The following is a 54,249-nucleotide window of genomic DNA, read 5'->3' as shown; positions in this document are numbered from 1 at the left end:
CTGAGGCCGCGGTGGGTGATCAGCAGGTCTTCGACGAAGTGGCCGGCGGGCTGGCCCTTGCCCTTGGGGCCTTTTTGGCCGGTGCCGGTGCTGATCTCCACCTCCAGCGACAGGCCCGACAGCGCCGCGAACGGCGCCCAGGCGCTGGCGTCGAAAGTCAGCGGCACCAGCGCCGGCCGCGGCTCCACCACGCGCAGGCCGAACTGCCGCGCCAGGCGCAGGCCGAAGTCGGTGGCGCCGATCTTGGGCACCGGCAGGCCGCCGGTGGCAATGACCAGCTGCGGCGCGGCCACCGGGCCGCGGTCGGTGTCGATCTCGAAACCGCCGCCGCCGCTCTGGCGCACCGCCTTGACGCTGCAGGGCTGCCAGCGCTCGACGCCGCCCGCGGCGCATTCGGCCAGCAGCAGGGCGATGATCTGCTCGGCCGAGTCGTCGCAGAACAGCTGGCCCTTGTGCTTCTCGTGGAAGGCGATGCCGTGCCGGCGCACCAGCGCGATGAAGTCGGCCGGCGTGTAGCGCGCCAGCGCCGAGCGGCAGAAATGTGGATTGGCCGACAGGAACTGCGCCGGCGTGGCCTCGCGGTTGGTGAAGTTGCAGCGCCCGCCGCCGGAGATGCGGATCTTCTCGGCCACGCGCTCGGCATGGTCGATCAGCAGCACCTTCAGGCCGCGCTGGCCCGCCAGGCCGGCACAGAACAGGCCGGCTGCGCCGGCCCCCAGGACGATGGCATCGACGCGGTGCATGGCGGCGGATTATCGCGGCGCCATGTGCCGGCACATTCCGCCGCGGCCCGACGGCGCGCATTGGCCGGCCTCGGCCCGGCCGTGCGCCGGGTTCAGGCGCGGCGGGCGTGGGGCTGGCGCAGCTGCGCCAGTGCGCCCAGCAGCAGCGCCACCTGGCGCTCCAGCGGGGCAGGCGCCGGCTGGGCGCCGGCGGCCACGCTCTGCACATAGGTGGCGGTGGCGGCGGCCTCGATGCTGCGCGGCAGGATGGGCAGTTCGGCCAGCACACCCTCCTGCGCCGCGCAGGAATGCTCGGGCTGCAGCACACCGCCCAGCCAGGTGTCCATCCTGGGGCAGCGGCGCGGGTCGGCCACGGCCTCGCCCTCAGTGCCGCGCAGCACCATCAGGTGCGCGGCGCTGCGCTCGGCCAGGGCCGACATCAGGGCGCCGAACTCGGGGTGGGTGTAGCTGGTCAGGCGCAGCACCGGTGCGCCCTGCACCGGCTGCAGCAGCTTGGCCACGGTGTGGCCCGAGTTGCGCACGCCCACCACGCGGCGCACATCCAGCAGGCGCTGCAGCGCCGGGTGCAGCACATCGGTGGCCATGTAGGCCGGCTCGTGCCGGGCCCAGCGCTCGTGCACCGAGGCCACGGTGTCGCAGGGCGGCAGGCCCAGGGCCTGGAACACCTCGCAACTGGTCACGCGGGCGGGGTCATGGCGCGGGCCGTGCACCAGCACCGACGCGCCTTCCTGGGCCAGGCGCATGGCCAGCAGCGGCACCAGGTTGGGCAGCTTGCGCGCGCCGTTGACGCTGGGGATCACGATCACCGGCCGGTCGGGCGCCAGCGCCGAGATCGGCAGCGCACGCTCGTCCAGGGCCTGGCAGAAGCCCAGCAACTCATCGACCGTCTCGCCCTTCATGCGCATGGCCAGTGCGAAGGCGCCGATCTCCAGGTCGGTGACCCGGCCGTCCAGCACCTGGCCGAACAGGTCGCGGGCCTGGGCCGCGTCCAGCGGCCGCGCCCCCTCGGGGCCACGGCCGATTTCCTTGATGTACTGCGCGATGCTCATGTGCTTGTCTCCTCGGCGCCTGTCCGGTCGGTGGCCGCAAGTTCCGGGCCGGCATCTTGCCCCGGATGGGGTCGGCCGACCTGAGCAAGGTCAAGCCGGGCTGCCCGCCATCGGTGCCTGCACCACGCCGGGCGCGGCCGCCTGCACCGGCGTGGCGGCCACCAGGCGCTTGAGCTGCGGCACGCACGAGCCGCACTGCGTGCCGCAGCGCAGCGCGCCCTGCAGCTGCGCCAGCCGGGCCTCGGCCGTGCCGGCGCAGCGGCCCAGCACCTGCACGATCTGTGGCTCGCTGACGTTCAGGCAGGTGCACACCTGCGCGCCGCGCGGGGCCAGCGCCACCGGGGGCGTGGCGCCGGGGCTCAGCAGCAGGCGGCCGTAGGACTGCGCCGGCAGCTGCTCCTGCAGCAGGGCCTTGACCCAGGCCTCGGCGCGGGTGTCGCCGGCCAGCACGAAGGCCTGCAGGCGCAGGTCGTCGCCGTCGCGGCGCAGCGCCATGCTGCGGCGCTGGCCGCGCTGGCGGTCCTCGTAGCGCAGCGCGTCCTGGCGCTCGGGGCCCAGGCCGAACAGCGCCTCCACCTCGGCCAGCAGCTCGGGCGGCGGTGCGGCCTCGGCGGCCGCACGCAGCTGCACGCCGTGACCGCTGTGGCCGAAGGGCACCACGCTGGCGAAGGCGAAGCGCGGCAGCAGCGCCACCAGTTGCTGGCGCAGCTGCAGGGCCTGGGCCTCGTCCAGCCAGGCGGCGGCCACCAGGCGCCAGGGCAGGTCGGCCTTGCCGAGGCGCACGGCGGTGTGCTTGAGTTCAGGCTGCTTGCTGGCGGGGCAGAAGGCGCCGGTGGTCAGCGCATTGATGCCGGCCGCCACCTGGCCGGGCAGCGCACGCCCGCCCAGCACCTCGTCGCCCCAGTGCATGGCCACATGGGCCTGGCCGGGGGCCACGCTGTCGGTGGCCTGGGCCGGCAGCAGCAGCGTGCCGCGCCGTGAGCTGATCTGCACCAGGTCGCCCGCCTGCAGGCGCAGCTGGGCCATGTCCTGCGGGTGCAGGTCCACCACCGGCTCGGGCGCGTGGCCGAACAGCCGGCCCAGCGTGCCGGTGCGGCTCATGCCATGCCACTGGTCGCGCAGGCGGCCGGTGGTCAGGCTGACCGGGTAGCGCGCGTCGCGGGGCTCGGCCAGGGGCAGGTACGCCACATCGGCGAAGCGCGCGCGGCCGTCCGGCGTGGCGTAGCGGCCGTCCTCGTACAGGCGGGCGCGGCCCTGCGCGGCGCCTTCGGGCATCGGCCACTGCTGCGGGCCCAGCGTGTCCAGCAGCGCATAGCTCAGGCCGGTGATGTCGAGGTCGCGGCCGCGCGTGCTCTCGCGGTGCTCGTTCCACACGTGCTCGGGCGTGGGGTAGTCGAACAGCGGCGGCTGGCCGGGCCGCAACTGGGCTTCGAGGGCCTGGGCGATGTCGCGGGCGATCAGCCAGTCGTGGCGCGCCTGGCCGGGCGCCGGCACGGCCGGGCGCACGCGGCTGATGCGCCGCTCGCTGTTGGTGACCGTGCCGTCCTTCTCGCCCCAGGTGGTGGCGGGCAGCAGCCAGTCGGCATGGCGTGCGGTGGCGGTAGTGGCAAAGGCCTCCTGCACGATGACCAGTTCGGCGCGTTCGAGCGCGCGGCGCACGGTGGTCTGGTCGGGCATCGACTGTGCGGGGTTGGTGCAGGCGATCCACAGCGCCTTGATCTGGCCGTCGGCCGCAGCCTGGAACATCTCCACCGCGGTCTTGCCCGGCGTGGCGGGCACGTCGGACAGGCCCCACAGCGCGGCCACCTCGGCGCGGTGCTGCGGGTTGGCCAGGTCGCGGTGTGCGCTCAGCAGGTTGGCCAGGCCGCCCACCTCGCGCCCGCCCATGGCATTGGGCTGACCGGTCAGGCTGAACGGGCCGGCGCCGGGCTTGCCGATCTGGCCGGTGGCCAGGTGCAGGTTGATCAGCGCGGCGTTCTTGGCCGTGCCGCTGCTGCTCTGGTTCAGGCCCTGGCAGTACAGGCTGAGCGTGCGGCCGGCGGTGGCGAACCAGCGCGCGGCCAGGGCCAGATCGAACTCGCTGACGCCGGTGAGCCGCGCGGTCTCCTGCGGCGTGAAGGCCTGCACCCGCGCCTTCAGCGCGTCGAAGCCGCTGGTGTGCTCGGCGATGTGGCGGGCGTCGATCCAGCCTTCCCACAGCATCAGGTGCAGCAGGCCGTGGAACAGCGCAATGTCGCTGCCCGGCAGGATCTGCAGGTGCAGGTCGGCGGCGGCGGCGGTGTCGGTGCGGCGCGGGTCGACGACGATCAGCTTCTGGCCGGGGCGTGCCTGGCGCGCATCCTCCAGTCGGCGGAACAGGATCGGGTGCGCCCAGGCCGGGTTGGCGCCGGCCACGAACACGGTGTCGGCCAGCGCCAGGTCGTCATAACAGGCCGGCGGTGCGTCCGCACCCAGGGTGGCCTTGTAGCCAGCCACGGCGCTGCTCATGCACAGGCGCGAGTTGGTGTCGATGTTGTTGGTGCCCAGCAGGCCCTTGGCCAGCTTGTTGAAGACGTAGTAATCCTCGGTGAGCAGCTGGCCCGAGACGTACAGGCCGATGGCGTCGGGGCCGTGCGTGGTGGCGATGTCGGCCAGTCGGTTGGCGATGTCGTCGGTGGCCGTCGCCCAGTCGCTGGCCACCGGTGCGGCGCCGCGCTGCATGCGGCGCATCGGCTGCAGCAGCCGGGCCTGCTGCTGCACGGCCGGGCTGGCGGTCAGGTGCAGGGTGCTGCCCTTGCTGCACAGGCGGCCGAAGTTGGCGGGGTGGTCGGGATCACCGCGCACGCCGGTGATCTGCGCACCGTCGCGCTCGATGATCACGCCGCAGCCCACGCCGCAGTAGGGGCAGGTGCTGCGGGTGCTGTGGGGCTGGGCCATGGTGTCTCGTGCAGGTTGCGGGTCGGGCATGGAGGCGGGGAACGGGGCAGAAGGCTCAGGCGGCTGCCGCTTCGGCGGGCGCGCAACTGTGCTCGCCGAACATCAGCCGGTCGCGGATGTCGGCGATCGGCCGGCCCTCGCGCAGCAGCTGGAAGTACCAGCTGCCATCGGCGGTGTCGCCGTACAGGCAGGCGCCGACCAGCCGGTCGCCGCGGATCACCAGCTTCTTGTAGACGCCGGCCAGCGGGTCGCGCAGCACGATCTCCTCGCTGTCGCTGCCGCCCATGAAGTCGCCGGCCGAGAACAGGTCGATGCCGGTGACCTTGAGCTTGGTGCTGGTCTGGCTGCCGGTGTAGCGGCCGATGCCCACCTGGGCCAGGTGCGTGGCGCAGACCTTGCCCTGCTCGAACAGCGGCGCCACCAGGCCGTAGGCGATGCCGCGGTGCGCGGCGCATTCGCCCACGGCGTAGATGCGCGGGTCGGTCACGGTCTGCAGCGTGTCGTTGACGCTGATGCCGCCGCGGCCGTCGTTGGCGCAGTGCAGGCCGATGGCCCGTGCCAGCGTGGTGTTCGGGCGGATGCCGGCGGCCATCACCACCAGGTCGGCCGGCACCTCGCTGCCGTCGGCAAAGCGCACGCCGCGCACGCGGCCCTGGGCATCGGCCAGCAGTTCCTGCGTCTGCGCGCCGATGCGGAACGCCAGGCCGCGGGCTTCCAGGCTCTCGCGCAGCAGGCCGGCCGCCACGGCGTCGAGCTGGCGCTCCATCAGCCACGGGGCGATGTGCACCACGGTCACCTGCATGCCGCGCAGCATCAGGCCGTTGGCCGCCTCCAGCCCCAGCAGGCCGCCGCCGATGACCACCGCGTGCCGGTGTGTCTTCGCGGTCTCGATCATCGTGCGCGTGTCGGCGATGTCGCGGTAGGCGATCACGCCCTGCAGGTCCTTGCCTGGTACCGGCAGGATGAAGGGCGCGCTGCCGGTGGCGATCAGCAGCCGGTCGTAGGCGGCCTCGGTGCCGTCGTCGGCGCGCACCACGCGGCGCGTGCGGTCAATCTGCGTCACGGTCTTGCCCAGGTGCAGCGTGATGCCGTGCTCGGCATACCAGCGCAGCGGGTTGAGCACGATGTCGTCCTCGGTCTGCTCACCGGCCAGCACCGGGCTGAGCAGGATGCGGTTGTAGTTGGGGTGCGGCTCGGCGCCGAACACGGTGATGTCGTACAGCCCCGGGGCGATCTTCAGCAGTTCTTCCAGCGTGCGCACGCCGGCCATGCCGTTGCCCACCATCACCAGCTTCATCTTCTTCATGTGGCTTGCTCCTTGGCCCGGTACGGGGCTTTAGCAATCGGGGTGCCAACGCGGCCACGGCATGGCCGCGCCTGCGCCGGGCTGCGGCGAGAATGGCGGCCCCATTCCAACGGCCGCACAGGCCTGCCGCGCAGGGCGTCATGAGTTTCCAGGTCGATGTCGGACAGGCCAGCCAGCGCGGACTGCGCGAACACAACGAGGACTTCACCGCCGCGCTGGCGGCGCCGGCGCACGAGCCGGCGCGTGGCCTGATCGCGGCCATCGCCGATGGCGTGTCGGCCGGTGGCCAGGGCCGCGCCGCGGCCCAGACGGCCGTGATCTCGCTGGTGCAGGACTTCCATGCCGTGCCGGGCACCTGGGAGACCACGGTGGCGCTGGACCGGCTGATCGCGGCCCACAACGCCTGGCTGGCCGACCACAACCGCCGCCGCAGCGACGATGCCTCGGGCCTGACCACGCTGACCGCCCTGGTGCTGCATGGCCAGACCTGGACCGCCGCGCATGTGGGCGACACCCGCGCCTGGCTGCTGCGCGACGGCGAGCTGCAGCAGCTCACCCATGACCATGCGCTGGACCATCCCGACCTCGGCAGCCGCCTGACCCGCGCTATCGGCCTGGAAGACACGGTGCGCGTCGACTTCCACCAGGGCGCGCTGCAGGTGGGCGACATGCTGCTGCTCAGCAGCGACGGCGTGCACCGCACGCTCAAGCCCGCGCAGATCGCCAGGCTGCTGCAGCGCGAGGTGCCGGTGCATTCGCTGGCCGAGGCCCTGGTGCAGGCGGCGCTGGACGCCGGCAGCCCCGACAACGCCAGCGCCGTGCTGCTGCGCGTGCAGGGCCTGGCCGAGCAGGGCCTGGACGACGCGCTGCTGGCCGGTCGCCAGCTGCCCGCCGCGCCGCGTCTGAAGGTGGGCGATGCGCTGGACGGCATGACCATCACCGCGCTGGTGGCCGACACCGGCGTGCACCGCCTGTACCAGGCGCGCGAGGACGCCAGCCGCGACCTGGTGGCGATCAAGACCCTGCACGAAAGCCGGGCCGGCGACGCCGAGGAGCGCGCGATGCTGGCCCACGAGGCCTGGCTGGGCCAGCAGGTGGGCGGGCGCGATGCGCGCGGCTTCGTGCGCGTGCGGCCGCAGCGCGCGCCCAGCGCCTTCTACGTGGTGTTCGACTGGCACAGCGGCCAGACGCTGGAGCAGCGCCTGACGCCCGGCCAGGCCGTGGCCGCCGACGAGGTGGTGGCCGCCGGCATCGCCGTGGCGCGTGCGCTGGGCCGGCTGCACCGCCAGCGCGTGATCCACCGCGACGTGAAGCCAGCCAACCTGCACCGCGGCGACGACGGCCAGTGGCGCCTGCTGGACCTGGGCGCGGCCATCTCGGGGCGCGAGCCGGCCGCGCTGCGTGCGCTGCGCGCCGGCACGCCCAGCTACATGAACCCCGAGCAGTGGGAAGAAGCCGGCAGCTGCGAGGGCGCGGCCCAGGCCGATGCGATGAGCGACCTCTACGCGCTGGGCGTCACGCTGTACCAGTGGCTTACCGGCCGGCTGCCCTACGGCGAGATCGAGCCCTACCAGACCCAGCGCTTCCGCCGTGACCCGGTGGCACCCAGCCGCATCCGGCCCGATCTGCCGATCTGGCTGGACCATGTGCTGCTGAAGGCCGTGGCGCGCGACCGCCGCCAGCGCTTCGAGACCGCCGAGGAACTGCTGCTGGCGCTGGAGCGCGGCGCGTCGCGCCCGCTGACCGCGCCGCCCGCCACGCCCCTGGTGCACCGCGACCCGGCCGCGCTGTGGAAGATCGCGCTGGCCGTCTCGCTGGGCTTCAACCTGCTGCTCGTGGTCTGGCTGCTGTTCCTGCCGCGCTGATGCGGCGCGGCGTGCAGCGCACGCGCAGGGATGGAGGGGGCGGGCCATGCCGGGCTCGGGCAGGTCGGATGTGTCGGGTGGGGGGGCGTGAAGGGATCTCAGCGCGCCACGGCCCGCGCCGTGCGCCGCTCGGGCTGCGACGGCGTGCTGCGCGCGCGGCCACCCTTCTCGGCCCAGGTGCGGGTCCAGCGGATCTGCATGCGGCGCAGCATCAGCAGCATGCCCAGCGCCAGCACCGTGAAGGCCAGGAAACCGCCGAAGTAGCTGCCCGTGTACTGCTTGGACAGGCCCATCGCATTGGGCAGGAAGCCGCCGCCCAGCGCGCCCACCTCGCCGATCATCGAACCGGCGATGGCGGTGGTCATCGGCCAGCGCAGCGGCACCAGCTGGAACAGCGCGCCGTTGCCGGCACCCAGCGCGGCAAAGCACAGCATGAACAGCAGCGTGGTCGCCGGCAGCGAGCCGCCGGCCAGGCCGCACAGCAGCAGCGACACCGCCACGCCCAGCAGCACGCCGCTGAGCGTGGTGATGCCGCCCACGCGGTCGCTGATGTAGCCGCCCAGCACGCGCACGCCCGAGCCCATCAGCGTGGCCAGCATGGTGAGCTGGCCGGCCTCGACCTTGGTGACCTTGAACTGGTCGTGGAAGTAGGTGGGCAGGAAGCTCGACAGGCCGATGAAGCCGCCGAAGGTCACCACGTAGATCAGGCTGAAGGCCCAGCCGTCCTTCTCGTACAGGCAGCTCAGGTGCTCGCGCAGGCTCTGGTGCGCGTCGCGGTCGGGCGGCTCCTTGGCGGCGATGGCCATCACGGCCAGCGGCAGCAGCATGGTGGCCGCGGCGATGCCGTACACCGTCTGCCAGCCGAACTTCTGCGCCAGCGGCGGCGCGAACAGCACGGCCAGCACGGTGCCCGAGTTGCCGGCGCCGGCGATGCCCATCGCCAGGCCCTTGTACTTGGCCGGGAACCAGCCGCTGCCCAGGCTCAGCGCCACGCCGAAGCTCGCGCCGGCAATGCCCAGCAGCACGCCCATGGCCAGCACGCGGTCGTAGCTGTCGACAAAGAAGAAGCCGAAGGCCAGCGCGGCGATGATCAGGCTCATCTCCACCATCGCCGCGTTCTTGCGGCCGATGTACTGCGCCAGCACGCCCAGCGGAAAGCGCATCAGCGCACCGGCCAGGATGGGCACCGAGATCATGAAGCCCTTCTGTGCCGGGCTCAGGCCGAACTCCTCGCTGATGAACGGGCCCATGGCGCCGTTGAGCACCCACACCGCGAAGCAGAAGTCGAAGTACAGGAAGGCGGCGAACAGCGTGGGCCAGTGGCCCGAGCGCAGAAAGGTCTTGAAACCGGTCATCGGGAGGGGGCTCGTCGGGGGTGGCGGGGCCAGGCAAGGGGCCTGGGACCGGCCGGGGGCCGTGGCGACCGCGGCGCAGGCGGGTCAGCCGGGGGCGGCAGACACCGGCGTCCGGGCCCGTTCGGGCTGGCCACCGGCAGGTGGGGCCGGCGGGCGCCGGCCGGGGTGCAGCGTCACACCCGTTTGCAAGTCGACAGAAGCAACAAGCGTGCCGCAGTGACAGGGTCAGGCCCGGTTCCGGCGGGCCCGTGGCGAGGCGGTGTGGCGTGTGCCGGTGGGGGTCTGCGGCGGCCGGCGGGTGGCCCGGGCTGGCCTATGCTCGGGGCCTCGCTGTCCGAACTGCCCTTGTCCTGCCCATGCCTGTGTTGATCGCCGCCCCCGAGTTGCCGCTGGCCGAGGCCCTGGCCGCCGCGCTGCGGCCGGCCGGCCTGGCCATCGCGGGCACCTGCGAGTGCCGCAACTTGGTGCGTGATGTCGTGCGCCTTGCACCGGAAACGGTCATCGTGCATGCCCAGGCGCTGGCGGCCGACACGCTGGCGGCGCTGCAGCTGCTGGCCGACACCGCGCCGCGGCCGGTGCTGCTGCTGGGCCCGGCGCAATTGCCGGGCGACCTGGCGCCGTGGCCTGCCGCCGGCGTGCAGGCCTGGCTGCCGGGCCTGCCGGCGCCGGCCGTGGTGGCCGATGCGCTGCGTTGGGCGCGGCAGGTCTTCGACCACACCCGGCAACTGCAGCAGGCGCTGGAGGCTGCGAACACCCGGCTCGACGAGCGCAAGTGGGTTGACCGGGCCAAGGGCGTGCTGATGCAGCACCAGCAGCTCAGCGAGGACCAGGCCTTCGCGGTGCTGCGCACGGCCTCGATGCACGCCAACCTGCGCCTGGGCGAGGTCTCGCGCGGGCTGATCGAGGCGGCGCAATCGGCCGAGGCCGTCAACCGCGCCGGCCAGTTGCGCATGCTGTCGCAGCGCCTGGTCAAGTCGCTGGCGCTGCGCGCGCTGGACGTCGACCGCCACCGCGCCGACGAGTGGCTGGCCGACACCGTGCAGCGCCTGCGCGGTGCGCTGGCGGCACTGGCCGAGGTGGCGCTGCCGGCCACCGCCGCCGCGCGCCTGGCCGCCGTGCAGGCCGCCTGGCCGGCCCTGGAGCCCCTGGCGCTGGGGGCCGACGCGGCCCACCGCCTGGCCGACATCGACGCGCTGGCCGAGCGCCTGCTGGAGGCCGCCGATGCGCTGACCGCCGCGCTGGACCATGCCAGCGCGCGGCCGCACCTGCATGTGGTCAATGTCTGCGGCCGCCAGCGCATGCTCTCGCAGCGCCTGGCCAAGCAGGCCCTGCTGGCCAGCCAGTTGCCTGGCGCGCAGGGCGATGCCCAGGCCGCCGCCGCGGTGCAGGCCATGCAGGCCTTCGAACAGGCCCTGGCCTGGCTGGAGCAGGCGCCGCTCAGCACCGCCGAGATCCGTGCCGTGCAGGCGCGCGCGCGCGGCCAGTGGCAGCGCATGCTCGATGCCGTGCGCCGCGCCGCCGCGGGCGTCGAGCCGCAGGAGGCCGCGCGCCAGCTGGCCCGCGAAAGCGAGGCGCTGCTCGCCAGCTTCGACGAACTCACCGCGCTGTACCAGCACAGCATGCAGGGCCTGCTGGCTTGAGGTGGTCCCCTGTGAGGGGCTTCCCGCGGCGCGCGTCCACCCCTGCCCGCGTGCTGCGTTTGTGGGGGGGTGAGCGTGGGCAAAAAACCAGGGCAAACGCGCAGTTGTTCCCAGTGAGCAGACCCCGGTAGAAGGTGCCTCGCTGGGTATGATGGATCTTAGGGGTGCAGCCCAGGCCGCGCTTGTCCTGCGGGCAGGGTGCTGCCCAGAATCGAACCACACGCGATCCGTTCCAGCCCGCCGCCCAGGCGCATCGCCGACCGCCACCGCCATGATTGCCGCCCCCCTCGAAGCCGACCGCTCGCTCGCCGTGGCCGACGTTGCCATCGCGGCCTCGGTGCTGGGTCTGCAGGCGCAGGCGCTGCAAACGCTGGCCCAGCAACAGGGCTGGCCGATGGCCGTCAAGTGCGCTGACGATGGCCGTTATCTGGTGGCGAATGGCGCCTTCGCCGCGCTGCTGGGCCGTGCCACCGACGAGGTGGTGGGCCGCAGCGATGCCGAGCTGTTCGAGCCCGCGGCCGTGCCGGCCCTGCGCGCCGCCGAGCAGAGCGCCCAGGCCCAGGGCGGCGTGTTCACCAGCGATCACCGTTTCGAGCACCGCGGCGAGCGGCGCGAGTTCTCCGTGCTGCGCGTGCCCGGCACGGGCGCCGGCCGCGCGTTGCTGTTGAGCGTGTGGCAGGACCAGCAGCCGCTGCGCCAGCGCGAGCAGCAGCTGGCGCAGGCGCTGGCCCAGCTCGAGCAGCTGCAGAAGGCCCACGAGCAACTGCGCCGTGAAAGCGGCGAGCAAGGCCTGCGCGACCAGGCCAGCGGCCTGAACACCCGTGCCCACTTCGATGACCAGATGCGCCGCGAGCTCGATCTCTCGGTGCGCGAACACCGCGAGTTCGCGCTGGTCTACATGGTGCTCGATCCGGCGTCGCCCCGCGTGGCTGCGCTGGGTGAGCGCGCCCACGCCTGCATCTGCGAGGCCATGGGCCGGCTGCTGCGCGGCAACACCCGCGCGATGGACGCCTCGTGCCGGCTGGATGACCGCCACTTCGCGGTGCTGCTGTCGGGCGTGGGCCTGGCCACCGCGCATTCGCGCATGGAAGGCCTGCGCCGCCAGTGCGCCACGCAGATCGTGATGCTGGATGGCGAACGCCTGGAGTTCACCGTGTCGATGGGTGTGGCCAGCTTCCCGCACACCGCCCACGGCCAGGACGAACTGGTGGCCGCCTGCCAGGCCGCGCTGTCCGAAGCCCGCCGCCGCGGCGGCAACACCGTGGCGCTGGCCAGCATCCGGTTCGAATCCAGTTAAGCGAACGCGCGCCAGGCCATGTAACTGGCCAGGCCGTACAGCAGGATCGCGAACACGCGCTTGAGTTGGGCCACGTCCATCGCATGCGCGGTGCGCGCGCCCAGCGGCGCGGTGAAGACGCTGGCCGCGGCGATCACCACCAGGGCCGGCACCATCACATAGCCCAGCGTGCCGGGCAGGGCCGAGGCCACACCCCAGCCGGCCACGATGTAGCCCACGGTGTTGGCCAGCGCGATCGGGAAGCCCAGCGCCGAGCTGGTGGCCACGGCGTTGTGCATGGGCACGTTGCACCAGGTCATGAAGGGCACCGAGACGAAGGCGCCGCCGGCGCCCACCAGGCCCGACAGGAAGCCGATGCCGGTGCCGGCCGCCGCCGTGCCCACCGGCCCCGGCATCTGGCGGCTGGGCTTGGGCTTCTTGTTGCGCAGCATCTGCGTGGCCGAGAAGCCGACGAAGGCCGCGAACACCAGTGCCAGCCAGTGGCCTTTGAGGACCGCGAACACGCCGGCCCCGGCCAGCAGCCCGCCCAGCACCAGACCGGGCGCGAACTGCTTGACCAGGTGCCAGTGCACCGCGCCGCGCTTGTGGTGCGCGCGCACGCTGGAGATCGAGGTGAACAGGATGGTCGCCATCGAGGTGGCGATGGCCATCTTCACGGCCATGCCGGGCGCCACGCCGCGGCCGCTGAAGATCATCGTCAGGAACGGCACCATCAGCATGCCACCGCCGATGCCCAGCAGGCCGGCGAGAAAACCGGTGACGCAGCCCAGCAGCAGCAGTTCCAGCACCAGGGTGGGGTCGAGCAGGGACAGGAACTGCGGCATCAGGTTTCCAGCAAGGCGGTCACGGCGGCCCATTCGGCGGGCGTGACCGGGGTGATCGACAAACGGCTGCCGCGCTGCAGCACCTGCATCGTGGCCAGTTGGGGTAACACGCGCATCTCGGTCAGCGGCAGCAGCCGGGTCTTCTTCACCAGGCGCACGTCCACGCATTGCCAGCGCGGTGCGTCGGGCTTCGACTGGGCGTCGTGGTAGGGGCTGGCGGGATCGAACTGGCTGTCGTCGGCATGCGGGGCGCTGGCCACCTCGGCCAGGCCGGCAATGCCCGGCACGGCGCAGCTCGAGTGGTAGAACAGCACACCATCGCCCACGCGCATCGCATCGCGCATGAAGTTGCGGGCCTGGTAGTTGCGCACGCCGATCCAGGGCACGCACTGGCCCGGCGCACGCGCCAGGTCATCGATCGAGCACTCGTCGGGCTCGCTCTTCATCAGCCAGAAGGCGGCCATCGGCTCGAAGGGGGGCGAAAGAGAGGGGGAGGGGGTGTCCGTCGCGCACCGGAAGCCGCATTCCTGAACCCTTATGGTCAGATTCAGGTGGGCGAGGTCAGCAAGGCTTCGGGTTCATCTGACGCGAGACGATCGCACCAGCTTCGCAATTTCCAAGCCCTGGCTCAACGAGCATCGGTTCAGGGAAATCAAGCCCCCGGCAGCACAACGGACGAGCCCATTCTATGCCTCGGTGCTGGCTTCGCGTGTGCCTGCAGCGGGGTGATCAGCAGGGTCAATCGCGTGCAGCTCGTCACGCTGCCCGGCGATGTGCCAGGCAGGATCAGAGCAGGTGCCCGTCGTCGCCGAGCGCGGCGTCGATGCGGCGGATCAGCGGCTCCAGATCGATGCCGGTGCTGCCGGTGTCGGCCGGGGTGGTGGGGGTGGTGGGTGCAGCCACCGGGGTCGGTGCGGCCGCGCGCTCGGCCTGCTGGTAGGCCAGGTTCAGCGCGGTGAGCACGGCGATGCGCTCGCGTGCCTTCACCTTGCCGGCGTCGCGGATGGCGCTCATCTCGCGGTCGACGATGGCCACCGCGTCGCGCAGCAGGCGTTCACCGTCGGGTGGGCAGGCCAGCATGTAGCTCTGGCCCAGGATGGTGGCTTCGATCTGCTTCATGCGGGGCTCACTCGCGGTCCTGGGCGGGCAGGGCCTCGTCCAGCGCGGTGTTGCGCGGGGCCGGGGCCACCGGCACGGCGGCGGCCGGCTCGGCCGGCAGGCGGTCGAGCAGGGCGTCGATGCGCGCACGGGCGGCGGCCAGGCGCGAGCGCAGGCTGTCGCGCTCGCCGGTCACGCCATCGAGCTGCTGCTGCAGCAGCGCGTTGGTGCGCTTGAGTTCTTCATGCCGCAGCACGAGCCGTTCGATGCGATCGGCGAGGTCTTCGAGACGTGACATGGACGCTTTGGGCCGGCCCCGGGTTCAGGGTGTGTTGCCGGATTGTAGGCGGCGCGACAGCATCGGCTGTTAGCATCCGGTGACGTTGGTGCTTCGGGTTGTGCGTCGTCACAACCCGGTTAAACGGGAAGCAGGGAGGTCTGCCGTCCACCGGACCAGACCCAACCTGCGCTGCCCCCGCAACGGTAAGCGGACGGGGCGTTGCCCGGCTCACATGCAGCCGCGCGGTGCCCCCGCTCCTGTGTCGCATGCCACTGGCCCTGCAAGGGACCGGGAAGGCCACAGGGGTTGCCTCCGCCAGCCCGGATACCGGCCAACGAGGGGGTGCGCTCCGCCAGCTGGCGGGCCGCGCCATGAAGCGCTCGGCTGCGGGGAAGCGGCCAGGCGCGTGCTTTCGGCTGTCTGTTCCTCATGTCTCACCTCTTGTCGGGCGCTGGCGCCCATTCGTTCCGCCCCTGCGTCACCGCGGCGGCGGCCTGGCTGTGCCTGGCTGCTGCTGGCGCCGCGCACGCGCAGTCCAACAACGTGGCGGCGCAGTCGGTGGTGGTCACGGCCGCCCGCGCGGCCCAGTCGCCCGCCGAGGTGCTGGCCGATGTGTCGGCGCTCGACCGCGACGCCATCGAGCGCAGCGGCGCCACCAACCTGGGCGACCTGCTGGTGCGCCTGCCCGGCGTGGAGCTGGCGCGCAACGGCGGCAGTGGCAGCACCACCAGCGTGTTCATCCGCGGCAGCGAGAGCCGCCATGTGGCGGTGTATGTCGACGGCCTGCGCGTCGACGGCCAGAGCACCGGCGGCGCGCCGTGGGAGCTGCTGCCGCTGGACCTGGTGGAGCGCGTGGAAGTGCTGCGTGGCCCAGCCGCCGCCATCTACGGCTCGGACGCCATCGCCGGCGTGGTGCAGCTGTTCACCCGCCGCTGCGCCGACAAGCCGCAGGCCGTGGCCGCGCTGACCGCCGGCAGCCACGGGCTGCTGCGCGGCCGTGCCGAACTGAGCGGCAAGTCGGGCCAGTTCGATGGCGTGCTGTCGGTGATGGCCGAGCGTGCCGATGGCTTCGACGCCCGCCCCAGCAGGAACCCCGACCGCGACGGCTGGCGCCGCCAGGGCGTGCACGCCGCCGTGGGCGCTGACCTGGCGCCGGGCCAGCGCGTGGATGCGCAGGTGCTGGCCGGCCGGCTGCGCGCGCAGTACGACGGCTCGGCCAGCGGCGACGACGTGTCGCGCCAGACGCTGCAGACCGCCGGCCTGGGCTGGAGCGGCCGCTGGGCCGATGGCTCGGTGACCCGCGCGCAACTGGGCCAGAGCGAGAACACCTACGAGACCCAGCCGTCCTACTACCGCACCGAGACCACGCAACGCCACTACGTGCTGCAGCACGATCTGCCGCTGGGCGCGCAGCAGAAGCTGGGCGCGCTGCTGGAGCGCCGCGAGGACGAACTGCTGAACCCGTCCACCGCCTACAGCGCCACGCTGGCCGGCAAGCGCCACCAGGACGCCGTGGGCCTGAGCTGGCTGGGCCAGTGGGCCGGGCAGCAGTGGCAGGCGCACTGGCGCCATGACCGCGACAGCCAGTTCGGCAACCGCCCCACCGGCAGCCTGGCCTGGGCCTGGACCGTGCAGCCCGGCTGGCGCGTGGGGGCCAGCGCGGCCACCTCGTTCCGCGCGCCCACCGTCTACCAGCGCTTCAGCGACTACGGCAATGCCGACCTCAAGCCCGAGTCCGGCCGCAACCTCGAGGCCAGCCTGCGCTGGCAGGGCGCGGGCAGCGAGCTGAGCCTGGTGGCCTTCCACAACCGGGTGAGCAACCTGATCTCGTGGACCGGCAGCGGCAACTGCAAGTCGCGCCAGGACGATCCCACCTGGGGGGGCTGCTACAACAACGTGGGCCGCGCGCGCCTGCAGGGCGTGACCCTGGCCGGCCTGACCCGCCTGGCCGGTGTGGCGCTGCATGGCTCGCTGGACTGGCACGACCCGCGCAACCTCGACACCGACCACCTGCTGGTCCGCCGCGCCCGTGTGTTGGCCACGCTGGCCGCCGACACGCAGTGGGCCGGCTGGGAGCTGGGCGCCGACTGGCGCGCCAGCGGCCAGCGCTTCGACACCGACGGCAAGACGCTGGGCGGCTACGCCGTGCTCGGCCTGCGTGCCGAGCGCGCGCTGAGCGCCAACCTGCGTCTGGAAGCGCGCGTCGACAACCTGGGCGACAAGCGTTACGAGACCGCGCGCACCTATGCCAGCGAAGGCCGCACGGCCAAGCTGGGGCTGCGCTGGTCGTTGTGAGCCGCCGGGCCGCACGATGAGCGCCAAAGCCGTGCTGGTGGCCGCCCCGGCCTCGGGCCAGGGCAAGACCACCGTGGCCTGCGCGCTGGCGCGGCGGCATGCACGCGCCGGCCGGCGCGTGCGGGCCTTCAAGTGCGGGCCCGACTTTCTCGACCCCACCTGGCTGGCGCTGGCCAGCGGCGCGCCGGTGGATTCGCTGGACCTGTGGATCAACGGCGAGGCCGACTGCGCCCAACGCCTGAAGCGCGCGGCCGACGAGGCCGATCTGGTGGTGGTGGAAGGCGTGATGGGCCTGTACGACGGTCAGCCCAGCGCTGCCGACCTGGCGCGCCGCTTCGGCCTGCCGGTGTTGGCGGTGGTGGATGCCGGTGCGATGGCCGGCACCTTCGGCGCCATCGTGCATGGCCTGCGGCACTGGCCGGGGCCGGGCGGTGTGACGGCTGCGCCGCTGCCCTGGGCCGGCGTGCTGGCCAACCGCGTGGGCAGCCCGCGCCATGCCGCCATGCTGGCCGAGGTGCTGGCGCCCGACGACGGCTGGTGCGGCGCGCTGCCACGCGACGCCGCGCTGGCGCTGCCTGAGCGGCACCTGGGCCTGGCCGGCGCCGCCGAACTGCCCGATGCGCTGGCCCGGCTGGATGCCGCGGCCGATGCGCTGGCCGACACGCCGCTGGCCACGCTGGACCGTCTGCCAGCCTGGGCCGCGCCCGATGCACCGCCGCCACCCGCCGTGCCGGCGCTGCTGGCAGGCCAGCGCATCGCGATTGCGCGCGATGCGGCCTTCGCCTTCCTGTACCCGGCCAACCTGGACGTGTTGCGCGCGCTGGGCGCCGAGTTGCGCTTCTTCTCACCGCTGGCGGGAGATGCGCTGCCGCCTTGCGATGCGCTGTGGCTGCCCGGTGGCTATCCCGAGCTGCACGCCGCGCGCCTGGCGCAGTGCACCGAACTGCGCGAGCAGATCGCCGCCCACGTGGCGCTGGGCCGGCCGCTGTGGGCCGAGTGCGGCGGCATGATGGTGCTGGCCGACACCCTGATGGATGGCCAGGGCGAGCGTCACCGGCTGTGGGGTCTGCTGCCCGGCACCGCCACGCTGGGCCGCAGCCTGGCCGCGCTGGGGCCGCATGCGTTGCAACTGTGCGGGCACCAAATGCGCGGCCACAGCTTCCACTGGTCGCGCTTCGAATCGCCGATGGCACCGTGGGCGCACACCCAGCCGGCGCACACGCCCTCGGGCCGCGATGCCGGCGCCGCGGGCGGCGGCGAGCCGGTCTACCAGCAGGGCAGCCTGCGCGCCAGCTGGTTCCATCCCTGGTTCGCGTCAGCGCCTGAGGCCGCGGCGCGGCTGTTCCTGCCGGAGGTGCTGGCGTGACCAGGCCACCACATGAGCTGATCCTGGGCGGCGCGCGCAGCGGCAAGTCCCGCCGCGGCGAGCTGTGCGCCCGCGCCTGGCTGGCGCAATCACCGCAGCACCAGGCCTTGCTGCTCGCCACCGCCTGGGCCGGAGACGACGAGATGGCCGCGCGCATCGCCCGCCACCGCGCCGAGCGCGCCGAGCGTGTGCCGGCGCTGGCCACGCTGGAGGTGCCGCGCGGGCTGCCACAGGCCGTGGCCGCACACAGCGCGCCGCAGCGCCTGCTGGTGGTGGACTGCCTGACGCTGTGGGTGAGCCAGTGCCTGATGCCGCCGCCGGGCGAGCCGGCACAGGACCTGGATGCCGAGCGCGCCGCGCTGCTGGCCGCGCTGGACGCGGCGCCGGGGCCGGTGGTGCTGGTGTCCAACGAGATCGGCCAGGGCGTGATGCCGATGCAGCGCGAGGTGCGCCGGGTGGTCGACGCGCTGGGTGAGCTGCACCAGGCCGTGGCCGCGCGCTGCCCGCGCGTGACCCTGATGGTGGCCGGTCTGCCACTGAGCGTGAAGCAGGAGGCGAGTGCGCCATGGTGAACCTGATGCTTTCGCATGGCCGCCGCGCCGTGCTGCTGGCGGCCTTGGCGATGGCTGGGTCGCTGACCTCACCAGCGCGTGCCGCCACGCTCGATCTCACCGACGATCGCGGCACCGTGCACCACCTGCCGGCGTCGCCCAAGCGCATCGTCACGCTGCTGCCCTCGCTGACCGAGAGCGTGTGGGCGCTGGGCGGCGGCACGCGGCTCGTGGGCGTGGACCGCTACAGCAACTGGCCCGAGGCCTTGGCCAAGCTGCCGCGCCTGGGTGGGCTGGACGATGTGCAGATCGAGGCCATTGCCGCGCTGAAACCCGATGTGGTGCTGGCCAGCACCTCGGCCCGCTCGCTCGACCGGCTGGAGGCGCTGGGCTTCACCGTGCTGCGCCTGAAGAGCGAGACCCAGGCCGATGTGCGCCGCACGCTGGGCCTGCTGGCGCGCATGCTGGGCACGCCGGCCGAGGGCGAGCGCGTGTGGGCCGCCATCGACGCACGCATGGCCGCCGCAGCGCAGCGCGTACCGCCGGCGCTGCGCGGCAAGCGGGTGTATTTCGAGATCGGCGGCGGCCCATGGGCGGCCGGCAGCAGTTCGTTCATGGGCGAGCTGCTCACGCGCCTGGCCTTGGGCAACATCGTGCCGGCCAGCATGGGCCCGTTCCCGAAGCTGAACCCCGAGTTCGTGCTGCGCGAGCGTCCCGACATCGTGATGGGCCCCAAGCGCGAGGCCGACGACATGGCCAGCCGCCCCGGCTGGGCCAGCCTGGCCGCGCTGCAGCAGCGCCAGCGCTGCGCCTTCGACACGGCGCCCTACGAGTTGCTGATCCGCCCCGGCCCGCGCATGGGCGAGGCCGCCGACGTGCTGGCCGACTGCCTGCAGGCCCTGCCCGCGGTGAAGGCCGGAAAATCATGAGCATGACCCTGGCGGCCACCGTCGATCTGGCACCGCGCCACAGTGCGGCCGCTCTGCGCCGCCGGCTGGTGGGGCTGCTGGGCGTGCTGCTGCTGCTGGGGCTGGCGGCCGGGCTGGTCACCGGCAGCCAGGGCTTCGCGCCTTTGGCCACCTGGGCCGAGGCGCAGGCCTGGTGGCGGGGCGATGGCTCGCCGCTGGCCGACCAGGCGGCGCTGATCCTGGGTCAGATCCGCGCACCGCGCACGCTGGGCGCGGCCCTGGTGGGCGCGCTGCTGGGCCTGGGCGGCGCGCTGGCGCAGGGCCTGTTCCGCAATCCGCTGGCCGATCCCTACCTGCTGGGCTCGGCGGCCGGCGCCGGCCTGGCCGTGGTGCTGGTGCTGGCCGCCGCCACGCTGGCCGGCAGCGCCATCAGCCTGGCCACCGCCGCCTGGCTGGAGCGCGTGGGCCTGGTGGCCGCGGCCTTCTGCGGTGCCTGGCTGGGCATCGGCCTGACGCTGCTGCTGGCGCGCGGCGCCGAGCAATCGCTGCGCCTGCTGCTGGCCGGCGTGGTGCTGGGCGTGCTGCTGGGCGCGGTGAGCGACCTGATCACCACGATGGCGCCCGATGCGCTGCGCGGCAAGCAGGCCTTCATGCTGGGCAGCACCAGCTTCATCGGCTGGTCGGCCTGCGCGCTGATGGCGCTGGGCCTGGTGCTGCTGGTGGGCCTGGCCACCGCCCGCGCCGGCGTGCTGGACGCGCTGACGCTGGGTGAGGACAGCGCCATCAGCCTGGGCCTGGACCTGGGCCGCGAGCGCCTGTGGCTGGTGCTGATGCTGGCCGGCGCCACCGGGCTGGCGGTGTCGCAGGTGGGGCTGGTGTCCTTCGTGGGCCTGGTGGCGCCGCACCTGGTGCGCCGCCATGCACCGGGCCGCCACGCCTGGCTGCTGGCCGCCAGCGCGCTGATGGGCGCGGTGCTGCTGCTGGTGGCCGATGTGCTGTCGCGTGCGCTGATCGCGCCGCAGGAGCTGCCGGTGGGCGTGCTGACGGCGGTGATCGGCGGCGTCTACCTGTTCGTGCTGCTGCGGCGGCGCACGGCGGCGTCATGACGGTCGAGCTGGAGACCTGCGGCCTGGGCCTGGTGCTGGGCGGCCGCCCGGTGCTGCAGGACCTGAGCCTGCGCATCGGCCGCGGCTGGACGGCCATCGTCGGCCCCAACGGCGCGGGCAAGAGCAGCCTGCTGCGTGCGCTGGCCGGCCTGTTGCCGGCGGCCAGCGGCCAGGTGCTGTGCGATGGCCGGCCGATCGCCAGCTGGCCCGGGCGCGATCGCGCCCAGCGCATCGCCTGGCTCGCGCAGGCCGGCCCGGCGGGTGAACTGGGCGGCGATCTGGACGTGGCCGAGACCGTGGCGCTGGGCCGCATCGCCCGCCGCGGTTTGGCCGGCGCGCGCAACACCGCCGAGCTGGCCGAGGACCGCGCCGCGATCGCCCGCGCGATGGCGCTGACCGAATGCACCGCCTGGGCCACGCGGCCGCTGCAGGCGCTGTCGGGCGGCGAGCGCCAGCGGGTGCTGCTGGCGCGCGTGCTGGCCACCGAGGCGCCGATGCTGCTGCTCGACGAACCCACCACCCACCTGGATGCGCCGCACCAGGTGGCGCTGGCCCGGCTGTTCCGCCGCCTGGCGCCCGACCATGGCGTGGTGACCGTGCTGCACGACCTGCCCATCGCCCTGCATGCCGACCGCGTGCTGCTGCTGCAGCGCGGCCGCCTGGTGGCCGATGCCGCACCCACCGATCCCGCGCTGCACCGCGCGCTGGAGCAGGTGTTCGACCAGGCCGTGCGCGTGGGCGCCACCGCGAACGGCGCCCAGGTCAGCCTCGCGCTCGACGACTGACCACTTTCGCAAACCGCAGACATGCAGATCGAATCTCCCCCCACCGAGCGCGGCAGCCCCAAGGCCGAGGGCGAGCGCCGCGGCCTGGTGCTGGTGCACACCGGCGACGGCAAGGGCAAGAGCACGGCGGCCTTCGGCCTGGCGTTGCGCGCGCATGGCCGCGGCAAGCCGGTCAGGATCTACCAGTTCATGAAGGTGCCCAGCGCCCGCTTCGGCGAGCACCGCATGTTCCAGCAACTGGGCGTGCCCATCGAAGGCCTGGGCGACGGCTTCAGCTGGAAGAGCCAGGACCTGGAGCGCAGTGCCCAGCTGGCACGCGATGGCTGGGCACGGGCCGAGGCGACGATCCGCGCCGGCGAGCACTTCCTGGTGGTGCTGGACGAGATCATGTACCCGCTGCGCTACGGCTGGCTGCCGCTGGAGCCGGTGCTGGCCTGCCTGCGCGAGCGCCCGGCCCAGGTGCATGTGGTGCTCACCGGCCGCAATGCGCCAGAGGAACTGATCGCACTGGCCGACACCGTCACCGAGATGCGGGCGGTGAAGCACCACTTCCAGGCCGGCGTGCCGGCGCAGCGCGGCATCGAGGACTGATGAGCACGCACCCCACCGAACTCTTGGTCTGCACCACCTGCCGCCCCGGCGACTGGCCGCGCGAGGGCGAGTCGGCCGGCGAACTGCTGCACGAGGCCGTGCAACTGGCGCTGATGGACGACCCGCAGCCCACGCTGCGGCTGCGCGGCATCGCCTGCCTGGCGGCCTGCGGGCGCGGCTGCACCGCGGCGCTGCAGGCCGGTGGCAAGTTCACGTACCTGTTCGGCGATCTGCCGCCCGATGGCGAGAGCGCGGCGCAGCTGCTCACCGTGGCCGCCCAGCACCAGGCCCAGGCCGATGGCCAGCTGCCCTGGGCCGAGCGACCCGAGCGCCTGAAGCGCGGCCTGCTGGCACGGCTGGTGCCGCTGGCCGGGTGAACCCAGGCGCCATGCACGATGCCCTGGCCATGCCCGGCCTGACGCTGGCGGCCGCGCTGGCGCTGGCCGCTGCGCTCGATTGGCGCTTCGGCGAGCCGCGCAATGCCTGGCACCCGGTGGCCTGGCTGGGCACGGCGGCCGGTGCGCTGGGTCGGCGGCTGCCGGCGGCACCGGCGGGGCGCGCCGTCGGCCTGGGGGCGCTGGCCTGGGTGCTGGTGGTGGGCAGCGTCACGCTGCTGGCGGCCGGGCTGCAATGGGCCTTGCTGCAACTGCCGGTGTGGGCCGCCGTGCCGCTGCTGGCGCTGGCGCTCAAGCCGGCCTTCGCCTGGCGCATGCTGCACGACGAGGTGGCGGCGGTGGAGTCGGCCTTCGCGCAGGGCCTGCCGGCGGCGCGCACGCAGATGGCGCGGCTGTGCAGCCGCGACGTGCAGGCGCTGGACGCCCAGGGCGTGCGCGAGACCGCCATCGAGACCCTGGCCGAGAACTTCAACGATTCGCTGGTGGCGCCGCTGTGCTGGCTGGCCGTGGCGGGCCTGCCGGGCGCGTGGGCCTGGCGTGCCGTCAACACGCTGGACGCCATGTGGGGCTACCGCAGCCCGCGCTGGCAATGGGCCGGGCGCTGCGCGGCACGCGCCGACGATGCCCTGGGCTGGCTGCCCGCGCGCCTGAGCGCCGTGCTGCTGTGGCTGGCCGGCGGCGCGCGCGGCATCGCGCCGGCGGCGCTGGTGCGCCAGGCCGCACTGACGCCATCGCCCAACGGCGGCTGGCCGATGGGGGCGATGGCGCTGCGCCTGGGCGTGCGCCTGGGCAAGCCCGGCGTCTACACGCTGAACGCTGCCGGCCGCGCACCGCAGCCGGCTGACACGCTGCGCGCCCTGGCGCTGGGCCGCCGCGCGGCGCTGATCGGCTTTGTGCTGGCGGCGCTGGCGGTGGCCGGGTGGGGACCGGTGTGGGTGGGGCACTCACCGGCGCCGGGGCAGGGCGTTGAAGGATGGCCTGGGTCATGAGCCCTTCGCTGAAAACCGAACTAACGGCCAGGGTTCATGGCGGTCCCGATGGCCACACCACGGCACGCGTCGACGCCTCGACCAACGTGAACCCGCTGGGGCCCGCGCCGCAGGCGCTGGCGGCCGTGGCGCAGGCGCGCCGGCAGCAGTATCCCGATCCGCACTACGGCGCGCTGCGCGTCCGCCTGGCCGCGCTGCAGGGGGTGGACGCCGCCCGCATCGCGGTGACGGCCGGCGGCAGCGAGGGCATCTTCCGCCTGACGCTGGCCGCGCGCCTGTGCGGCATCGCCCAGGTGGCTGCGCCGCAGCCGGGTTATGGCGACTATGCCGCGGCGGCCCTGGCCGCCGGCCTGCCGCTGCGGCCCTGGCGCGACACGGCCGAGCTGCTGGCCCTGGCCGGCAGCGCGGTGCCCACGCTGCTGTGGGTCAACGATCCGGCCAATCCGTCGGGCGCGGCGCTCGATGCCGCGGTCTGGCAAGCGCTGGCCGATGCGCTGAGCCCTGGCGTGCACCTGGCGCTGGATCTGGCTTATGCGCCGCTGCATCTGCACGGTGGCCACCGTCTGCCGCCCGCCATCGCCCGGCGTGCCTGGCAGGTGGGCACGCCCAACAAGGCGCTGGGCCTGCCCGGCGTGCGCGCCGGCTGGCTGCAGGCGCCGGCCGGGGCCTTGGGCAGTCCGTCTGGCGATGCGTTTGGCGATGCCTCGGCCGCGCTGTGGCAGCGCGTGCAGGCCCTGGCACCCAGCTGGGTGCTGTCGGCCGAGGGCGAGGCCTTGCTGGGCGCCTGGTGCGAGCCGGCCACGCAGGCCTGGCTGACACGCGGCCTGCCCACGCTGGCCGCCTGGCGCGCCGGTCTGGTGGCGGAACTGACCGCACGCGGCTGGCAATTGGCGCCGGGCGTTTCCACCTTCGTGCTGGGCCGTCCGCCCGGTGCGGCCGAGGGCGTGATCGCCCGGCTGCGCCTGTTGCGCGGCCAGGGCATGGCGCTGCGCGACTGCAGCTCCTTCGGTCTGCCCGGCTGGGTGCGGGTGGGCCTGCGCTCACCGGCCGATCAGGCGCTGTGGCTGGCCGCCTGGGACGCGGCCGCCGAATGCGGCGCACCCAACGACGCATCCCACGCCCTGGAGACCCCCCGATGACCGCCAAAGCCAAGGCCGTGGCCGTGCTCGGCTGCACCAGCGGCGCCGGCAAGAGCTGGATCACCACCGCGCTGTGCCGCTGGTATGCGCGGCGCGGCATCGATGTGCGCCCCTTCAAGGCGCAGAACATGAGCAACCACGCCCGCGTGGTGATGGCCGCCGATGGCAGCGAAGGTGAGATCGGCAGCGCGCAGTACTTCCAGGCCCTGGCCGCCGGCGTCGTGCCCGAGCCGCGCATGAACCCGGTGCTGCTCAAGCCCGAGGCCGACACGCGCAGCCAGGTGGTGCTGATGGGCCGGGTGCGGCCCGACCTGGCGGCCATGCCCTGGCGCGAGCGCAGCGCGCTGCTGTGGCCCACGGCCCAGGCCGCGCTGCAGTCGCTGCAGGCCGAGGCCGAGCTGCTGGTGATCGAGGGCGCCGGCTCGCCGGCCGAGATCAACCTGGCCGCGCACGACTACGTCAACACCTTCACCACCGTGCAGGCCGATGCCGCCACGCTGCTGGTGGCCGACATCGACCGCGGCGGTGCCTTCGCCCACCTGCTGGGCACCACCGAGCTCATGGATGCCGGCGTGCGCCGGCGCCTGCGCGGCTACCTGCTGAACAAGTTCCGCGGCGATGCCGCGCTGCTGGCCCCGGCGCCCGAGTTGCTGCAGCAGCGCACCGGCCTGCCGGTGCTGGGCGTGCTGCCGATGCTGCGCCAGCACGGCCTGCCGGAAGAAGATGCCGTGCCGCTCGGCTCGCCCGCCAGCACCGGCCCGCGCGTGGTGCTGCTGGCCACGCCGCATGCCAGCAACCTTGACGAGTTCGAGCCCGTGGCCCGCGCCGGCATCCCGCTGGTGGTGGTGCGCGATGCGCCCACGCTGCGCGCCGCGCTGGCCGCGCCCGGCGCGGTGCTGGTGCTGCCCGGCAGCAAGCACACGCGGGCCGATCTGGCCTGGGTTCGGCAGCAGGGCCTGGACACACCGATCGCCGGGCATGTGGCCGCCGGCCAACCATTGCTGGCCGTGTGTGGCGCGCTGCAATGGCTGGGCCGTGGGGTCGACGACCCCCAAGGCCTGGAAGGCGGCACGCCGGGCCAGGACGCCGGCCTGGGCCTGCTGCCACTGCACACCCGCTTTGCGGCGCGCAAGACCCTGCGCCATGCCCACCATCGCCTGGGCGCGCTGCACGGCCCCTGGGCGCGCTTGAGCGGCCTGGACGTGCAGGGCTACGAGATCCACCTGGGCCGCAGCGATGCCGATCCCACCGCCACGTTGCCGGCCGCCGCCCCCGCATCGCCCGGCCTGGGTTGGCAGCACGGGCCGATCCTGGCCGTGTACCTGCATGGCCTGTTCGAGAACCCCGCGGTGCTGCATGCGCTGTTCGGCCGTGCGCCGGAGCCCTTGGCCACCGTGTTCGACCGCCTGGCCGATGTGCTGGACGAGCATGTGGGCGCCGCCACGCTGATGGGCCTGTTGCAGCCACGCTGAACCGCCTTGCCAAGATGACCCCCATGAACCACGCCATCCCCGCTGACGACCTTCCTGCCGATCTGGCCGCGCTGTGCGCGCGCATCACGCCGCGCGGCGCCGAGGCCCAGCCTGCGCTGGCCGCGCGCCTGCGCCACCGCATCGACCACCTCACCAAGCCGCTTGGCGCGCTGGGCCGGCTCGAGTCGCTGATGTTGCAGATCGGCCTGCTGCAGGGCCGCGAGCATCCGGCGCTGCGGGCGCCGCAGCTGCTGGTGTTCGCCGCCGATCACGGCATCGCCGCGCAGGGCGTCTCGGCCTACCCGCAGGCGGTGACGGCGCAGATGGTGGCCAACATGCGCGGCGGCGGCGCGGCCATCAACGTGCTGGCGCGCCAGCATGGCCTGGCCTGGACCCTGGTGGATGCCGGCATCGCTAGCGCCCCGCCGGCCGGCCCCGATCTGGTCGATGCCCGCCTGGGCGCCGGCAGCGACGACGCTGCCACCGGCCCCGCGCTGGGCCGCGAGCGCGCACTGGAAGGCCTGCGCCGTGGCGCCGCGCTGGTGGCCGCGCGCCCCGGCAATGCCGTGGTGCTGGGCGAGATGGGCATTGCCAACACATCTGCCGCGGCGCTGCTGCTGGCGGCGCTGGCCGGCACGCCACTCGATCAGGCCGTGGGTCGCGGCACCGGCCTGGACGATGCCGGCCTGGCGCACAAGCGCGCGGTGCTGCAGCGGGCACTCGATCGCGTCGGCGTCGCGCCCGGCCGCTTCAGCCCGGTGCAGGCGCTGGCCGAGTTCGGCGGCTTCGAGATCGCGATGATGGCCGGCGCCATGCTGCAGGCCGCGGCCGAGCACCGCCTGGTGCTGGTGGACGGCTTCATCGCCGGCGCGGCGGCCCTGGTGGCGCGCGGCCTGGCACCGTCGCTCGCCGAGGCCTGCGTGTTCGGCCACCGCGGCGCCGAGGCCGGCCATGCCGCGATGCTGCAGGCGCTGGGCGCCGAGCCGCTGCTGGACCTGGGCCTGCGCCTGGGCGAGGGCTCCGGCGCGGCGCTGGCATGGCCGCTGGTGGCCTCGGCCGTCGAGCTGCTGGCCGGCATGGCCAGCTTCGATTCGGCCGGCGTGAGCGGCCCCAGCGAGACCTGACGCCCCATGCTGGCGGCCATCGCCCACGAACTGCGGCTGATCGCCGTGGCGCTGCAGTTCCTCACCCGCGTGCCGGTGCGGCTGAGCCGCTTCGACCCCGCGTGGCTGGAGCAGTGCACGCGGCACTTTCCGTTGGTGGGCGCGGGTGTGGGCCTGTTCGGTGCGGCCGCGTTGTGGCTGGCCACGGCGCTGGGCGGCAGCCCCTGGCTGGCGGCGGTGGCGGCCACCGCGGCCACCGTGTGGCTGACCGGCGGCTTCCATGAGGACGGCCTGGCCGACACCTGTGATGGCCTGGGCGGCGCCGTCAGCCGCGAGCGCGCGCTGGTCATCATGAAGGACTCGCGCCTGGGCAGCTATGGCGCGCTGGGCCTGGTGCTGGTGCTGGCCGCCAAGCTGGCGCTGCTGGCGCAGTTGATCGGCCAGCACGGCGTGGCCGCGGCCGCAGCCGCCCTGGTGCTGGCCCAGGCCGCCAGCCGCGCTGGCGCCGCCACGCTGCTGGCCGTGCTGCCCTATGCCGGCGACCCCGAGCACGCCAAGGCCAAGCCGCTGGCCCAGCGCATCGGCGCCGCCGGCCTGGCCACGGCCTGGGGCTGGACGCTGCTGGCCGCCGCCGTGCTGGGCGGTGGCCTGGCCGCATGCGGCGTGCCGCTGGCCTTGCCATCGCCCACGCCCTGGCGTGCGGCCCTGGCGCTGCTGGCCGTGCTGATCGTGGCCTGGCGCATGCGCGCCTGGCTGCTGCGCCGCCTGGGTGGCTTCACCGGCGACACGCTGGGCGCCACGCAGCAGTTCGCCGAACTGGCCGTGCTGGCCGTGGCCGCTGCGCAGCCGGCATGGCCGTGACCGAACACCGCGCCGCCCAGGCGCCGGCCGATCTGTGGCTGTGGCGCCATCCCCGCCCCGACGGCGCGGCCGGCCGCTGCATCGGCCAGACCGATCTGCCGGTGCACCCGCGCCGCGCCAAGCGCCTGGCCCACCGCATCCGCGCCGCCGCGCGCCGCGAAGGCCTGCCGCGTGTGGTGTGGACATCGCCGCTGCGCCGCTGCGCCGACGTGGGCCGCTGGCTGGCGCGCTGGGGCTGGCGCCACCACATCGATGCGCGGCTGATGGAATTGGACTTCGGTGCCTGGGACGGCCAGCCCTGGACGGCGATCGCCTGGGCGGATGTGCAGGCCTGGGAGGCCGATTTCACCGGCCACGCGCCGGGGGAGGGTGAGTCCCTGGCCGTGATGGCGCAGCGCGTGGCCGGCTGGGTGCAGCAGCCCGCACCGGCGGACGCTGAGCTCACGGCCTGTGCGCCACGCCTGCTGGTGGCCCATGCGGGCGTGATGCAGTTGCTGGGCTGGGCCGCGGGCCGCGCCGATGCCGGCCTGCCGCTGGACGGGCGGTTGTGCGCTGGCCTGGACGCCGCGCACTGGCCGCGCCCGCCGCGCTATGGCGAACTGCGCCGCGTCACGTTGGCCTCGGCGATGGCCTTGGTGTGACTGGCCGGATCCCTGGCAGCATGCCGCCGATGTCTCAGCCCATGCCCCAGACCCTGACCCGCGACGAGGTGGCCCGCCACCCGGATCTGTCGCTGTTCCAGAAGGTGCTGCTGCTCACCGATGGCTCGGTCACCGAGATGCTGTCGGTCTACCACGGCGGCCGCCCAATCAGTGCCCGCAAGCTGGGCCAGTGGCTGCACGAAGATGCACCGCCGGCGGTTCTGCTGGCGGCGCCAGGCACCGATGCCACCGCCGCCACGCCAGCGCTGCAAGCGCCCAACCCCTGGCTGGAGCGGCGCATCGTGCTGGAGGTGGGCCCGCCGGACGCTGCCCAGCCGCTGGTCCATGCCGCCTCGGCCTTCCGCCTTGACGGCCTCAGCGCCGTCACCCGCCACGGCCTGCTGCACACCGACACACCCATCGGCGCACTGTGGCTGGCCGAGCGCTGCGAGATGCACCGCGAGATCATCGACTGGCGTCTGCACACCGATGCGGCGGTGGCCGAACGGCTGGGCCTGCCTGCCGGAGCGCCGCTGGCCTCGCGGCAATACCGCCTGTGGCAAGGTGGCCGGGCGATGGGCTGGATTCAGGAGCAGTTTGCGCTGACGGCGTTCCGCCGCTGATGGTCTACCCGGCCGCTGCGGGCCTCACGCTGCCGGCAGCTTGCGCCCCATGTCGCACCACGCCCGCACCTGGCAGGCCCCGCACTTGGGCGACCGCGCCGTGCACACATAGCGCCCGTGCAGGATCAGCCAGTGGTGCGCATCGCGCCGGTAGGGTGCCGGCACGCGCTTTTCCAGCTGCAGTTCCACCGCCAGCGGCGTCTTGCCCGGCGCCAGGCCGGTGCGGTTGCCGACGCGGAAGATGTGCGTGTCCACGGCCATCGTGGGTTCGCCGAAGGCCACGTTGAGCACCACGTTGGCGGTCTTGCGGCCCACGCCGGGCAGGGCTTCCAGCGCGGCGCGGCTGCGCGGCACCTGGCCGCCGTGCTGTTCGATCAGGATGCGGCAGGTCTGGATCAGGTGCTTGGCCTTGCTGCGGTACAGACCGATGGTCTTGATCTGCTCGGCCAGCCGTTCCTCGCCCAGGGCCAGCAGGGCTTGCGGCGTGTTGGCGATGGGGAACAGCCGGCGCGTGGCCTTGTTGACGCTGACATCGGTGGCCTGGGCCGACAGCAGCACGGCGGCCAGCAGTTCGAACACGCTGGTGTATTCCAGCTCGCTGGCCGGCTGCGGGTTGGCGGCGGCCAGGGTGGCGAAGAACGGGGCGATGTCGGCGGTCTTCATATAGCCTTCATGACGGATTGGCCAGCCGTGCGCGCAGCAGCGGCAGGGTCTGCACCAGCACGATGCTGGCCAGGATCAGGCCGCAGCCCAGCAGTCCGGCAGACGTGAGCCGGTCGCCCAGGAACAACGCGCCGAACAGCGCGGCGAACACGGTCTCGGAGCTCAGCACGATGGCCGCATCGGCCGGGTGCGCATGGCGCTGGCCCACCACCTGGATGGTGAAGCCCACGCCCACCGACAGCACGCCGGTATAGGCGATGGCACCGGCCGCCGTGGCCAGGCCTTGCAGCGTGATCGGCTCCAGCGCCAGGCCGGCGGCGCTGGCCGCCACGCCGCACACCAGAAACTGGCCGCAGGCCAGGCCGTAGGCGCCACGCAGCCGGTTGGCCACCTGGCCCACCAGCAGCACATGCACGGCCCAGGGCAGGGCGCTGGCCAGCACCCACAGGTCACCGCGGCCCAGTTGGCTCGCCGCGCCGAAGGATGCGCCGGTCAGCAGCCAGGTGCCGCCCAGGCAGCCGGCGGCTGCCGGCCACACGCTCCAGTGCGGCGCCTGGCGCTGGAACACCCAGGCCAGCAGCGGCACCAGCGGCACGTACAGCGCGGTCAGGAAGCCGGCGTTGGTGACCGTGGTGCCCATCAGGCCGATCTGCTGCATCACCACGCCGGTGCACAGCAACGCGCCCAGCAAGGCAATCCAGCGCAGCTCGGCCGCGCCCAGCGCATGGCCTTGCGCCTGCAGCGTGCGGCGCTCGCGCCAGGCCAGCGGCAGCACCACCAGCGCGCCCAGCAGAAAGCGCACGCCGGTGAAGGTGAGCGGCCCCACGCCGGCCATGCCCAGCACCTGGCCGACGAAGGCCGAGCCCCAGATCACCGCCGCGAGCAGCAGCAGCGCATTCGCCTGCACCCGGGTCATGCCGATCCCTCGCCCGATGTCCGCCTGGCGCGGGCCCGCGCCAGCGCGGCCTCGATCACGGCGCGCTTGCGGTCGACCACCACGGGGTCGGTGTGCTGCGTGTGGGCGGGCAGGTCGGCCAGTTTGGCGGCGGCCTTGGCTTCCAGCTTTGCGTCGTGCTCGTGCTTGTGGCGGGCGCGGCGGGCGTTGCGCTGGTCGTAGGCGGCCTTGGCGCTGGCGGCCTGCTCGGCGCCCCAGGCCTGCCAGCCGGTGCGTTCACCGGTCACGGGCACCAGCGCGATGCAGTCCACCGGGCAGGCCGGCACGCACAGTTCGCAGCCGGTGCAGTCGGCATCGATCACGGTGTGCATGCGCTTGTTTGTGCCGCTGATGCAGTCCACCGGGCAGGCCTTGATGCACAGCGTGCAGCCGATGCACCAGGCCTCGTCGATGACGGCCAGCAGGCGCGGGCCTTCGGCGCCGCACGCGGGATCGACGGGCTGCACCGGCTGGCCGGTGAGGGCGGCCAGGCGTGCCACGCCCTCGGCCCCGCCGGGCGGGCAGCGGTTGATGGGCGACTGCCCGTCGGCGATGGCCTGGGCGTAGCTGCGGCAGTCGGGGTAGCCGCAGCGCGTGCACTGGGTTTGCGGCAGCGCGGCGTCGAGCCGGTCGACCAAAGACGAACCCCGCTCGGCGGCGGGGTTCGGGGGGGAGGCGGGGAAGGGCGCGGTGGCTTGCACCGCCGGGATTATCCCAGCGGCGGGCCCGTCAGCCGCGCGGCTTGCGGGCGCTGCGGGTCTTGGCCGCCGGCGCGGGCTGGGCCTCGGCCTGGGCCACCGGCTTGGCGGCGGCCTTGCGGGCGGGCTTGGCGGCCGGCTTCGCGGCGGCGGCCACCGGTGCGGGCTCGGCCACGGGGATGGTCGGGAAGGCCGCGGTGGTCTTGGCCGGCGAGGCCTTGCGCACCGTCACCTTGCGCGCCGGGGCTTCCGGCTCGCCCACGGCGATGCGGTCGATCTCGTAGTCGCCGGTCAGTTCGGCCGCGGTGGGGGCGTGGTCGAGCTTGCCCTCGGGCGCGTTGAAGCGCTCGATGAAGGCCTTGATCTCCGGGTACACCTTCTCGCGCCAGCGGCGGCCCGAGAAGATGCCGTAGTGGCCGGCGCCGGCCACGTCGTAGTGGAACTGGCGCGCCTTGGGGATGCCGCTGCACAGGTCGTGCGCGGCGCGGGTCTGGCCGGCGCCCGAGATGTCGTCGAGCTCGCCTTCCACCGTCAACAGCGCGCTGGTGGTGATGTCCTGCGGGCGCACGAAGGTGCCGTCGTCGGCCTTCCAGGTGCCGTTGACCAGGGCGAAGTCCTGGAACACGGTCTTGATGGTCTCGAGGTAGTACTCGGCCGGCATGTCCAGCACGGCGTTGTACTCGTCGTAGAACTGGCGGTGCGCCTCGGTGGAGTCGTCATCGCCGCGGATCAGGTCCTGGAAGTAGTCGTAGTGCGCGCTCAGGTGGCGGTCGGGGTTCATCGCCACGAAGCCGGTGTGCTGCAGGAAGCCCGGGTACACGCGTCGGCCGGCGCCGGGGAAGTTCGGCGGCACGCGGTAGATCACGTTGTTCTCGAACCACTCGAAGCTCTTGTTCATCGCCAGGTTGTTCACCGCGGTGGGCGACTTGCGCGCGTCGATGGGGCCGCCCATCATCGTCAGCGTGCGCGGCGTGAACTCGCCCTTGGTGGCCAGCAGCGACACGGCGGCCAGCACCGGCACCGTGGGCTGGCACACCGAGATCACGTTGACCTCGGGGCCCAGGTGGCGGATGAAGTCCTGCACATAGCTGACGTAGTCGTTCAGGTGGAACGGGCCCACCTCCACCGGCACCTGGCGGGCGTCCACCCAGTCGGTGATGAAGACCTTGTGGTCGCGCAGCAGCTGGCGCACGGTGTCGCGCAGCAGCGTGCTGTGGTGGCCCGACAGCGGCGCCACCACCAGCACCACCGGCTGGGTCTTCATCTTCTCCAGCACGACCGGGTCGTCGGAGAAGCGCTTGAAGCGGATCAGGCGGCAGAACGGCCGCACGATCGGGTACTGCTCCTGCACCGCCACGTCCACGCCGTCCACCTCGACCGAGCGGATGCCGAACTCGGGCTTCTCGTAGTCCTTGGCCAGGCGGTGGATCAGGTCGAAACCGGCCGCCACGCGCTGGGCCATCGGCGTGTGCGTGAAGGGCGACAGCGGGTGGTTGTAGAGCTTGGCCGAGGCGCTGGCGAACTCGGAAAACGGCGCCATCAGTGCACGCTGGGTCTCGTAGATCTGGTAAAGCATGGCGGCAGGGTCTCCGGTCGGACGGCAGGTACTACGGTGTGGCGCGCGGATGCTTGCGCACGCCCTCATCTTGTGCCGCATCCCCTGAATCCGACCTGACATCGGATAAGGAATTTGTGCGGTGCAGCATTGTGAATCTTACCCCGTGCATCCTGCGGTCGGCTAGGCCGGACCGGCTACGGAAAAACACGTAACTTCGCAGCGCAAATCGGCTTTTCTGTCGCCTGCGCGACATCGGCGATCCAAAACGACACAGCCCGGCGGGGCCGGGCTGTGGGGATCTGCAGTCGCCGGATGCGGCGCCGCAGCATCGCAGGTGTGCAGGCCGGCGCCACGGCGGGCGCCTGGGGCCTGCCGCCCGTTCAGAGTACCGCGGCGATCGCGGCCACCACCTTGTCGATGTTCTGCGTGTTCAGCGCGGCCACGCAGATGCGACCCGAATCGACGCCGTACACGCCGAATTCGTTGCGCAGGCGCTCCATCTGGGGCTTGGTCAGGCCCGAGTAGCTGAACATGCCGCGCTGGCGCACGATGAAGCCGAAGTCCTGCTTCACGCCGGCGGCCACCAGCTTCTCGGCCAGCAGCGTGCGCATCTGCTTGATGCGCTGGCGCATGCCGGCCAGCTCGTCTTCCCACTGCGCACGCAGCGCCGGGGTGTCGAGCACCGTGGCCACCACCTGGGCGCCGTGGGTGGGCGGGTTGCTGTAGTTGGTGCGGATGGCGATCTTCAGCTGCGACAGCACGCGCGCCGTCTCGTCCTTGCTGGCGCACACCACGCTCAGCGCACCCACGCGCTCGCCGTACAGGCTGAAGCTCTTGGAGAACGAGGTGGCGACGAAGAAGTTCTCGACGCCAGCGGCCAGGAACTGCTGGATGACCGCGCCGTCCTCGGCGATGCCGTCACCGAAGCCCTGGTAGGCCATGTCCAGGAAGGCCACCAGGCTCTTGGCCTTGACCGCGGCGATGACCTGCTCCCACTGGGCCGGGGTGATGTCGTAGCCGGTGGGGTTGTGGCAGCAGGCGTGCAGCACGACGATGGTGCCGGCGGCGGCGGCGTTCAGGTCGGCCAGCATGGCGTCGAACTTCACACCGCGGTTTTCCGCGTCGTAGTAGCTGTAGGTGCCCACCTCGAAGCCGGCGTTGGTGAACAGCGCGCGGTGGTTCTCCCAGCTCGGGTCGCTGATCAGCACCTTGGCGGCGGGGTTCAGCTTCTTCAGGAAATCGGCGCCCACCTTCAGGCCGCCGGTGCCGCCCAGCGCCTGGATGGTGGCCACGCGGCTGTCGGCCAGCACGGCGCTGTCGGCACCGAAGACCAGGCGCTGCACGGCCTTGTCGTAGGCGGCGATGCCGTCGATGGGCAGGTAGCCGCGCGGCTTGGCGGCCTCGGTGAGCTGGGTCTCGGCCGCCTTCACGCAGGCCAGCAGCGGCAGCTTGCCGGCGTCGTCGAAGTACACGCCAACGCCCAGGTTCACCTTGTCGGCGCGGGTGTCGGCGGCGAATTGTTCGTTCAGACCCAGGATGGGGTCGCGCGGGGCCATCTCGACGGCGGCGAAGAAGGTCATGGAAATGTGGTTCCTGTCAGGACGGTGGCAGCAGCAAGGGGCGGACAGCGCGGGGTCACGGCGCTGGCACCCACACGGAATGCCGCACTGCGGTACGCTGTTGGATTGGCCGGCGCGCGCCACCCAGCGCCGCAGCCGGCCGCGATTTTAGAGCCTGCGCTCGACTTGCCCCAGGGAAACCCCGATGTCCGACCTTGCCGACCTGTCTGCTGCGGAAGACGCCTCGCCTGCACCCGAGGGCGGCGGGCAGTTCGTCAGCTTTCCCGGCTCGCCGTTCCAGCTGTTCCAGCCCTACCCGCCGGCGGGCGACCAGCCCACCGCCATCGACCAGCTGTGCGAGGGCCTTTCGGACGGCCTGGCCTACCAGACCCTGCTGGGCGTGACCGGCTCGGGCAAGACCTACACCATGGCCAACGTGATCGCCCGCATGGGCCGGCCGGCCATCGTGTTTGCGCCCAACAAGACGCTGGCCGCGCAGCTGTACAGCGAGTTCCGCGAGTTCTTTCCGAAGAACGCGGTGGAGTACTTCGTCTCGTACTACGACTACTACCAGCCCGAGGCCTATGTGCCGCAGCGCGACCTGTTCATCGAGAAGGACAGCTCGATCAACGAGCACATCGAGCAAATGCGGCTGTCGGCCACCAAGAGCGTGCTGGAGCGGCGCGACACCATCATCGTGGCCTCGGTCAGCGCCATCTACGGCATCGGCAAGCCCGAGGACTACACGCAGATGCGCTTCATCGTGCGGGTGGGCGACAAGGTCGGCCAGCGCGACGCCATCGCGCAGCTGATCCGCATGCAGTACACGCGCAACGATGTGGACTTCAGCCGCGGCACCTTCCGCGTGCGTGGCGACACCATCGACGTGTTCCCGGCCGAGCACAGTGAGCTGGCGATCCGCATCGAGCTGTTCGATGACGAGATCGAGTCCCTGAGCCTGCTCGACCCGCTGACCGGCCGCATCCGCCAGAAGATCCCGCGCTTCGTCATCTACCCCAGCAGCCATTACGTGACGCCGCGCGAGCGTGTGCTGTCGGCCATCGACACCATCAAGGACGAGCTGCGCCAGCGCCTGGATGAGCTGGTGAAGGCCGGAAAGCTGGTGGAGGCGCAGCGCCTGGAGCAGCGCACCCGCTTCGACCTGGAGATGCTGCAGGAGGTGGGCCACTGCAAGGGCATCGAGAACTACACGCGCCACCTCAGCGGCGCGCGGCCGGGCGACCCGCCGCCGACGATGGTGGACTACATGCCGCCCGATTCGCTGATGTTCCTGGACGAGAGCCATGTGCTGATCGGCCAGCTGGGCGGCATGTTCAACGGCGACCGCGCGCGCAAGACGGTGCTGGTGGAATATGGCTTCCGCCTGCCCAGCGCACTCGACAACCGGCCGCTGAAGTTCGACGAGTTCGAGACCAAGATGCGCCAGTGCGTGTTCGTGTCGGCCACGCCGGCCGACTACGAGAAGACCCATGCCGGCGCCGTGGTCGAGCAGGTGGTGCGGCCCACTGGCCTGGTCGATCCCATCGTGGAAGTGCGGCCCGCCGCGCAGCAGGTGGACGACGTTCTGCAGGAGATCCGCCACACGGTCGAGAAGAACGAGCGCGTGCTGATCACCACGCTGACCAAGCGCATGGCCGAGCAGCTGACCGACTACCTGACCGACAACGGCGTGAAGGTGCGCTACCTGCACTCGGACATCGACACGGTCGAGCGCGTGGAGATCCTGCGCGACCTGCGCCTGGGCACCTTTGATGTGCTGGTCGGCATCAACCTGCTGCGCGAGGGCCTGGACATTCCCGAGGTCAGCCTGGTGGCCATCCTGGATGCCGACAAGGAAGGCTTTCTGCGTGCCGAGCGCAGCCTGATCCAGACCATCGGCCGCGCCGCGCGCAATGCCAACGGCCGCGCCATCCTCTACGCCGACAAGATCACCGAGTCGATGCGCAAGGCCATCGACGAGACCGCACGTCGCCGGGCCAAGCAGACCGAGTTCAACACCGCCCACGGCATCACGCCGCGCACGGTGATGAAGCAGGTCAAGGAGCTGATCGACGGCGTGGTGTCACAGGCCGACGACAAGACCAAGGTGCAGGGCCTGATGGACGCGGTGGAGGCCGAATCCTTGAGCGAGAAGGACCTGGCCAAGCGCATCAAGGCGCTGGAAAAGCAGATGCTCGAGCACGCCAAGAACCTGGAGTTCGAGAAGGCCGCCCGCGTGCGCGACCAGCTGGCGCTGTTGCGCGAGCAGGTGTTCGGCGCGGGCGGCACGCACGACGTCAACGTGGTGCCACTGGCCGGCAAGGGCTGAGGCCGCGGCGGCGGGCCAGCAGCAGGGCGGCGCCGCCCAGCATCAGGGCCCAGGTGCCGGGCTCGGGCACCGGCAGCGGTGCAGGGCCGGGGGGCGAGCTGCCGGCCGCCTCGGCGGAGTCCAGCCCCGCCGTGCCCATCCAGCCCATGGTGACAATGCTGGATTTGGCGGACGTGCCGCTGTATTCCCACACCGTCTGTTGGTAGCCGGTGAAGTTCAGCGACTCGGCCACCGAGGGCACGTCGCCGCCGCTGCTGAACGACATGCCGCTCATCACCACGTTGGCCATGCGCAGCTCGGTGACCACGCGGGTCACGTTCTGGACCGTTTCCAGGTAGACCAGCGTGGCCTCACCGATGGTGCGTCCGGCCAGCAGGTTGGCCAGCACGGCCGGCACGGCGCCATCCAGCTGCTGCGTGACCGTGAGCTCGGAGAACGACGGCACGGCCGTCACCCGCCCGCCCGCGTGGGAGATCGCCACGCCCACGCCCATCTGGGCCGAATCCAGCGCGATCCAGCTCTGGTAGCCCTGCAACGTGCTGTCGCCCTTGATCCACGAGTCGCTGCTGGCGCTGCCGAGTTTCAGGTACAGCCCGCTGGTGGAGTTGCGGCCACGGATCGAGGTCGAACGGCCCATGCTGCCGGAGACCGAGTTGTTGCTCGCGTCGTAGCTCACCACCACCGGGGTCGAGGTCGGGCGCTGGCCCGCCAGCAGTTCGGTCCTGAAGGACAGCTTCAGCAGGTCGAAGGTTTCGGAGGCGCTCACCGAGGGCTGCCCACCGCCGGCGGAGAAGCTCAGGCCGGTGATGCTGGCGCGTTGCGCCTCGATGGTCAGGTAGGGGTCGTAGCCCGTACCGTTGCTGGTGAGGAACGAGAAGGTCGAGGTGGCGACCCCGGGCTTGCTGATGGCATTGCCCAACCCGGCGTAGCTGCGGTCCAGGCCCTGGGTCCAGACGATGTCGGAGATCGAGGGTGGCGAGACGGTCCGTTCGCCGACGCCGGCGAATTGGCCGACGCCGACACTCACGCCCCACTGGAAGCTGTCGACATCGATGGTCCTCTCGTAGCCCCTCAGGGTGGAACTGCCCAGGACCTCGAGGTTCTTGAAGCCGAGCTGGATGCGCTCGCCGGCGGCCTGCGAGGCACTGCTCAACAGCAGGCAGGCCAGTGCCAGCGCACCTCGGCGCCATGGGATCGGATGCATGGGAACTCCTGTTCTGACCAGCGCCATCGTCGCTGCCGGCATGGCAGCGCTCCCCCGGCGCCGGGTACCGCAGGATCCCATCGCGGTTACAGGGCGGAAACAATGTTTCTAGGGGTGCGGTTCCCTGCGTTTCAGGGCCTGCGGCCCGATCTGCTCGATCGGCGGCAGGCCTTGCGGGTAGCTGCGGTAGTGCTTTTCGGCCAGCAGCGTGGGGTAACGCTCGATGCTGAACACACGCTTGACGACGCGGCGCAGCCTCAGCACGCCGCGCAGCACGGCGTTCAGCACCGGAGAGGGTTCGGGGAACTTCGCCGCCCGGCGGAACTGCGGCCGCACCAAGCAGGCCGCAGCGGGCTTGACCACGCCACGCAGCGGCGTCGGCAACCAGGCCGCCATGATGGCCACGGTGGCGTCGGCCACGCGGCGGCTGGCCTCGTCGGGCACGAACTCGCGCGCCTCGTAGGCCGCCACGAAGGCATCGAAGGCCGGCTTGCTGGCGGGAATGTCCGTCAGGCCCATGCGCTGGCCGATGGCGTGCCAGTAATGGAACCAGGCTTCGCACTCGTGCGCTGTGAAGTCGCGCCAGCCGAACTGCGCCATCCACTCGATCGGGAAGTCGATGAAGGTCCACAGCACGAACAGGAAGTCCTCGTTCGGGATGCGGTAGTGGCTGTGGATGTGGTTCATGCGCGCGATGGCCCGCGCGCCGGGGTCACCGTCCCAGCCGGCTTCCATGAAGTTGGCGATCAGCAGGTTGGTGTCGTCGTAGCGCTTCTGGCCGTGGCGCGAGAACTGGGCGGTGCGGTCGAGCAGGCGCGAGACCGAGCGGCTGCCGTAGGTGTGGAACAGCGCGATCTCGAGGGCCCGCGTCATGTCGAACGGGAACTCGTAGGCCGACAGCAGGAACACGATGCGCTGGCAGTCGCGCTTCGCGTCGAGCCGGGCGATCTCGGCGCGCACGCCGCGGTGGTGCAGCACGCCCAGCGGGCGGCGGTAGCGGGGGCCGATGGCCGCGCCGTGCGGCGCGCCGGCCATGGCGCCAGCGGCATGGAAGGGGCAGCCGGCTGCGGCGGCTGCCGCAGCGGTGGCCGCCGGGTGGGCCGACGCGGTGTCGGGCGACGTGGAACGGGACGGGTTCACCGGGGGGCACCTCCTGCGCATGGCCTGCGCCCGGAATCCCCGGTGCGCGGCCCGCACTGTAGAGGCGCGGCCCGCACGGCGGCATCGTCCGTTCCGACGAACGCGCGGCCGGCATGGGCCGGCCGCGGACGGGGGCGATGCCGAAGCGCCGTTCAGGTCTTGAAGATGCGCACGGCCTGCGCCACCACCTCGGCCTGGCCGTTCAGCGAGGCGGCGGCGGCCGCCAGTTCCTCGACCATCGCGGCGTTCTGCTGGGTCAGGTTGTCCAGTTCGGACACCGCGGCATTCACCTGGCTGACGCCCTTGCTCTGCTCGCTGCCGGCGGTGCTGATCTCGCTGATCAGCGCATGCACGCGCTGCACGGCCTCGGCGGTGCGGCGCGTGGTCTCGCCGGTGTTGCCGGCCAGCTTGGTGCCGTGTTCCACCTTGGTGACCGCGTCCTCCACCAGCACCTTGATCTCGCGGGCGGCGGTGCTGGTGCGCTGGGCCAGCGCGCGCACCTCCGAGGCCACCACCGCGAAGCCGCGGCCGGCCTCGCCGGCGCGGGCGGCTTCCACCGCGGCATTCAGCGCCAGGATGTTGGTCTGGAACGAGATGCCGTCGATGGTGCCGATGATCTCGCCGATGCGCTGCGAGCTGCTGCGGATCTCGTCCATGCGGCTGGCCATGTCGCGGGCCGCGTCGCCGCTGTGCTGCGCGGCGGTGGTGGCCTCGTGCGCCAGATCGGCGGCGGCCTGCGCGGTGTCGGCGGTCTGGCGGATGGTGCCGGTGATCTGTTCCAGCGAGGCCGCCGTCTGCTGCAGGTTGCTGGCCTGCGATTCGGTGCGGTGGCCCAGGTCGGCGTTGCCCTTGGAGATCTCGCCCGAGGCCAGGCCGATGCCCTCCACTTCGCGGCGCACGTCGCCGACGATGGCCTGCAGGTTCACGTTCAGCTGGGTCAGGGCGCGGGTCAGCTGGCCCACCTCGTCGCCTCCGCGGCTGGCGATGCGCTGCGACAGGTCGCCGGCCGACATGCGCCGCGCCACGGCGATCGCCTCGCGCAGCGGCGACAGCGCCATGCGGCGCAGTTGCCAGGCCACGGCGCTGCCCAGCACGGCGGCACCGGCCATCGCCGCCCCCAGGCCGAAGCCGGCCAGCGCCTCGGCCAGGCCCGCCGTGGCCAGCGTGCCGCCCAGGGCCACGGCCGTCAGCCGCGCGCCCAGGCCGGGCTGCGTGACGCGCCGCACCAGGCCGGGCCAGCCGGCCACGGCCAGATCGCCCTTGTGCAGCTTGAGCGTGCGCCCGCCGTCGGCGCGCATGCGCTCGTACAGGCGCTCGGCCGACTGCACTTCGGCGCGCGTGGGCACGGTGCGCACCGACATGTAGCCGGTGACGGCGCCGTTCTCCAGCACCGGCGTGACGTTGGCGCGCACCCAGTAGTGGTCGCCATTCTTGCGGCGGTTCTTCACCAGCGCCGTCCACGGCTCGCCGGCCTTCAGCGTGGCCCACATGTCGCGGAAGGCCTCGGCCGGCATGTCGGGGTGGCGGATCAGGTTGTGCGGCTGGCCCAGCAACTCCTCGCGGCTGTAGCCGCTGACCTCGATGAAGGCCGGGTTGCAGTAGCGGATGTAGCTCTGCAGGTCGGTGCAGGACACCAGCGTGCTGCCTTCCGGCAGCAGGTACTCGCGCTGGGAGACGGGACCGTTGTCGCGCATGGGTGGGCCTGGACGGGTTGAGAGGAGTGGCCGGCGGTGGGCGAGGGGCCGCCGACGGAGATGTCCCTGTTTTCGTCGCGGTCTAGAGGCGCTTGATGCGCGACTTGTCGGGAAGCCTTGACGTTTCGAGCGGGGATCCCTGGGGAAAGCCCTGCATCGCCTGGGCTATCCTCGGCGCATGTTGAAGCGGCTTTTCAAGCGTGGCCCCGAGCCCCAGTTGTCGGTGCTGATGGTGTGCATGGGCAACATCTGCCGGTCTCCGATGGCCGAGGGCGTGCTGCGCGGCAAGCTTCAGCAGGCCGGCATGGCCGATCTGGTGCGGGTGGATTCGGCCGGCACGCACGGTTTCCACCGCGGGGCGGCGCCCGATCCGCGCGCCATCGCCCAGGCCGGGCGGCGCGGCTGGCGCCTGGACGGGCAGAAGTCGCGTCCGGTGGTCGAGGCCGACTTCTCGCGTTTCGACCTGCTGCTGGCCATGGACGCCGACAACCTGGCCGCGCTGCGCGAGCGCTGCCCCGAGCCCAGCGCCGACCGCCTGGGCCTGCTGCTGGACCATGCGCCCTGGCTGGACAGCCGCGAGGTGCCTGACCCGTATTACGGCGCGGTGGCCGGTTTCGACCTGGCGCTGGACCTGATCGAGCCGGCCTGCGACGGCCTGCTGCGGCAGTTGCGCCGGCGCCTGGGTCTGCCGGCCTGAACGGGCGGGGCCGGCCGGCTGGCTGACCGGGCTCAATCTCGACTGGAACAGTCGGATACTGGTATACTTGACCTCAGCAGTCGGGATACCGACCGCAGCAACCGGTTACCCCGTCGGTTCCACCGGTCGCGCTGCCCGCCGGCAGAACTGGCGCGCCGCCGCACCGCCCGCCCGGCTTTCAGGAGAACTCCATGCGTCTGACCACCAAGGGCCGTTTTGCCGTCACCGCGATGATCGATCTGGCCTTGCGCTCGAACAACGGGCCCGTGGCCCTGGCGGCCATCAGCCAGCGTCAGCAGATCTCGCTGTCCTACCTCGAACAGCTGTTCGGCAAGCTGCGCCGCCACGAGCTGGTGGAAAGCACGCGCGGCCCGGGCGGCGGCTACTCGCTGGGTCGCAAGGCCGACGAGATCACCGTGGCCGACATCATCGTCGCGGTGGATGAGCCGATCGACGCCACCGGCTGCTCGGGCAAGGAAAACTGCATGGGCGACGAGGCCGGGCGCTGCATGACGCACGACCTGTGGGCCAGCCTGAACCAGAAGATGATCGAGTACCTCGATTCCATCTCGCTGCGCAAGCTGGTCGACGACCAGCTGGCCAAGGGCGTGTCGGTCGAAGAGGCGCCGATCAAGCGCGCCATCTCCAGCGTGCCGGTGGTCAAGCCGATCAAGGTGACCGCACCGAACTCGGTGTTCGCGCTGGGCTCGGTCCTGTCGAAGTGACCGCCGCCTGAACCGCCTGCCGGCACGGTGACCCTGCCGGCCTCCAGATTCCCCCGTATCACGCATTCTCCGTGGCCATGACCCCGCATCTCCCGATCTACCTCGATTACGGCGCGACCACGCCGTGCGACCCGCGCGTCGTCGACGCGATGATTCCCTGGCTGCGCGAGCACTTCGGCAACCCGGCCAGCCGCAGCCACGCCTGGGGCTGGGAGGCCGAAGAAGCCGTCGAGAAGGCCCGCGTGCAGGTGGCCGAGCTGATCGGTGCCGACCCGCGCGAGATCGTCTGGACCTCGGGCGCCACCGAGAGCAACAACCTCGCCATCAAGGGCGCGGCGCAGTTCTACAAGGGCCGCGGCAAGCACATCATCACGGTCAAGACCGAGCACAAGGCCGTGCTCGACACCGTGCGCGAACTGGAGCGCCAGGGCTTCGAGGCCACCTACCTCGACGTCGAACCCGACGGCCTGCTCGACCTGGGCAAGCTGGAGGCGGCGATGCGCCCCGACACCATCCTGGTCTCGGTGATGCATGTCAACAACGAGATCGGCGTGATCCAGGACGTCACGGCCATCGGCAACCTGTGCCGCAGCAAGGGCATCGTGTTCCATGTGGACGCCGCCCAGGCCACCGGCAAGGTGGCGATCGATCTGGCCACGCTGCCGATCGACCTGATGAGTCTGGCCTCGCACAAGACCTACGGCCCCAAGGGCATCGGCGCGCTGTACGTGCGCCGCAAGCCGCGCGTGCGGCTGGAAGCGCAGATGCACGGTGGCGGCCATGAGCGCGGCATGCGCTCGGGCACGCTGCCCACGCACCAGATCGTCGGCATGGGTGAGGCCTTCCGCATCGCCCGCGAGGAGATGGGCACCGAGAGCGAGCGCATCCGCATGTTGCACAACAAGCTGGTGGTGGGGCTGACCCAGATCGAGCAGGTGTTCATCAACGGCGACATGACGCGCCGCGTGCCGCACAACCTGAACATCAGCTTCAACTTCGTCGAGGGCGAGTCGCTGATCATGGGCGTGAAGGGCATCGCTGTGAGCTCCGGCTCGGCCTGCACCTCGGCCAGCCTGGAGCCCAGCTATGTGCTGCGAGCCCTCGGCCGCTCGGACGAACTGGCGCACTCTTCCTTGCGCATCACCATCGGCCGCTTCACCACCGAGCAGGACATCGACGACGCCGTGGCCATGCTGCAGGACCGCGTGGCCAAGCTGCGTGAGCTGTCGCCGCTGTGGGAGATGTTCAAGGACGGCGTGGATCTGAGCAAGATCCAGTGGGCGGCACATTGATGTCGGCCCCCGGCTGCGGTGTACCGCAGCCACCCCCCGCGGGGGTGCGGGGCCGCTTGGGGCGGCCCGGCGCTGGCCCCGCCGGCTTCGGCCAGGACTTTGGAATGCAGGAGAGTTGAGATGGCATACAGCGACAAGGTCGTCGACCACTACGAGAACCCGCGCAACGTCGGCAGCTTCGAGAAGGGCGATGACGACGTGGGCACCGGCATGGTGGGCGCGCCGGCCTGCGGCGACGTGATGAAGCTGCAGATCAAGGTGAACCCGGCCACCGGGCTGATCGAGGACGCGCGCTTCAAGACCTATGGCTGCGGCTCGGCCATTGCCAGCAGCTCGCTGGTGACCGAGTGGGTCAAGGGCAAGAGCCTGGACCAGGCCCTGGCCATCAAGAACACGCACATCGCCGAAGAGCTGGCGCTGCCGCCGGTGAAGATCCACTGCAGCATCCTGGCCGAGGACGCCATCAAGGCCGCGGTGGACGACTACCGCACCCGCCACGGCGCCGGCGAGGCGGCCGCATCCGACAGCCAGCAGGCGAACTGAGCGCGATGGCCGTCACCCTGACCGAAGCCGCTGCGCGGCATGTCACGCGCTACATCGCCAAGCGTGGCAAGGGCGTGGGCGTGCGCCTGGGCGTCAAGACCACCGGCTGCTCGGGCCTGGCCTACAAGCTGGAGTACGCGGACGAGGTGGCACCCGAAGACCATATCTTCGAGGGCCATGGCGTCAAGGTGCTGATCGACCCGAAGAGCCTGCCCTACCTGGACGGCACCGAGCTCGACTTCGTGCGCGAAGGCCTGAACGAGGGCTTCAAGTTCCACAACCCGCGCGAGAAAGACCGCTGCGGCTGCGGAGAATCCTTCCGCGTCTGAGCCGGATCGCGGCCTGGCAGCCGACTTGCATGAAGGCGCGGATCTCCCCTCCGCGCCTTTGTCTTGTCAGGAACCCGACATGCAACTCACCGACGACGACTTCACCCTGTTCGGCCTGCCGCGGCGCCATGCGCTGGCGCGGGCCGAGCTCGACGCGCGCTGGCGCGCGCTGCAGGCCGAGGTGCACCCGGACAAGTTCGCGTCGCAGGGCGCGGCCGCGCAGCGCGTGGCCATGCAGTGGGCCGTGCGCGTGAACGAGGCCTACCAGCGCCTGAAGGACCCGCTGGCCCGCGGCGCCTACCTGTGCGAGCTGGCCGGTGCCGCGGTGGACGCCGAGAACAACACGGCCATGCCGCCGGCCTTCCTGATGCAGCAGATGGAGTGGCGCGAGGCGCTCGATGAGGCCCGCGACGCCGCCGCCGTGGAGGCCATCGACGACCAGGTGGCCGCCCAGGAAACCACGATGCTGGCCCAGCTGACCCGCCAGCTCGACGAGGACGCCAATGCCACCGCCGCCGCGCAGACGGTGCGCAGCCTGATGTTCGTGAAGCGCTTCCGCGACGACATCGGCCGCCGCCTGGAGGCGCTGGACGCCTGAACACCGCCGCGCCCTGGCGAGAGACAGGCCGGCGGACGACCCCGACAACAACGACAACACCCGCTTCGCCCATGGCCTTGCTGCAGATCTCCGAACCCGGTCAGGCGCCTGACCCGCACCAGCGCCGCATCGCGGTGGGCATCGACCTGGGCACCACGCACAGCCTGGTGGCCGCCATGCGCCATGGCGTGGCCGAGTGCCTGCCCGACGCGCAGGGCCGCGTGATCCTGCCCTCGGTGGTGCGCTATCTCGAGGGCCAGGGCCGCCAGATCGGCTTCGACGCCCAGGCCCAGCAGGCCGAAGACCCCGAGAACACCATCGTCTCGGTCAAGCGCTTCATGGGCCGCCGCCTGGCCGACGTGGCCCATGCCGGCCAACTGCCGTACCGCTTCGTCGACCGGCCGGGCATGGTGGGCCTGGAGACCCGCCAGGGCGTGAAGACGCCGGTGGAGGTGTCGGCCGAGATCCTGGCCACGCTGCGCTACCGCGCCGAGGACACCTTCAACGACGACCTGTACGGCGTGGTGATCACCGTGCCGGCCTACTTCGACGACGCCCAGCGCCAGGCCACCAAGGACGCGGCCCAACTCGCCGGCCTGAACGTGCTGCGCCTGATCAACGAGCCCACCGCCGCGGCCGTGGCCTACGGCCTGGACAACGGCGCCGAGGGCCTCTATGCCGTGTACGACCTGGGCGGCGGCACTTTCGACATCAGCCTGCTGCGCCTGCACCGCGGCGTGTTCGAGGTGGTGGCCACCGGCGGCGATGCTGCGCTGGGCGGTGACGACTTCGACCGCGCGCTGGCCGACTGGGCGCTGGCCCAGGCGGGTGTGATGGCCGGCAGCGCGCACGACAAGCGCGCCGTGCTGGTGGCCGCCCGCGCCGCCAAGGAGGCGTTGACCGATGCGCCCGAGGCCACGCTGCGCTGCACGCTGGCCGGCGGCGAGATTGCCGTGGGCGTGCGCCGCGAGCAGTTCGACGCGCTGACCCGTCCGCTGGTCGAGCGCACGCTGGCTGGGGTGCGCAAGGTGCTGCGCGACGCCAAGGTCAAGAAGGACGATGTGCAGGGCGTGGTCATGGTCGGCGGCTCCACCCGCATGCCGGCCGTGCGCGCCGCGGTGGGTGAGTTGTTCGGCCGCCCGCCGCTGGTCGACCTGAATCCCGACGAGGTGGTGGCCGTGGGCGCCGCCATCCAGGCCAACGCGCTGGCCGGCAATGCCCAGGACGGCGAGCTGCTGCTGCTGGACGTGATCCCGCTGAGCCTGGGCCTGGAGACCATGGGCGGCCTGGCCGAGCGCATCATCGAGCGCAACACCACGATTCCCGTGGCCAAGGCGCAGGACTTCACCACCTTCAAGGACGGCCAGACGGCGATGGCCATCCACGTGGTGCAAGGCGAGCGCGAACTGGTGAGCGACTGCCGCAGCCTCGCGCGCTTCGAACTGCGCGGCATTCCGCCGATGGCCGCTGGTGCGGCGCGTATTCGCGTCACGTTCCAGGTCGATGCCGACGGCCTGCTCAGCGTCGCGGCCAAGGAGATGACCTCGGGCGTCGAGGCCGCCGTCACCGTCAAGCCCAGCTACGGCCTGGGCGACGACGAGATCGCGCGCATGCTGCAGGAGGGCTTTGCCAGCGCCGAGGCCGACATGGCCGCGCGCGCGCTGAACGAAAGCCGCGTGGAGGCCGAGCGCATGACGCTGGCCACGCGCAGCGCGCTGGCCGCCGATGGCGACCTCCTCGACGAGGCCGAGCGCGCCGACATCGAGCGCCTGCTGACCGAGCTGGCCCGCATCGCCGCCGGCACCGACCACGCGGCCATCGACAGCGCCGTGGAGGCCCTGGCCAAGGGCACCGAGGGCTTTGCCGCGCTGCGCATGAACCGTGGCATCCAGGCCGCGCTGACCGGCCGCACGATCGACCAGATCTGAACCTTCCAGACGCTCCACCGAGCCCTGCAACGAGCCCAGCACCGATGCCCGTCATCAAGATCCTTCCCCATGCCACGCTGTGCCCCAACGGCACCAGCATCACCGCGCCGCGCGGCACCTCGATCTGCGAGGCGCTGCTGGACAACGGCATCGCCATCGAGCACGCCTGCGACATGAGCGCCGCCTGCACCACCTGCCATGTGATCGTGCGCGAGGGCTTCCGCAGCCTGAACGCGATGGACGAGACCGAGGAAGACCTGCTCGACCGCGCCTGGGGCCTGGAGGCCGATTCACGGCTGTCGTGTCAGGCCATCGTGGCCGACACCGACCTGACCGTCGAGATCCCGAAGTACACGATCAACCACGCGCGCGAGAACCACTGAGGTCGGGCCCGGCGGGCCCTGACCGTCCCACCACCCCGCGTGGCGCGCCGGGCTCAGACGCCGGCGCCCAGCCCGATGAACTGCGCCACGGCGCCGGTGTCCCGCTGGCGCATCGTGCACAGCGCCTCCTGGCCGCGAGGCAGTGGCGTGCGGGCCACCTCATAGCCCTCGGGCAGGCCGCCCAGCAGCAGGGCGCCCACGTCGGCGCAGTCGCGCTGCGGCGTGCACTTGTCGGCCACCGCGGCGTGGCCGGTCACCAGGCAGCCGGCCTGGTTCATCGCCATCGCCGAACTGGCGGCATGGGCCATGGCGTCCAGCGTGGCGGCCTGGGCCTCGGCATGCAGTTGCACGAGGTGCGGTGCGGCGGCGGCCGACGCGATGCCCAGCAGCGCGATGGCGGTGACCTGCTCAATCAGCGTGAAGCCACGCCGGGCGCGGCAGGAAAGGTTGAAACGGCAAAAACGCACCATTCCCGCAGTGTCCGTCGGCGACCCGGCGGCGCGCCGCGCTCACCCCATGGTCATGGGTCCCGCGGTCATGGGGGAGGGCGGTGGCTGCCGCTCACTCCTGGCGCGGGAACACCAGGATCATCGTGCCGGGGATGCGGCCGTCGGTGTCGCGCGGCAGCACCGGCGTGCGGTCGATGGCACGCAGCACGGTCTCGTCCCAGGCCGGGTTGCCGCTGTTTTTGACGATGCGCCGGCCCAGCACCGAGCCATCGGGCGCGCAGCGCACTTCCACCTCGGCCACCGGGTTGCCGCGCACCTCGGTGGTGAGCACGATGTTGGGCTTGATGCGTGCCTTGATGCGCCCCGCGTAGGCGGCCGAAGGCGCGGCATCGGCCGCCGCGCTGCCGCCGCCCGTGCCCGAGCCGGTGGCGCCGGCCTCGCTCATCATGCGCTTGAGGTTGGCCTCGCGCAGCTTGGCCACGCGCTCGGCCTCGGCCTGGGCTTCGCGCTGCTCGGCGGCCTCCTTGTCCTTGCGGGCCTTGTCCTCGCGCAGCTTGTCCTCGCGGGCCTTCTTCTCGGCGGCTTCCTTTTTCTCCGCCGCTTCCTTCTTGTCGGCGGCGGCCTTCTTCTCCGCAGCCGCCTTCTCGGCCGCCGCCTTGTCGGCTGCGGCCTTCTTCAGCGCGGCCTCTTTTTCGTCGGCCAGGCGCTGCGCCTCGCGCTTTTTCGCAACGGCGGCCTTCTCGGCCTCGGCGCGTTCGCGTTCCTTCTCGCGTTCCTTCTCGCGTTCCTTTTCCCGCTGCTTCTCGATCGCGATCTCGGCGTCACGCCGCGCCTGCAGTTCGGCCGGTGTCGGGCCGGGCGGTGGCGCGGGGGCCGCCACCGGTGGCGGTGCGGGCGCCGGGGTCGGGGCTGGCGCGGGCTCGGCAGGCGGCGGCTCGGGGGCAGGGGCGGGTGCGGTGGCCTGCGGCACGGCCGACCACAGCTCGGCCGACACCACCTCGGGCGGCTTGGGGATGCGCCAGTGCAGCGCCAGCGCCAGCGCCGCCACCAGCCCGCCATGGGCCAGCAGCGCCAGCGTGGCGCCCAGGCCCATGCCGCCGGGATCGCGCGGCAGCAGCGGGTCGTGGGGCGGGAGGCCCAGCGTCGACATCAGCCGCCTTGGCGTACTGCGAGGCCGACGCGGGCAATGCCGTTCTTCTGCAGCGTGTCCATCGCGCGCACCACGGCGTCGTACTTCACGCTCTTGTCGGCCGAGATCACCACCGGCACCTGGGCGTCGCCGGCCTGCAGCTTCTTCACCTCGGCGGCCAGGCGCGCGAACGGGACCGGCTGCGGCTCACCGCCATCCAGGCGCAGACGCAGCTTCTCGTCCAGGCCCACCACCACCTCCACCACATGCGGCGGCTGGGTCTTGGCCTTGCCCACGGTGGGCAGGTCAACCAGGCCGGTGGTGATCAGCGGCGCGCTGACCATGAAGATGATCAGCAGCACCAGCATCACGTCGATGAAGGGCACCATGTTCATCTCGGCCATCGCGCGGCGCCGTGCACGGCCACCGCGGGGGGCAACGGCTGCCATCGCGTTGCTCCTTCAGCGCGCCGCCGGGGTGCCCGGCGCGGCCGGGGCCATGGCGTTGCGCTGCAGGATGTTGGAGAACTCGTCGGAGAAGCTCTCCAGCTGGATGGCGATGCGGTCGATGTCGCGCGCGAAGCGGTTGTAGGCGATGACCGCCGGAATGGCCGCGAACAGGCCGATGGCCGTGGCCACCAGGGCCTCGGCGATGCCCGGCGCCACCGTGGCCAGCGTCACCTGCTGCACGTTGGCCAGGCCCACGAAGGCGTGCATGATCCCCCACACCGTGCCGAACAGGCCCACGTACGGGCTGACCGAGGCCACCGAGGCCAGGAAGCCCACATTGCCCTCGATCACGTCCAGCTCGCGCTGCAGGCTGGCGCGCATGGCGCGGCGCGCGCCGTCGAGCTGGGCCTGGCCATCCAGGCGGCGCTCGCGCAGCTTCAGGAACTCGCGCATGCCGCTGGCGAACAGGCGCTCCATCGGCGCCGAGTTCACCTTGTTGGCCACGCTGTTGTACAGGTCGGACAGGTTTTTGCCCGCCCAGAACTCGCGCTCGAATTCCTCGTTGCCCGAGCGCACCGCGCGCAGGCCGATCAGCTTGCCGAAGATCACGGTCCAGCTGGCCAGCGAGGTGAGCAGCAGCCCGGCCATCACGAGCTGCACCACGATGCTGGCGTGCAGCACCAGCGTGATGATGGAGAAGTCCTGCGAGTTCATCGGGGTGGGGTGTGTCAGGGGGCCGGCGTCAGCAGGCGGGTGATCTCGGTGGGAAAGCGGCGTGGGCGGAAGCTGCCGGCGTCGATGCAGCCGATGCGGATGCTGCCTTCGCACAGCAGCTCGCTGCCGCGCCAGGCCTGCTGGGCCAGCACCATCGAGGCGCGGCCGATCTCGGTGGGCGCGACGGTGATCTCCAGCAGGTCATCGAGCCGGGCCGGCGCGCGGTAGCGCAGGGCGGTGTCGCTGACGATGAAGATCGCGCCGGTGGCCTCGCGCAGCGCCTGCTGGCCCAGGCCCAGCGCGCGCAGCCACTCGGTGCGCGCACGCTCGAAGAACTTCAGGTAGTTGGCATAGAACACCACGCCGCCGGCATCGGTGTCCTCCCAGTACACCCGCACGGCGTGGCGGTGCACCACCGCGGGCGATGCGACGGCAGCCTCGGCCATCAGCGGGCCAGCACGCGCTGCAGCCGGTGCAGCGCCTCCTCCAGCAGCGGGGTGGCGGTGGCGAACGACAGGCGCAGCCAGCGCTGCGGATCGTGGCGACCAAAGTCGCGGCCGGGCGTCAGCGCCACGTGGGCGCGGTGCATCAGCTCGAAGGCGAAATCCCAGCTGTTGGCGTGGTGCGCGCTGCAGTCGGCCCAGGCGTAGAACGCGCCATCGGGCTGCACCGGCACGGCCAGGCCCAGCTGTTGCAACGCCGGCACCACGAGGTCACGCCGCTCACGGAAGACCGCGCGGCGGCGCTCGTACTCGGCGATCGACTCGGGGTGGAAGCAGGCCAGCGCGGCCTGCTGCGCGATCGTGGAGGCGCAGATGAACAGGTTCTGCGCCAGGCGCTCGATCGGCGCCACCAGGGCGTCGGGCACCACCAGCCAGCCCAGGCGCCAGCCGGTCATGTTGAAGTACTTGGAAAAGCTGTTGACGCTGACCAGGTGCTCACCGAACTCGGCATCGAGCGCCAGCGCGCTGTGGCCGAAGGTGTCGTCGTAGCTCAGGCCGAGGTAGATCTCGTCGACGATGGCCACGCCGTCGCGGGCCTTCACCGTCTGCGCGATGCGGCGCATCTCGTCGGGGTGGATGGATGTGCCGGTGGGGTTGGACGGCGAGGCCAGCAGCACGCCGCGCGTGGCCGGGCCCCAGGCCTGGGCCACGGCCTCGGCATCGAGCTGGAAGCGGTGCTCGGGCGACGCCGGCAGCAGCCGCGCCACGGCTTCGGCCGCGGCCACGAAGTGCCGGTTGCACGGGTAGCTGGGGTCGGGCATCAGCACCTCGTCGCCAGCCTCGAACAGCGCCAGGCAGGCCAGCTGCAGCGCGGCCGAGGCACCGGCGGTGACGATGATGCGGCGCGCCGGCACGTTCATGCCCCAGCGGCTGGCGTACCAGCCCGAGATGGCCTCGCGCAGCTCGGGCAGGCCCAGTGCCTGCGTGTACTGGCTGCGGCCAGCGCGGATGGCGCGCTCGGCGGCCTCCTGCACCAGCGGCGGCGCGGTGAAATCGGGCTCGCCGATGTTCAGGTAGATCATGCGCTCGCCGCCGCGTGCGGGGTCGCACTCGGGGCTGGCGGCGATCTGCTGCGCCGCCTTGGCGCACTCCATCACGTAGAACGGCTCGATGTGGTCGAGCCTTCTCGCCAGCTTCATGACTGGGCGGCTTTGCGCGCCGCCACCTCGACGGGCCGCAGGTCGGCCGCGGCCTTGTCGAGCACGCCGTTGACGTACTTGTGGCCGTCGGTGCCGCCGAAGGACTTGGCCAGTTCGATGGCCTCGTTGACGGCCACGCGGTAGGGGATGTCGATGCAGTGGGTTAGCTCGTACACGCCGATCATCAGCACCGCATGCTCCACCGGCGACAGGTCGCGCGTGGCGCGGTCGGTGTGGCGCGCCAGCACGGCGTCGATGGTGGTGGCTTCGGCGATGCAGCCGTGCAGCAGCGCGTCGTAGTGCACCTTGTCGGCCTGGTCGTAGCCGTCCTGCTCGCGCATGTGGGCGTCGATCTCGCCGCCGTCGGCGCCGCCCACCAGCCACTGGTACAGGCCCTGCAGCGCCAGCTCGCGCGCGCGGCGGCGGCCCGGGATGGCCGAGGGCTTGCGCGCGCCGGGCTTGCCGCCGCGGCTGCGCTTGGCGGCCGGCGCGGCGGGGGTGCCCGCCGGCTTGTCGGTGGAGTGCTCGCTCACGTCAGGTCGTCCAGCAGGTTGGCCATCTCCACCGCCACGCGGGCGGCGTCACGGCCTTTTTCTTCCACGCGGGCCCAGGCCTGGGCCTCGTTCTCGACCGTGAGGATGGCGTTGGCCACCGGCAGCGTGCTGTCCAGCGCCACGCGCGTGACGCCGGCGCCGCTCTCGTTGGCCACCAGCTCGAAGTGGTAGGTCTCGCCGCGGATGATGCAGCCGAGCGCGATCAGCGCGTCGAACTCGTCGCTCTCGGCCATGGCCTGCAAGGCCACCGGCACTTCCAGCGCGCCGGGCACGGTGACATGGCGGATGTGCTCGTCATGCACCCCGAGCGCGGCCAGCTCGGCCAGGCAGTTCTCGGCCAGCTTGCCGGTGATGTCGGCATTGAAGCGCGCCTGCACGATGCCCACCTTCAGGTGGCGGCCGTCGAGTTGCGGGGCTTCGCCCTGGTTGGCGTGTCGCATTGCGTGCTCCCTTCAGCCCTGGGCCGGCTGGAAGCCGGTGACTTCGAGGCCGTAGCCCACCATGCTGGGCATGCGGCGCGGGCTGCCCAGCAGCTTCATGCGCGTGACGCCCAGGTCGCGCAGGATCTGCGCGCCGATGCCATAGGTGCGCAGCGCCTGCGGCGTGGTGCGCTGCGGCACGGTGGCCGTGCCCAGCAGCTGGGGCACCAGCACCTCGGCGTCGTGGCCGCAGTTCAGCAGCACGGCCACGCCGGCCGGCGCGGCCTGCAGCGCCGCCAGCGCGGCCGGCAGCGGCCACGAGTGCAGCGTGCGGCCGGCGTCCAGCAGGTCCATCGCGGTGAAGGGCTCGTGCACGCGCACCAGGGTGTCCTGGCCGGCCTGCACCTGGCCGTGGCGCAGCGCCAGGTGCACGCCGCCCGACTTGTCGCGGTAGGTGGTGCAGGCGAAGCGGCCCTGGGCCGTGACAAGCTCGCGCTCGCCGACGCGTTCGATCAGCGTCTCGTTGTGGCTGCGGTGGGCGATCAGGTCGGCGATGGTGCCGATCTTGATGCCGTGCTCCTTCGCGAACACTTCCAGATCGGGCAGACGGGCCATGGTGCCGTCGTCGTTCATGATCTCGCAGATCACCGACGCGGGCGTCAGGCCGGCCATGGCCGCCATGTCGCAGCCGGCCTCGGTGTGGCCGGCACGCATCAGCACGCCGCCATCCTGGGCCTGCAGCGGGAAGATGTGGCCGGGCTGCACCAGGTCTTCGGGACGGGCGTCGCGGGCCACGGCGGCCTGCACGGTGCGGGCACGGTCGGCGGCGCTGATGCCGGTGGTGACGCCCTCGGCGGCCTCGATCGACACGGTGAAGGCGGTGCTGTGCACGGCGCCGTTCTTCAGCGCCATCGGTGGCAGCTTCAGATGCTCGCAGCGCTCGCGCGTGAGGGTCAGGCAGATCAGGCCACGGCCGTACTTGGCCATGAAGTTGATGGCTTCCGGCGTGACATGGTCGGCGGCGAGCACGAGGTCACCCTCGTTTTCGCGGTCTTCCTCGTCGACCAGGATCACCATGCGGCCGGCGGCCAGCTCGGCCACCAGCTCGGGAACGGGGGAAATAGGCATCCGCGGATTGTAGGCGGGGCCTGCCCGCCGGGGCGTCACGCGGGTGATGGGGCGGGTGGCGGGGCGTCCTGCCAGCCGTCGGGGCCCAGCATCTGGTGCGGGCGGAACTGCGCCTTGTAGGCCATCTTGTCGCTCTCGGCGATCCAGTAGCCCAGGTACAGGTGCGGCAGCTTGAGCTGGCGCACCTGCTCGATCTGCCACAGGATGCCGTAGGTGCCCAGGCTGCCCTTCAGGTCGGGGTCGTAGAAGGTGTAGACGGCCGAGATGCCGTCGTTGAGCACGTCGACGATGGC

General features: G+C 72.1%; 53 protein-coding genes, 1 pseudogene and 1 riboswitch (2 of these 55 running past the window's edge). Of the genes and pseudogenes, 27 read left to right on the top strand and 27 right to left on the bottom strand.

All coding sequences use genetic code 11. The features are described from left to right. From AACH10_RS20190 to AACH10_RS20175, 4 genes and pseudogenes are all read right to left on the bottom strand, one after another. A protein-coding gene (locus AACH10_RS20190) for a BaiN/RdsA family NAD(P)/FAD-dependent oxidoreductase (RefSeq protein ID WP_341412285.1) crosses the window boundary here: on the bottom strand, positions 1 to 743 show its 5' portion. Its footprint begins 499 nt before the window's first position; 743 of the gene's 1,242 nt are visible here — the first part of the coding sequence; its start codon is at positions 741 to 743; its stop codon lies beyond the left edge, outside the window. Between the two features lie 92 nt (positions 744 to 835). Further along, the gene (gene ybiB, locus AACH10_RS20185; RefSeq protein ID WP_341412284.1) at positions 836 to 1,792 is read right to left on the bottom strand and encodes a DNA-binding protein YbiB; all 957 of its coding nucleotides are present in this window, start codon (positions 1,790 to 1,792) and stop codon (positions 836 to 838) included. Positions 1,793 to 1,882: 90 nt separating this feature from the next. Continuing rightward, on the bottom strand, positions 1,883 to 4,708 hold the full coding sequence (locus AACH10_RS20180; protein WP_341412283.1) for a nitrate reductase: 2,826 nt from the start codon (positions 4,706 to 4,708) through the stop codon (positions 1,883 to 1,885). A gap of 91 nt (positions 4,709 to 4,799) precedes the next feature. Next, positions 4,800 to 6,014: pseudogene (locus tag AACH10_RS20175) on the bottom strand (NAD(P)/FAD-dependent oxidoreductase); the annotation flags it as partial. 140 nt (positions 6,015 to 6,154) lie between these two features. Here AACH10_RS20175 and AACH10_RS20170 point away from each other — a divergent pair. After that, positions 6,155 to 7,879, top strand: a complete 1,725-nt coding sequence (locus AACH10_RS20170; protein WP_341412282.1) for a bifunctional protein-serine/threonine kinase/phosphatase — start codon at positions 6,155 to 6,157, stop codon at positions 7,877 to 7,879. Positions 7,880 to 7,977: 98 nt separating this feature from the next. Here the strand turns inward: AACH10_RS20170 and AACH10_RS20165 are convergent, their stop codons facing one another. Further along, positions 7,978 to 9,234 carry an MFS transporter gene (locus AACH10_RS20165; protein ID WP_341412281.1) on the bottom strand — a complete coding sequence of 419 codons (1,257 nt, stop codon included), beginning with the start codon at positions 9,232 to 9,234 and terminating at the stop codon, positions 7,978 to 7,980. Between the two features lie 356 nt (positions 9,235 to 9,590). Between AACH10_RS20165 and AACH10_RS20160 the strand changes: the two genes are divergently transcribed. Together AACH10_RS20160 and AACH10_RS20155 are read left to right on the top strand one after the other, a co-directional pair. After that, positions 9,591 to 10,874 carry an ANTAR domain-containing protein gene (locus tag AACH10_RS20160; RefSeq protein WP_341412280.1) on the top strand — a complete coding sequence of 428 codons (1,284 nt, stop codon included), beginning with the start codon at positions 9,591 to 9,593 and terminating at the stop codon, positions 10,872 to 10,874. 271 nt (positions 10,875 to 11,145) lie between these two features. Beyond that, on the top strand, positions 11,146 to 12,171 hold the full coding sequence (locus AACH10_RS20155; RefSeq protein WP_341412279.1) for a sensor domain-containing diguanylate cyclase: 1,026 nt from the start codon (positions 11,146 to 11,148) through the stop codon (positions 12,169 to 12,171). On the opposite strand, the gene AACH10_RS20150 is transcribed toward AACH10_RS20155, so the two are convergent. The 4 genes from AACH10_RS20150 to AACH10_RS20135 form a co-directional block, all read right to left on the bottom strand. Then, on the bottom strand, positions 12,168 to 12,995 hold the full coding sequence (locus AACH10_RS20150) for a sulfite exporter TauE/SafE family protein (protein WP_341412278.1): 828 nt from the start codon (positions 12,993 to 12,995) through the stop codon (positions 12,168 to 12,170). The two genes, AACH10_RS20155 and AACH10_RS20150, sit on opposite strands and share 4 nt — an antisense overlap. Further along, positions 12,995 to 13,459, bottom strand: a complete 465-nt coding sequence (locus AACH10_RS20145; RefSeq protein ID WP_341412277.1) for an EVE domain-containing protein — start codon at positions 13,457 to 13,459, stop codon at positions 12,995 to 12,997. Before AACH10_RS20145 ends, AACH10_RS20150 begins: the two co-directional genes overlap by 1 nt. A gap of 322 nt (positions 13,460 to 13,781) precedes the next feature. After that, positions 13,782 to 14,114, bottom strand: coding sequence for a cell division protein ZapA (locus AACH10_RS20140; protein WP_341412276.1), 333 nt, complete (start codon positions 14,112 to 14,114; stop codon positions 13,782 to 13,784). A 7-nt stretch (positions 14,115 to 14,121) separates the two neighbouring features. Then, entirely contained in the window at positions 14,122 to 14,391 is a 270-nt protein-coding gene (locus AACH10_RS20135) for a cell division protein ZapB (RefSeq protein ID WP_341412275.1), read from the bottom strand. Positions 14,392 to 14,460: 69 nt separating this feature from the next. Next, positions 14,461 to 14,723: riboswitch (cobalamin riboswitch) on the top strand. 79 nt (positions 14,724 to 14,802) lie between these two features. Between AACH10_RS20135 and AACH10_RS20130 the strand changes: the two genes are divergently transcribed. Genes AACH10_RS20130 through AACH10_RS20060 form a run of 15 tightly spaced genes read left to right on the top strand, consistent with a single transcriptional unit; the run spans position 14,803 to position 29,198 of the window. After that, the gene (locus AACH10_RS20130; protein ID WP_341412274.1) at positions 14,803 to 16,668 is read left to right on the top strand and encodes a TonB-dependent receptor domain-containing protein; all 1,866 of its coding nucleotides are present in this window, start codon (positions 14,803 to 14,805) and stop codon (positions 16,666 to 16,668) included. Positions 16,669 to 16,684: 16 nt separating this feature from the next. Then, positions 16,685 to 18,034, top strand: coding sequence for a cobyrinic acid a,c-diamide synthase CobB (locus tag AACH10_RS20125; protein ID WP_341412273.1), 1,350 nt, complete (start codon positions 16,685 to 16,687; stop codon positions 18,032 to 18,034). Then, positions 18,031 to 18,606: a bifunctional adenosylcobinamide kinase/adenosylcobinamide-phosphate guanylyltransferase gene (locus AACH10_RS20120; protein WP_341412272.1), complete on the top strand. Its 576-nt coding sequence runs from the start codon at positions 18,031 to 18,033 to the stop codon at positions 18,604 to 18,606. The genes AACH10_RS20125 and AACH10_RS20120 overlap by 4 nt, the downstream gene beginning before the upstream one ends. Next, the gene (locus AACH10_RS20115; protein ID WP_341412271.1) at positions 18,600 to 19,514 is read left to right on the top strand and encodes an ABC transporter substrate-binding protein; all 915 of its coding nucleotides are present in this window, start codon (positions 18,600 to 18,602) and stop codon (positions 19,512 to 19,514) included. Before AACH10_RS20120 ends, AACH10_RS20115 begins: the two co-directional genes overlap by 7 nt. A 2-nt stretch (positions 19,515 to 19,516) precedes the next feature. Next, positions 19,517 to 20,599 (top strand): FecCD family ABC transporter permease, encoded by a 1,083-nt coding sequence (locus AACH10_RS20110; RefSeq protein ID WP_341412334.1) that lies wholly within the window; start codon positions 19,517 to 19,519, stop codon positions 20,597 to 20,599. Next, positions 20,596 to 21,384, top strand: coding sequence for an ABC transporter ATP-binding protein (locus AACH10_RS20105; RefSeq protein WP_341412270.1), 789 nt, complete (start codon positions 20,596 to 20,598; stop codon positions 21,382 to 21,384). The genes AACH10_RS20110 and AACH10_RS20105 overlap by 4 nt, the downstream gene beginning before the upstream one ends. Positions 21,385 to 21,405: 21 nt before the next feature. Further along, on the top strand, positions 21,406 to 21,975 hold the full coding sequence (gene cobO / locus AACH10_RS20100) for a cob(I)yrinic acid a,c-diamide adenosyltransferase (protein ID WP_341412269.1): 570 nt from the start codon (positions 21,406 to 21,408) through the stop codon (positions 21,973 to 21,975). Continuing rightward, complete coding sequence (locus tag AACH10_RS20095; protein WP_341412268.1) at positions 21,975 to 22,352, top strand: DUF1636 family protein; 378 nt, start codon at positions 21,975 to 21,977, stop codon at positions 22,350 to 22,352. The genes cobO and AACH10_RS20095 overlap by 1 nt, the downstream gene beginning before the upstream one ends. A gap of 11 nt (positions 22,353 to 22,363) precedes the next feature. After that, entirely contained in the window at positions 22,364 to 23,359 is a 996-nt protein-coding gene (gene cbiB, locus AACH10_RS20090) for an adenosylcobinamide-phosphate synthase CbiB (protein WP_341412267.1), read from the top strand. After that, a complete protein-coding gene (locus AACH10_RS20085) occupies positions 23,356 to 24,498 on the top strand; it encodes an aminotransferase class I/II-fold pyridoxal phosphate-dependent enzyme (RefSeq protein WP_341412266.1) in 1,143 nt (380 codons plus the stop codon). Before cbiB ends, AACH10_RS20085 begins: the two co-directional genes overlap by 4 nt. Then, entirely contained in the window at positions 24,495 to 25,970 is a 1,476-nt protein-coding gene (locus AACH10_RS20080) for a cobyric acid synthase (RefSeq protein WP_341412265.1), read from the top strand. Before AACH10_RS20085 ends, AACH10_RS20080 begins: the two co-directional genes overlap by 4 nt. 23 nt (positions 25,971 to 25,993) lie before the next feature. After that, a complete protein-coding gene (gene cobT, locus AACH10_RS20075) occupies positions 25,994 to 27,094 on the top strand; it encodes a nicotinate-nucleotide--dimethylbenzimidazole phosphoribosyltransferase (protein ID WP_341412264.1) in 1,101 nt (366 codons plus the stop codon). 6 nt (positions 27,095 to 27,100) lie between these two features. Further along, positions 27,101 to 27,934, top strand: a complete 834-nt coding sequence (gene cobS, locus AACH10_RS20070; protein WP_341412263.1) for an adenosylcobinamide-GDP ribazoletransferase — start codon at positions 27,101 to 27,103, stop codon at positions 27,932 to 27,934. Beyond that, positions 27,925 to 28,575 (top strand): histidine phosphatase family protein, encoded by a 651-nt coding sequence (locus AACH10_RS20065; RefSeq protein ID WP_341412262.1) that lies wholly within the window; start codon positions 27,925 to 27,927, stop codon positions 28,573 to 28,575. Before cobS ends, AACH10_RS20065 begins: the two co-directional genes overlap by 10 nt. Before the next feature lie 41 nt (positions 28,576 to 28,616). Then, complete coding sequence (locus AACH10_RS20060; protein WP_341412261.1) at positions 28,617 to 29,198, top strand: chorismate--pyruvate lyase family protein; 582 nt, start codon at positions 28,617 to 28,619, stop codon at positions 29,196 to 29,198. Positions 29,199 to 29,222: 24 nt separating this feature from the next. On the opposite strand, the gene nth is transcribed toward AACH10_RS20060, so the two are convergent. From nth to AACH10_RS20035, 5 genes are all read right to left on the bottom strand, one after another. Beyond that, a complete protein-coding gene (nth, locus tag AACH10_RS20055) occupies positions 29,223 to 29,861 on the bottom strand; it encodes an endonuclease III (RefSeq protein ID WP_341412260.1) in 639 nt (212 codons plus the stop codon). A 7-nt stretch (positions 29,862 to 29,868) separates the two neighbouring features. After that, positions 29,869 to 30,777 carry a DMT family transporter gene (locus tag AACH10_RS20050; RefSeq protein WP_341412259.1) on the bottom strand — a complete coding sequence of 303 codons (909 nt, stop codon included), beginning with the start codon at positions 30,775 to 30,777 and terminating at the stop codon, positions 29,869 to 29,871. Further along, positions 30,774 to 31,496 carry an electron transport complex subunit RsxB gene (gene rsxB, locus AACH10_RS20045; protein WP_341412258.1) on the bottom strand — a complete coding sequence of 241 codons (723 nt, stop codon included), beginning with the start codon at positions 31,494 to 31,496 and terminating at the stop codon, positions 30,774 to 30,776. Before rsxB ends, AACH10_RS20050 begins: the two co-directional genes overlap by 4 nt. A gap of 28 nt (positions 31,497 to 31,524) precedes the next feature. After that, entirely contained in the window at positions 31,525 to 33,069 is a 1,545-nt protein-coding gene (locus AACH10_RS20040) for a polyhydroxyalkanoate depolymerase (protein ID WP_341412257.1), read from the bottom strand. A 362-nt stretch (positions 33,070 to 33,431) separates the two neighbouring features. Beyond that, entirely contained in the window at positions 33,432 to 34,631 is a 1,200-nt protein-coding gene (locus tag AACH10_RS20035) for an amino acid aminotransferase (RefSeq protein WP_341412256.1), read from the bottom strand. A gap of 184 nt (positions 34,632 to 34,815) precedes the next feature. Between AACH10_RS20035 and uvrB the strand changes: the two genes are divergently transcribed. After that, a complete protein-coding gene (gene uvrB / locus AACH10_RS20030; RefSeq protein ID WP_341412255.1) occupies positions 34,816 to 36,939 on the top strand; it encodes an excinuclease ABC subunit UvrB in 2,124 nt (707 codons plus the stop codon). Here uvrB and AACH10_RS20025 read toward each other — a convergent pair. The 3 genes from AACH10_RS20025 to AACH10_RS20015 form a co-directional block, all read right to left on the bottom strand. Next, positions 36,908 to 38,143, bottom strand: a complete 1,236-nt coding sequence (locus tag AACH10_RS20025; protein ID WP_341412254.1) for a type VI secretion system tube protein Hcp — start codon at positions 38,141 to 38,143, stop codon at positions 36,908 to 36,910. The two genes, uvrB and AACH10_RS20025, sit on opposite strands and share 32 nt — an antisense overlap. A gap of 108 nt (positions 38,144 to 38,251) precedes the next feature. Beyond that, positions 38,252 to 39,283: an oxygenase MpaB family protein gene (locus tag AACH10_RS20020; RefSeq protein ID WP_341412253.1), complete on the bottom strand. Its 1,032-nt coding sequence runs from the start codon at positions 39,281 to 39,283 to the stop codon at positions 38,252 to 38,254. A gap of 152 nt (positions 39,284 to 39,435) precedes the next feature. Further along, on the bottom strand, positions 39,436 to 40,977 hold the full coding sequence (locus AACH10_RS20015; protein WP_341412252.1) for a methyl-accepting chemotaxis protein: 1,542 nt from the start codon (positions 40,975 to 40,977) through the stop codon (positions 39,436 to 39,438). Between the two features lie 178 nt (positions 40,978 to 41,155). Here AACH10_RS20015 and AACH10_RS20010 point away from each other — a divergent pair, with 178 nt between their 5' ends. From AACH10_RS20010 to fdx, 8 genes are all read left to right on the top strand, one after another. Continuing rightward, on the top strand, positions 41,156 to 41,674 hold the full coding sequence (locus tag AACH10_RS20010; protein ID WP_341412251.1) for a low molecular weight protein-tyrosine-phosphatase: 519 nt from the start codon (positions 41,156 to 41,158) through the stop codon (positions 41,672 to 41,674). Positions 41,675 to 41,865: 191 nt separating this feature from the next. Continuing rightward, positions 41,866 to 42,399 carry a Fe-S cluster assembly transcriptional regulator IscR gene (gene iscR, locus AACH10_RS20005; protein WP_341412250.1) on the top strand — a complete coding sequence of 178 codons (534 nt, stop codon included), beginning with the start codon at positions 41,866 to 41,868 and terminating at the stop codon, positions 42,397 to 42,399. Between the two features lie 71 nt (positions 42,400 to 42,470). After that, complete coding sequence (locus AACH10_RS20000) at positions 42,471 to 43,691, top strand: IscS subfamily cysteine desulfurase (protein ID WP_341412249.1); 1,221 nt, start codon at positions 42,471 to 42,473, stop codon at positions 43,689 to 43,691. Positions 43,692 to 43,811: 120 nt separating this feature from the next. Continuing rightward, the gene (gene iscU, locus AACH10_RS19995) at positions 43,812 to 44,234 is read left to right on the top strand and encodes a Fe-S cluster assembly scaffold IscU (RefSeq protein WP_341412248.1); all 423 of its coding nucleotides are present in this window, start codon (positions 43,812 to 43,814) and stop codon (positions 44,232 to 44,234) included. Positions 44,235 to 44,239: 5 nt separating this feature from the next. Beyond that, positions 44,240 to 44,563: an iron-sulfur cluster assembly protein IscA gene (gene iscA, locus AACH10_RS19990; protein ID WP_341412247.1), complete on the top strand. Its 324-nt coding sequence runs from the start codon at positions 44,240 to 44,242 to the stop codon at positions 44,561 to 44,563. A 79-nt stretch (positions 44,564 to 44,642) separates the two neighbouring features. Then, a complete protein-coding gene (gene hscB, locus AACH10_RS19985; RefSeq protein WP_341412246.1) occupies positions 44,643 to 45,161 on the top strand; it encodes a Fe-S protein assembly co-chaperone HscB in 519 nt (172 codons plus the stop codon). A gap of 71 nt (positions 45,162 to 45,232) precedes the next feature. After that, positions 45,233 to 47,089: a Fe-S protein assembly chaperone HscA gene (hscA, locus tag AACH10_RS19980; RefSeq protein ID WP_341412245.1), complete on the top strand. Its 1,857-nt coding sequence runs from the start codon at positions 45,233 to 45,235 to the stop codon at positions 47,087 to 47,089. Between the two features lie 44 nt (positions 47,090 to 47,133). Next, a complete protein-coding gene (fdx, locus tag AACH10_RS19975; protein ID WP_341412244.1) occupies positions 47,134 to 47,472 on the top strand; it encodes an ISC system 2Fe-2S type ferredoxin in 339 nt (112 codons plus the stop codon). A gap of 53 nt (positions 47,473 to 47,525) precedes the next feature. On the opposite strand, the gene AACH10_RS19970 is transcribed toward fdx, so the two are convergent. The 10 genes from AACH10_RS19970 to AACH10_RS19925 all read right to left on the bottom strand — a co-directional run. After that, on the bottom strand, positions 47,526 to 47,942 hold the full coding sequence (locus AACH10_RS19970) for a type II secretion system protein (protein ID WP_341412243.1): 417 nt from the start codon (positions 47,940 to 47,942) through the stop codon (positions 47,526 to 47,528). 91 nt (positions 47,943 to 48,033) lie between these two features. Further along, positions 48,034 to 49,071, bottom strand: coding sequence for a cell envelope integrity protein TolA (gene tolA / locus AACH10_RS19965; RefSeq protein ID WP_341412242.1), 1,038 nt, complete (start codon positions 49,069 to 49,071; stop codon positions 48,034 to 48,036). After that, positions 49,071 to 49,499 carry an ExbD/TolR family protein gene (locus AACH10_RS19960; RefSeq protein ID WP_341412241.1) on the bottom strand — a complete coding sequence of 143 codons (429 nt, stop codon included), beginning with the start codon at positions 49,497 to 49,499 and terminating at the stop codon, positions 49,071 to 49,073. Before AACH10_RS19960 ends, tolA begins: the two co-directional genes overlap by 1 nt. A 12-nt stretch (positions 49,500 to 49,511) precedes the next feature. Beyond that, positions 49,512 to 50,213 carry a protein TolQ gene (gene tolQ, locus AACH10_RS19955; RefSeq protein WP_341412240.1) on the bottom strand — a complete coding sequence of 234 codons (702 nt, stop codon included), beginning with the start codon at positions 50,211 to 50,213 and terminating at the stop codon, positions 49,512 to 49,514. 14 nt (positions 50,214 to 50,227) lie between these two features. Continuing rightward, the gene (gene ybgC, locus AACH10_RS19950; protein ID WP_341412239.1) at positions 50,228 to 50,659 is read right to left on the bottom strand and encodes a tol-pal system-associated acyl-CoA thioesterase; all 432 of its coding nucleotides are present in this window, start codon (positions 50,657 to 50,659) and stop codon (positions 50,228 to 50,230) included. Further along, on the bottom strand, positions 50,659 to 51,855 hold the full coding sequence (locus AACH10_RS19945) for a pyridoxal phosphate-dependent aminotransferase (protein WP_341412237.1): 1,197 nt from the start codon (positions 51,853 to 51,855) through the stop codon (positions 50,659 to 50,661). The genes ybgC and AACH10_RS19945 overlap by 1 nt, the downstream gene beginning before the upstream one ends. Continuing rightward, on the bottom strand, positions 51,852 to 52,388 hold the full coding sequence (nusB, locus tag AACH10_RS19940; protein ID WP_423228631.1) for a transcription antitermination factor NusB: 537 nt from the start codon (positions 52,386 to 52,388) through the stop codon (positions 51,852 to 51,854). Before nusB ends, AACH10_RS19945 begins: the two co-directional genes overlap by 4 nt. Continuing rightward, entirely contained in the window at positions 52,385 to 52,849 is a 465-nt protein-coding gene (gene ribH / locus AACH10_RS19935; protein WP_341412236.1) for a 6,7-dimethyl-8-ribityllumazine synthase, read from the bottom strand. The genes nusB and ribH overlap by 4 nt, the downstream gene beginning before the upstream one ends. 12 nt (positions 52,850 to 52,861) lie before the next feature. Next, complete coding sequence (gene ribBA / locus AACH10_RS19930; RefSeq protein WP_341412235.1) at positions 52,862 to 53,956, bottom strand: bifunctional 3,4-dihydroxy-2-butanone-4-phosphate synthase/GTP cyclohydrolase II; 1,095 nt, start codon at positions 53,954 to 53,956, stop codon at positions 52,862 to 52,864. A gap of 35 nt (positions 53,957 to 53,991) precedes the next feature. After that, positions 53,992 to 54,249, bottom strand: the 3' portion of a protein-coding gene (locus AACH10_RS19925; protein ID WP_341412234.1) for an arginyltransferase. It continues 519 nt past the right edge of the window; 258 of the gene's 777 nt are visible here — the last part of the coding sequence; its start codon lies off the right edge, out of view; it ends in the stop codon at positions 53,992 to 53,994.

Origin of the sequence: Pseudaquabacterium inlustre (genome assembly GCF_038066595.1) — a bacterium.
Taxonomy (GTDB): Bacteria; Pseudomonadota; Gammaproteobacteria; order Burkholderiales; family Burkholderiaceae_C; genus Pseudaquabacterium; species Pseudaquabacterium inlustre.
This window is presented reverse-complemented; position numbering and strand designations above follow the sequence as displayed.

What these genes read in the sequence shown, in the direction of transcription:
- ybiB (WP_341412284.1), bottom strand. Translation starts at nt 1,792, where the DNA reads ATGAGCATCGCGCAGTACATCAAGGAAATCGGCCGTGGCCCCGAGGGG.
- AACH10_RS20180 (WP_341412283.1), bottom strand. Translation starts at nt 4,708, where the DNA reads ATGGCCCAGCCCCACAGCACCCGCAGCACCTGCCCCTACTGCGGCGTG.
- AACH10_RS20170 (WP_341412282.1), top strand. Translation starts at nt 6,155, where the DNA reads ATGAGTTTCCAGGTCGATGTCGGACAGGCCAGCCAGCGCGGACTGCGC.
- AACH10_RS20165 (WP_341412281.1), bottom strand. Translation starts at nt 9,234, where the DNA reads ATGACCGGTTTCAAGACCTTTCTGCGCTCGGGCCACTGGCCCACGCTG.
- AACH10_RS20160 (WP_341412280.1), top strand. Translation starts at nt 9,591, where the DNA reads ATGCCTGTGTTGATCGCCGCCCCCGAGTTGCCGCTGGCCGAGGCCCTG.
- AACH10_RS20155 (WP_341412279.1), top strand. Translation starts at nt 11,146, where the DNA reads ATGATTGCCGCCCCCCTCGAAGCCGACCGCTCGCTCGCCGTGGCCGAC.
- AACH10_RS20150 (WP_341412278.1), bottom strand. Translation starts at nt 12,995, where the DNA reads ATGCCGCAGTTCCTGTCCCTGCTCGACCCCACCCTGGTGCTGGAACTG.
- AACH10_RS20145 (WP_341412277.1), bottom strand. Translation starts at nt 13,459, where the DNA reads ATGGCCGCCTTCTGGCTGATGAAGAGCGAGCCCGACGAGTGCTCGATC.
- AACH10_RS20140 (WP_341412276.1), bottom strand. Translation starts at nt 14,114, where the DNA reads ATGAAGCAGATCGAAGCCACCATCCTGGGCCAGAGCTACATGCTGGCC.
- AACH10_RS20135 (WP_341412275.1), bottom strand. Translation starts at nt 14,391, where the DNA reads ATGTCACGTCTCGAAGACCTCGCCGATCGCATCGAACGGCTCGTGCTG.
- AACH10_RS20130 (WP_341412274.1), top strand. Translation starts at nt 14,803, where the DNA reads ATGTCTCACCTCTTGTCGGGCGCTGGCGCCCATTCGTTCCGCCCCTGC.
- AACH10_RS20125 (WP_341412273.1), top strand. Translation starts at nt 16,685, where the DNA reads ATGAGCGCCAAAGCCGTGCTGGTGGCCGCCCCGGCCTCGGGCCAGGGC.
- AACH10_RS20115 (WP_341412271.1), top strand. Translation starts at nt 18,600, where the DNA reads ATGGTGAACCTGATGCTTTCGCATGGCCGCCGCGCCGTGCTGCTGGCG.
- AACH10_RS20110 (WP_341412334.1), top strand. Translation starts at nt 19,517, where the DNA reads ATGACCCTGGCGGCCACCGTCGATCTGGCACCGCGCCACAGTGCGGCC.
- AACH10_RS20105 (WP_341412270.1), top strand. Translation starts at nt 20,596, where the DNA reads ATGACGGTCGAGCTGGAGACCTGCGGCCTGGGCCTGGTGCTGGGCGGC.
- cobO (WP_341412269.1), top strand. Translation starts at nt 21,406, where the DNA reads ATGCAGATCGAATCTCCCCCCACCGAGCGCGGCAGCCCCAAGGCCGAG.
- AACH10_RS20095 (WP_341412268.1), top strand. Translation starts at nt 21,975, where the DNA reads ATGAGCACGCACCCCACCGAACTCTTGGTCTGCACCACCTGCCGCCCC.
- cbiB (WP_341412267.1), top strand. Translation starts at nt 22,364, where the DNA reads ATGCACGATGCCCTGGCCATGCCCGGCCTGACGCTGGCGGCCGCGCTG.
- AACH10_RS20085 (WP_341412266.1), top strand. Translation starts at nt 23,356, where the DNA reads ATGAGCCCTTCGCTGAAAACCGAACTAACGGCCAGGGTTCATGGCGGT.
- AACH10_RS20080 (WP_341412265.1), top strand. Translation starts at nt 24,495, where the DNA reads ATGACCGCCAAAGCCAAGGCCGTGGCCGTGCTCGGCTGCACCAGCGGC.
- cobT (WP_341412264.1), top strand. Translation starts at nt 25,994, where the DNA reads ATGAACCACGCCATCCCCGCTGACGACCTTCCTGCCGATCTGGCCGCG.
- cobS (WP_341412263.1), top strand. Translation starts at nt 27,101, where the DNA reads ATGCTGGCGGCCATCGCCCACGAACTGCGGCTGATCGCCGTGGCGCTG.
- AACH10_RS20065 (WP_341412262.1), top strand. Translation starts at nt 27,925, where the DNA reads ATGGCCGTGACCGAACACCGCGCCGCCCAGGCGCCGGCCGATCTGTGG.
- AACH10_RS20060 (WP_341412261.1), top strand. Translation starts at nt 28,617, where the DNA reads ATGCCCCAGACCCTGACCCGCGACGAGGTGGCCCGCCACCCGGATCTG.
- nth (WP_341412260.1), bottom strand. Translation starts at nt 29,861, where the DNA reads ATGAAGACCGCCGACATCGCCCCGTTCTTCGCCACCCTGGCCGCCGCC.
- AACH10_RS20050 (WP_341412259.1), bottom strand. Translation starts at nt 30,777, where the DNA reads ATGACCCGGGTGCAGGCGAATGCGCTGCTGCTGCTCGCGGCGGTGATC.
- AACH10_RS20040 (WP_341412257.1), bottom strand. Translation starts at nt 33,069, where the DNA reads ATGCTTTACCAGATCTACGAGACCCAGCGTGCACTGATGGCGCCGTTT.
- AACH10_RS20035 (WP_341412256.1), bottom strand. Translation starts at nt 34,631, where the DNA reads ATGACCTTCTTCGCCGCCGTCGAGATGGCCCCGCGCGACCCCATCCTG.
- uvrB (WP_341412255.1), top strand. Translation starts at nt 34,816, where the DNA reads ATGTCCGACCTTGCCGACCTGTCTGCTGCGGAAGACGCCTCGCCTGCA.
- AACH10_RS20025 (WP_341412254.1), bottom strand. Translation starts at nt 38,143, where the DNA reads ATGCATCCGATCCCATGGCGCCGAGGTGCGCTGGCACTGGCCTGCCTG.
- AACH10_RS20015 (WP_341412252.1), bottom strand. Translation starts at nt 40,977, where the DNA reads ATGCGCGACAACGGTCCCGTCTCCCAGCGCGAGTACCTGCTGCCGGAA.
- AACH10_RS20010 (WP_341412251.1), top strand. Translation starts at nt 41,156, where the DNA reads ATGTTGAAGCGGCTTTTCAAGCGTGGCCCCGAGCCCCAGTTGTCGGTG.
- iscR (WP_341412250.1), top strand. Translation starts at nt 41,866, where the DNA reads ATGCGTCTGACCACCAAGGGCCGTTTTGCCGTCACCGCGATGATCGAT.
- iscU (WP_341412248.1), top strand. Translation starts at nt 43,812, where the DNA reads ATGGCATACAGCGACAAGGTCGTCGACCACTACGAGAACCCGCGCAAC.
- iscA (WP_341412247.1), top strand. Translation starts at nt 44,240, where the DNA reads ATGGCCGTCACCCTGACCGAAGCCGCTGCGCGGCATGTCACGCGCTAC.
- hscB (WP_341412246.1), top strand. Translation starts at nt 44,643, where the DNA reads ATGCAACTCACCGACGACGACTTCACCCTGTTCGGCCTGCCGCGGCGC.
- hscA (WP_341412245.1), top strand. Translation starts at nt 45,233, where the DNA reads ATGGCCTTGCTGCAGATCTCCGAACCCGGTCAGGCGCCTGACCCGCAC.
- fdx (WP_341412244.1), top strand. Translation starts at nt 47,134, where the DNA reads ATGCCCGTCATCAAGATCCTTCCCCATGCCACGCTGTGCCCCAACGGC.
- AACH10_RS19970 (WP_341412243.1), bottom strand. Translation starts at nt 47,942, where the DNA reads ATGGTGCGTTTTTGCCGTTTCAACCTTTCCTGCCGCGCCCGGCGTGGC.
- tolA (WP_341412242.1), bottom strand. Translation starts at nt 49,071, where the DNA reads ATGTCGACGCTGGGCCTCCCGCCCCACGACCCGCTGCTGCCGCGCGAT.
- AACH10_RS19960 (WP_341412241.1), bottom strand. Translation starts at nt 49,499, where the DNA reads ATGGCAGCCGTTGCCCCCCGCGGTGGCCGTGCACGGCGCCGCGCGATG.
- tolQ (WP_341412240.1), bottom strand. Translation starts at nt 50,213, where the DNA reads ATGAACTCGCAGGACTTCTCCATCATCACGCTGGTGCTGCACGCCAGC.
- ybgC (WP_341412239.1), bottom strand. Translation starts at nt 50,659, where the DNA reads ATGGCCGAGGCTGCCGTCGCATCGCCCGCGGTGGTGCACCGCCACGCC.
- AACH10_RS19945 (WP_341412237.1), bottom strand. Translation starts at nt 51,855, where the DNA reads ATGAAGCTGGCGAGAAGGCTCGACCACATCGAGCCGTTCTACGTGATG.
- ribH (WP_341412236.1), bottom strand. Translation starts at nt 52,849, where the DNA reads ATGCGACACGCCAACCAGGGCGAAGCCCCGCAACTCGACGGCCGCCAC.
- ribBA (WP_341412235.1), bottom strand. Translation starts at nt 53,956, where the DNA reads ATGCCTATTTCCCCCGTTCCCGAGCTGGTGGCCGAGCTGGCCGCCGGC.